General features: G+C 35.0%; 50 protein-coding genes (1 of these 50 running past the window's edge). 18 read left to right on the forward strand and 32 right to left on the reverse strand.

Going from position 1 to position 57,671, the window contains the following annotated elements; all coding sequences use genetic code 11:
• Positions 1 to 120: 120 nt before the first annotated feature.
• A complete protein-coding gene (locus tag EV142_RS04630) occupies positions 121 to 2,151 on the reverse strand; it encodes a S41 family peptidase (RefSeq protein ID WP_132033206.1) in 2,031 nt (676 codons plus the stop codon).
• Positions 2,152 to 2,435: 284 nt separating this feature from the next.
• Positions 2,436 to 3,518, reverse strand: coding sequence for a glycine cleavage system aminomethyltransferase GcvT (gene gcvT / locus EV142_RS04635; RefSeq protein ID WP_132033209.1), 1,083 nt, complete (start codon positions 3,516 to 3,518; stop codon positions 2,436 to 2,438).
• Between the two features lie 233 nt (positions 3,519 to 3,751).
• Here gcvT and EV142_RS04640 point away from each other — a divergent pair, with 233 nt between their 5' ends.
• From EV142_RS04640 to EV142_RS04650, 3 genes are all read left to right on the forward strand, one after another.
• Complete coding sequence (locus tag EV142_RS04640) at positions 3,752 to 4,600, forward strand: NAD(P)H-hydrate dehydratase (protein ID WP_132033211.1); 849 nt, start codon at positions 3,752 to 3,754, stop codon at positions 4,598 to 4,600.
• A gap of 105 nt (positions 4,601 to 4,705) precedes the next feature.
• The gene (locus tag EV142_RS04645; protein ID WP_132033213.1) at positions 4,706 to 5,488 is read left to right on the forward strand and encodes a HipA family kinase; all 783 of its coding nucleotides are present in this window, start codon (positions 4,706 to 4,708) and stop codon (positions 5,486 to 5,488) included.
• Entirely contained in the window at positions 5,478 to 5,861 is a 384-nt protein-coding gene (locus EV142_RS04650; protein WP_132033215.1) for a DUF3037 domain-containing protein, read from the forward strand. The genes EV142_RS04645 and EV142_RS04650 overlap by 11 nt, the downstream gene beginning before the upstream one ends.
• A gap of 183 nt (positions 5,862 to 6,044) precedes the next feature.
• On the opposite strand, the gene EV142_RS04655 is transcribed toward EV142_RS04650, so the two are convergent.
• Positions 6,045 to 7,154 (reverse strand): pectate lyase family protein, encoded by a 1,110-nt coding sequence (locus tag EV142_RS04655; RefSeq protein WP_132033217.1) that lies wholly within the window; start codon positions 7,152 to 7,154, stop codon positions 6,045 to 6,047.
• Between the two features lie 230 nt (positions 7,155 to 7,384).
• Here EV142_RS04655 and EV142_RS04660 point away from each other — a divergent pair, with 230 nt between their 5' ends.
• Positions 7,385 to 7,954 carry a Crp/Fnr family transcriptional regulator gene (locus EV142_RS04660; RefSeq protein WP_132033219.1) on the forward strand — a complete coding sequence of 190 codons (570 nt, stop codon included), beginning with the start codon at positions 7,385 to 7,387 and terminating at the stop codon, positions 7,952 to 7,954.
• A 210-nt stretch (positions 7,955 to 8,164) separates the two neighbouring features.
• Here the strand turns inward: EV142_RS04660 and EV142_RS04665 are convergent, their stop codons facing one another.
• Together EV142_RS04665 and EV142_RS04670 are read right to left on the reverse strand one after the other, a co-directional pair.
• Positions 8,165 to 8,671 (reverse strand): GNAT family N-acetyltransferase, encoded by a 507-nt coding sequence (locus EV142_RS04665; protein WP_132033221.1) that lies wholly within the window; start codon positions 8,669 to 8,671, stop codon positions 8,165 to 8,167.
• Positions 8,672 to 8,803: 132 nt separating this feature from the next.
• On the reverse strand, positions 8,804 to 9,610 hold the full coding sequence (locus EV142_RS04670) for a hypothetical protein (protein ID WP_132033223.1): 807 nt from the start codon (positions 9,608 to 9,610) through the stop codon (positions 8,804 to 8,806).
• 487 nt (positions 9,611 to 10,097) lie between these two features.
• Between EV142_RS04670 and EV142_RS04675 the strand changes: the two genes are divergently transcribed.
• Positions 10,098 to 11,003, forward strand: a complete 906-nt coding sequence (locus tag EV142_RS04675; RefSeq protein WP_132033225.1) for a hypothetical protein — start codon at positions 10,098 to 10,100, stop codon at positions 11,001 to 11,003.
• 115 nt (positions 11,004 to 11,118) lie between these two features.
• Here the strand turns inward: EV142_RS04675 and EV142_RS04680 are convergent, their stop codons facing one another.
• Together EV142_RS04680 and EV142_RS04685 are read right to left on the reverse strand one after the other, a co-directional pair.
• Complete coding sequence (locus EV142_RS04680) at positions 11,119 to 11,667, reverse strand: HutD family protein (RefSeq protein WP_132033227.1); 549 nt, start codon at positions 11,665 to 11,667, stop codon at positions 11,119 to 11,121.
• A gap of 85 nt (positions 11,668 to 11,752) precedes the next feature.
• Positions 11,753 to 12,007 (reverse strand): helix-turn-helix domain-containing protein, encoded by a 255-nt coding sequence (locus EV142_RS04685; protein ID WP_132033229.1) that lies wholly within the window; start codon positions 12,005 to 12,007, stop codon positions 11,753 to 11,755.
• 181 nt (positions 12,008 to 12,188) lie between these two features.
• Between EV142_RS04685 and EV142_RS04690 the strand changes: the two genes are divergently transcribed.
• Positions 12,189 to 12,659, forward strand: coding sequence for a JAB domain-containing protein (locus tag EV142_RS04690; protein ID WP_132033230.1), 471 nt, complete (start codon positions 12,189 to 12,191; stop codon positions 12,657 to 12,659).
• A gap of 98 nt (positions 12,660 to 12,757) precedes the next feature.
• On the opposite strand, the gene EV142_RS04695 is transcribed toward EV142_RS04690, so the two are convergent.
• The 5 genes from EV142_RS04695 to thrA all read right to left on the reverse strand — a co-directional run bounded on the left by EV142_RS04695 (position 12,758) and on the right by thrA (position 19,297).
• Positions 12,758 to 13,813 carry an LPO_1073/Vpar_1526 family protein gene (locus tag EV142_RS04695; protein WP_132033232.1) on the reverse strand — a complete coding sequence of 352 codons (1,056 nt, stop codon included), beginning with the start codon at positions 13,811 to 13,813 and terminating at the stop codon, positions 12,758 to 12,760.
• Positions 13,814 to 13,815: 2 nt separating this feature from the next.
• Positions 13,816 to 14,043 (reverse strand): hypothetical protein, encoded by a 228-nt coding sequence (locus EV142_RS04700; protein ID WP_132033234.1) that lies wholly within the window; start codon positions 14,041 to 14,043, stop codon positions 13,816 to 13,818.
• 147 nt (positions 14,044 to 14,190) lie between these two features.
• Positions 14,191 to 15,480 carry a threonine synthase gene (gene thrC, locus EV142_RS04705; RefSeq protein ID WP_132033236.1) on the reverse strand — a complete coding sequence of 430 codons (1,290 nt, stop codon included), beginning with the start codon at positions 15,478 to 15,480 and terminating at the stop codon, positions 14,191 to 14,193.
• Positions 15,481 to 15,772: 292 nt separating this feature from the next.
• Complete coding sequence (locus EV142_RS04710; protein WP_132033238.1) at positions 15,773 to 16,708, reverse strand: homoserine kinase; 936 nt, start codon at positions 16,706 to 16,708, stop codon at positions 15,773 to 15,775.
• 141 nt (positions 16,709 to 16,849) lie between these two features.
• The gene (gene thrA, locus EV142_RS04715) at positions 16,850 to 19,297 is read right to left on the reverse strand and encodes a bifunctional aspartate kinase/homoserine dehydrogenase I (protein WP_132033240.1); all 2,448 of its coding nucleotides are present in this window, start codon (positions 19,295 to 19,297) and stop codon (positions 16,850 to 16,852) included.
• Positions 19,298 to 19,937: 640 nt separating this feature from the next.
• On the opposite strand from thrA, the gene hutH reads away from it, so the two are divergent.
• Genes hutH through EV142_RS04730 form a run of 3 tightly spaced genes read left to right on the forward strand, consistent with a single transcriptional unit; the run spans position 19,938 to position 23,510 of the window.
• Complete coding sequence (gene hutH, locus EV142_RS04720; protein WP_132033242.1) at positions 19,938 to 21,452, forward strand: histidine ammonia-lyase; 1,515 nt, start codon at positions 19,938 to 19,940, stop codon at positions 21,450 to 21,452.
• A 48-nt stretch (positions 21,453 to 21,500) separates the two neighbouring features.
• The gene (locus tag EV142_RS04725) at positions 21,501 to 22,145 is read left to right on the forward strand and encodes a DUF47 domain-containing protein (protein ID WP_132033244.1); all 645 of its coding nucleotides are present in this window, start codon (positions 21,501 to 21,503) and stop codon (positions 22,143 to 22,145) included.
• Positions 22,146 to 22,178: 33 nt separating this feature from the next.
• On the forward strand, positions 22,179 to 23,510 hold the full coding sequence (locus EV142_RS04730; protein WP_132033246.1) for an inorganic phosphate transporter: 1,332 nt from the start codon (positions 22,179 to 22,181) through the stop codon (positions 23,508 to 23,510).
• Positions 23,511 to 23,703: 193 nt separating this feature from the next.
• Here the strand turns inward: EV142_RS04730 and EV142_RS04735 are convergent, their stop codons facing one another.
• The 3 genes from EV142_RS04735 to EV142_RS04745 form a co-directional block, all read right to left on the reverse strand.
• Positions 23,704 to 24,228: a DUF421 domain-containing protein gene (locus EV142_RS04735; RefSeq protein WP_238698652.1), complete on the reverse strand. Its 525-nt coding sequence runs from the start codon at positions 24,226 to 24,228 to the stop codon at positions 23,704 to 23,706.
• 93 nt (positions 24,229 to 24,321) lie between these two features.
• Positions 24,322 to 25,692 (reverse strand): 30S ribosomal protein S6--L-glutamate ligase, encoded by a 1,371-nt coding sequence (gene rimK / locus EV142_RS04740; protein WP_132033248.1) that lies wholly within the window; start codon positions 25,690 to 25,692, stop codon positions 24,322 to 24,324.
• A 143-nt stretch (positions 25,693 to 25,835) separates the two neighbouring features.
• On the reverse strand, positions 25,836 to 28,382 hold the full coding sequence (locus EV142_RS04745) for an ATP-dependent Clp protease ATP-binding subunit (RefSeq protein WP_132033250.1): 2,547 nt from the start codon (positions 28,380 to 28,382) through the stop codon (positions 25,836 to 25,838).
• Positions 28,383 to 28,640: 258 nt separating this feature from the next.
• On the opposite strand from EV142_RS04745, the gene gyrA reads away from it, so the two are divergent.
• Entirely contained in the window at positions 28,641 to 31,283 is a 2,643-nt protein-coding gene (gene gyrA / locus EV142_RS04750; RefSeq protein WP_132033252.1) for a DNA gyrase subunit A, read from the forward strand.
• A gap of 44 nt (positions 31,284 to 31,327) precedes the next feature.
• Positions 31,328 to 32,596, forward strand: coding sequence for a tetratricopeptide repeat protein (locus EV142_RS04755; protein WP_132033254.1), 1,269 nt, complete (start codon positions 31,328 to 31,330; stop codon positions 32,594 to 32,596).
• 94 nt (positions 32,597 to 32,690) lie between these two features.
• Here the strand turns inward: EV142_RS04755 and EV142_RS04760 are convergent, their stop codons facing one another.
• The 6 genes from EV142_RS04760 to EV142_RS04785 all read right to left on the reverse strand — a co-directional run bounded on the left by EV142_RS04760 (position 32,691) and on the right by EV142_RS04785 (position 41,426).
• Positions 32,691 to 33,110 carry an OsmC family peroxiredoxin gene (locus EV142_RS04760; RefSeq protein ID WP_132033256.1) on the reverse strand — a complete coding sequence of 140 codons (420 nt, stop codon included), beginning with the start codon at positions 33,108 to 33,110 and terminating at the stop codon, positions 32,691 to 32,693.
• A 319-nt stretch (positions 33,111 to 33,429) separates the two neighbouring features.
• Entirely contained in the window at positions 33,430 to 35,418 is a 1,989-nt protein-coding gene (locus EV142_RS04765) for a DUF349 domain-containing protein (protein ID WP_132033258.1), read from the reverse strand.
• A 480-nt stretch (positions 35,419 to 35,898) separates the two neighbouring features.
• Entirely contained in the window at positions 35,899 to 36,648 is a 750-nt protein-coding gene (locus EV142_RS04770; protein ID WP_132033260.1) for a shikimate dehydrogenase family protein, read from the reverse strand.
• Positions 36,648 to 38,045: a tetratricopeptide repeat protein gene (locus EV142_RS04775; RefSeq protein ID WP_132033262.1), complete on the reverse strand. Its 1,398-nt coding sequence runs from the start codon at positions 38,043 to 38,045 to the stop codon at positions 36,648 to 36,650. Before EV142_RS04775 ends, EV142_RS04770 begins: the two co-directional genes overlap by 1 nt.
• Positions 38,046 to 38,323: 278 nt before the next feature.
• Positions 38,324 to 39,520: an aspartate aminotransferase family protein gene (locus EV142_RS04780; protein WP_132033264.1), complete on the reverse strand. Its 1,197-nt coding sequence runs from the start codon at positions 39,518 to 39,520 to the stop codon at positions 38,324 to 38,326.
• 253 nt (positions 39,521 to 39,773) lie between these two features.
• Positions 39,774 to 41,426 carry an OstA-like protein gene (locus EV142_RS04785; protein ID WP_132033266.1) on the reverse strand — a complete coding sequence of 551 codons (1,653 nt, stop codon included), beginning with the start codon at positions 41,424 to 41,426 and terminating at the stop codon, positions 39,774 to 39,776.
• A 538-nt stretch (positions 41,427 to 41,964) separates the two neighbouring features.
• On the opposite strand from EV142_RS04785, the gene EV142_RS04790 reads away from it, so the two are divergent.
• Positions 41,965 to 43,836: an alpha-amylase family protein gene (locus EV142_RS04790; RefSeq protein ID WP_132033268.1), complete on the forward strand. Its 1,872-nt coding sequence runs from the start codon at positions 41,965 to 41,967 to the stop codon at positions 43,834 to 43,836.
• 59 nt (positions 43,837 to 43,895) lie between these two features.
• On the opposite strand, the gene EV142_RS04795 is transcribed toward EV142_RS04790, so the two are convergent.
• The 7 genes from EV142_RS04795 to rsfS form a co-directional block, all read right to left on the reverse strand.
• Positions 43,896 to 44,675 carry a superoxide dismutase gene (locus EV142_RS04795; protein WP_132033270.1) on the reverse strand — a complete coding sequence of 260 codons (780 nt, stop codon included), beginning with the start codon at positions 44,673 to 44,675 and terminating at the stop codon, positions 43,896 to 43,898.
• 8 nt (positions 44,676 to 44,683) lie between these two features.
• Entirely contained in the window at positions 44,684 to 44,953 is a 270-nt protein-coding gene (locus EV142_RS04800) for an acyl-CoA-binding protein (RefSeq protein ID WP_132033272.1), read from the reverse strand.
• Positions 44,954 to 45,607 carry a phosphatidylserine decarboxylase family protein gene (locus EV142_RS04805; RefSeq protein WP_132033274.1) on the reverse strand — a complete coding sequence of 218 codons (654 nt, stop codon included), beginning with the start codon at positions 45,605 to 45,607 and terminating at the stop codon, positions 44,954 to 44,956.
• Positions 45,597 to 46,487, reverse strand: a complete 891-nt coding sequence (locus EV142_RS04810; RefSeq protein WP_132033276.1) for a phosphatidate cytidylyltransferase — start codon at positions 46,485 to 46,487, stop codon at positions 45,597 to 45,599. Before EV142_RS04810 ends, EV142_RS04805 begins: the two co-directional genes overlap by 11 nt.
• A 1-nt stretch (position 46,488) precedes the next feature.
• Complete coding sequence (locus tag EV142_RS04815) at positions 46,489 to 47,097, reverse strand: lactate utilization protein B/C (RefSeq protein WP_132033278.1); 609 nt, start codon at positions 47,095 to 47,097, stop codon at positions 46,489 to 46,491.
• A gap of 113 nt (positions 47,098 to 47,210) precedes the next feature.
• Positions 47,211 to 49,136, reverse strand: coding sequence for an ATP-dependent zinc metalloprotease FtsH (gene ftsH / locus EV142_RS04820; RefSeq protein ID WP_132033280.1), 1,926 nt, complete (start codon positions 49,134 to 49,136; stop codon positions 47,211 to 47,213).
• Between the two features lie 15 nt (positions 49,137 to 49,151).
• Positions 49,152 to 49,523 carry a ribosome silencing factor gene (gene rsfS / locus EV142_RS04825; protein WP_007809313.1) on the reverse strand — a complete coding sequence of 124 codons (372 nt, stop codon included), beginning with the start codon at positions 49,521 to 49,523 and terminating at the stop codon, positions 49,152 to 49,154.
• A 94-nt stretch (positions 49,524 to 49,617) separates the two neighbouring features.
• Here rsfS and EV142_RS04830 point away from each other — a divergent pair, with 94 nt between their 5' ends.
• Positions 49,618 to 50,358, forward strand: coding sequence for a biotin--[acetyl-CoA-carboxylase] ligase (locus EV142_RS04830; protein ID WP_132033282.1), 741 nt, complete (start codon positions 49,618 to 49,620; stop codon positions 50,356 to 50,358).
• Positions 50,359 to 50,501: 143 nt separating this feature from the next.
• On the opposite strand, the gene EV142_RS04835 is transcribed toward EV142_RS04830, so the two are convergent.
• From EV142_RS04835 to pyrE, 3 genes are all read right to left on the reverse strand, one after another.
• Positions 50,502 to 51,158, reverse strand: coding sequence for a hypothetical protein (locus tag EV142_RS04835; RefSeq protein ID WP_132033284.1), 657 nt, complete (start codon positions 51,156 to 51,158; stop codon positions 50,502 to 50,504).
• A 338-nt stretch (positions 51,159 to 51,496) separates the two neighbouring features.
• Positions 51,497 to 51,889, reverse strand: a complete 393-nt coding sequence (locus EV142_RS04840) for an SRPBCC family protein (protein ID WP_132033286.1) — start codon at positions 51,887 to 51,889, stop codon at positions 51,497 to 51,499.
• 232 nt (positions 51,890 to 52,121) lie between these two features.
• Positions 52,122 to 52,772: an orotate phosphoribosyltransferase gene (pyrE, locus tag EV142_RS04845; protein WP_132033288.1), complete on the reverse strand. Its 651-nt coding sequence runs from the start codon at positions 52,770 to 52,772 to the stop codon at positions 52,122 to 52,124.
• A gap of 7 nt (positions 52,773 to 52,779) precedes the next feature.
• Here pyrE and EV142_RS04850 point away from each other — a divergent pair, with 7 nt between their 5' ends.
• On the forward strand, positions 52,780 to 53,382 hold the full coding sequence (locus tag EV142_RS04850; RefSeq protein WP_132033290.1) for an NUDIX hydrolase: 603 nt from the start codon (positions 52,780 to 52,782) through the stop codon (positions 53,380 to 53,382).
• Positions 53,383 to 53,431: 49 nt separating this feature from the next.
• On the opposite strand, the gene EV142_RS04855 is transcribed toward EV142_RS04850, so the two are convergent.
• Positions 53,432 to 54,337, reverse strand: coding sequence for a hypothetical protein (locus EV142_RS04855; protein ID WP_132033292.1), 906 nt, complete (start codon positions 54,335 to 54,337; stop codon positions 53,432 to 53,434).
• A gap of 540 nt (positions 54,338 to 54,877) precedes the next feature.
• On the opposite strand from EV142_RS04855, the gene EV142_RS04860 reads away from it, so the two are divergent.
• The 4 genes in view from EV142_RS04860 to EV142_RS04875 are tightly spaced (at most 23 nt apart) and all read left to right on the forward strand, a layout consistent with a single transcriptional unit that may run on beyond the window.
• Positions 54,878 to 56,302, forward strand: coding sequence for a hypothetical protein (locus EV142_RS04860; protein WP_132033294.1), 1,425 nt, complete (start codon positions 54,878 to 54,880; stop codon positions 56,300 to 56,302).
• A gap of 17 nt (positions 56,303 to 56,319) precedes the next feature.
• Positions 56,320 to 56,889, forward strand: a complete 570-nt coding sequence (locus EV142_RS04865; protein ID WP_132033296.1) for a DUF6705 family protein — start codon at positions 56,320 to 56,322, stop codon at positions 56,887 to 56,889.
• A 23-nt stretch (positions 56,890 to 56,912) separates the two neighbouring features.
• On the forward strand, positions 56,913 to 57,482 hold the full coding sequence (locus EV142_RS04870) for a DUF6705 family protein (RefSeq protein WP_132033298.1): 570 nt from the start codon (positions 56,913 to 56,915) through the stop codon (positions 57,480 to 57,482).
• A gap of 22 nt (positions 57,483 to 57,504) precedes the next feature.
• Positions 57,505 to 57,671, forward strand: partial view of a DUF6705 family protein gene (locus EV142_RS04875; RefSeq protein WP_132033300.1) — the 5' portion only. 403 nt of this gene lie beyond the right edge of the window; only the first 167 of its 570 coding nucleotides appear in the window; its start codon is at positions 57,505 to 57,507; its stop codon lies beyond the right edge, outside the window.

Here is a 57,671-nt window from a genome sequence, read left to right on the forward strand (position 1 = left end):
AATCTAAGAATCTAAGAATCTAAGAATCTAAGAATCTAAGAATCTAAGAATCTAAGAATCTAAGAATCTAAGAATCTAAGAATCTAAGAATCTAACCCCGATAGCTATTGTGGGCTAAAATCATTTATATCCATTAAACTCTGTAATAATATTCACTGCTTCATTTAAGTACGGATTTGTTTTAAGATTGTCTATCTGGTATTGATTTATGGTTTTTTCAGTTGGATAAACGCCCAGCAAAAATTGGTTTACAGTTGAATTATAAACATCAAGCGGATTGTTATCATCGTTAAAAGTGTGAATTTCCGTCCAGAGGGAGTTTATTACCTTTTTTTGTTCAAAAATAGCATCCAGAGTCATTGGAATTTCTGATTTTGGGACATTTATCAACTGATCAATTTTCTGATTGATTTTTTTGATGTCATTAAAATAATAATTATCTGCTAATCGTACAGAACTGTTTTTTGCTATTTTATCGATTACGTTTCGTTTTACATAAGTCTTATACTTTAAAAAAGGGGCAAGGCTGTCGTTTTTAATGGCAGTTGGAAAATCACTTTCTTTTTGATAAACATCTTCATAAAACTCCGGAAGTACAACATCTGGGGTGACACCAATATACTGATGGCTTTTGCCGGTAACCCGATAGAATTTATTAATGGTAATTTTCACAAAGTCAGTATTTTTATTTTCGTCAAGCGAAAGAATCGTTTGCATTGTTGCTTTGCCGAGTGTAGTACTGCCTAATAATAAAGCGCGGTTGTAATCCTGTAAAATGGAAGAGAAAAATTCACTCGCCGAAGCTGTATTGCTGTTAACCAAAATTACGATCGGACCTTTGTAAATAAGTCCTTTATACGGATCATTGATCACAGATGCAGCTTGTTTATTGTCAACAACAATAGAAAGCGGACCGTAATCAATAAACATTCCGGCCAATTTTATAGCTTCTTCCATAGAACCGCCGCCATTGTCAATTAAATCAATGACTAAACCTTTTATGTTGTCTTTTTCCAGCTTTATAATTTCGCGTGCAACATCATCGGCACAGCCTTTTCGACTATTCCCGTCTAAATCAGCATAAAAGCTTGGAATCTTGATATAGCCAATTTTACTGTCCTTACCAATTATAAAACTAAAAACAGAATTATCCTCATCTTTCATGACTTGCTTTTCGACGTAAACATCAAAGCTTTTACCGGAATTTCGTTTTAAGGTGAGCACTATATTTTTATTCGATTCTGATAAAATCATAGTCGAAACAGATTCTAATGAAGCACAGGAAACCTGCAACGTTTCCTTCTGATTGGAAACGGAAACAATCTGATCTCCTTTTTTGATTTGTCCTGTTTTAAATGCCGGGCCATTCGGATCGATTTCGTCAATTATAATTTCATTTTTTTCGTTCAGATTGACGGTCATTCCCAACGATAAATGTTCTTTTGACAAAGAAGCAACAAAACTTGATTTGGAATCATCACTAAAATAGGCCGTATGAGGATCAAAATAAGTGCAGAAGAAATTATATAGTTTTTCTTCCTGTGTACTTTTTTCTTCCAGGAGGGTATTTATCCTGCAGATTTCATTAGTCAAAATCATATTTTTTGAAGCCGATTCAATCGATTTGAAATTGCTTTTTATGGAATCTAAATTGTCACTGGTTTCTGCAATATCATCCAGAATCTGATAGCGGAGTTTCTTAACCCATACTTTTTCCAGGTTTTCTTTTTGGAGATAAAAAGCAAATGCTTTTTTGTAAAACCGGATCGTATCTTTTTTAGTATAGTCGATCGGTTCTGCCTGGATCTTTTGCAGAACCGCTTTGGTTCTGAGAAGTCCGGCTTTATATTTAGAGTTTATATCGGCTAAAAAACTACAATCATTCTGGAGAATCAAATCGTCTAAGTTTAAGCGATATTTTTGAGACATTTCATTGTATTCATCCAGAAAAAAGATATTTCGGGAAGGATCTAATTCATTGATAAGATTATCAAAAACAAACATTGACAAGCTATCGTTTACAGGTTTCGGACGAACATGCTCAGTCTGAATTAATACATTGATTTTATTTAGTATTTCGCAGGTTCTGTCGCTATTCTGACTAAACAGGGCATTTGTTGTCAATATAAATACTAATATTATTTTTTTCATAAAGGAGAAAGTCATCGTTTACACTAAAATTACGGTTATTTTTTGATAAACGACAGTAATTTCTTTAAAATGTCGGAGACTCCATAATTTTATCTGACAGCAGCAACATCAGGTAAAATTTCCGGTTAAATAAAACAGCCGGAAATTCACGGATTTTATTTAAATGAACTGTGAAATCTTTTAATTCATGATCTCACTGCAAAAAAAATGCATTACACTTTTCGGTGTAATGCATTTATAAAGTAAACCTCAATTAATCGTTGAAAATTAAGGTTTTAAAAAATCTATTTTTTATAAAATGGTAATTTTACCACTTTGGCAGGGACATCATTTTTTCTGATTCTGATAAAGATATCGTTATCAATCGCACTGTTGTTTACGGTAACATATCCTAAACCAATTCCTTTATTCATCGATGGAGACATTGTTCCTGAAGTTACAACACCAATTACAGCACCAGCTGCATCAACAATTTCGTAATCATGTCTTGGCACTGCACGTTCCTGCATTTCAAAAGCGACTAATTTTTTAGTAACGCCTTCTTCTTTTTGTTTTTTCAGGCTTTCAGAATTGGTAAATTCCTTATTGAATTTTGTAATCCATCCTAAACCTGCTTCAAGTGGGGAAGTCGTATCATTAATATCATTTCCGTACAAACAGAAACCCATTTCAAGACGCAACGTATCACGCGCAGCAAGTCCTATTGGTTTGATTCCGAAAGCAGCACCGGCTTCAAAAACCTTATTCCAGATCGCTTCAGCATCGGCATTTTTACAATAAATTTCAAATCCGCCAGAACCGGTATAACCTGTAGCAGAAATAATTACATCATTAAAACCTGCAAAATCAGCCACTTCAAAATGGTAATAAGCAATAGCCGATAAATCTATAGAAGATAAGGACTGCATGGCTTCAACCGCTTTTGGTCCCTGAATGGCCAATAGGGAATAGTCATCGGAAAGGTTTTTCATTTCAATACCCAAATCATTGTGTGCTGCAATCCAGTTCCAGTCTTTTTCGATATTAGAAGCATTTACAACAAGTAAATATTCTTCTTCTTTCATTTTATAGACAATAAGGTCATCCACAATTCCACCGTCGTTGTTCGGTAAACAAGAATATTGCGCTCTTCCGATTGTTAGAGTCGAAGCATCATTTGAAGTTACTTTTTGAATTAAAGCCAGAGCATTCGGTCCTGTCAGTAAAAATTCGCCCATATGCGAAACGTCAAAAACGCCTACGCTGTTACGAACTGTTTCATGTTCAGCATTAATACCTTCATAAGTAATTGGCATATTATACCCGGCAAAAGGCAGCATTTTTGCTCCTAAACCTTCATGTATGTGCGTAAGCGCAGTATTTTTCATTGTGTTGTTTTATAAAATTGTGTCGCAAATTTATTTAAAAAATATCGAAATATACTAGTCTAAATTATAAAATCCGTAAAGATTAAGTCTGATTTCTTGCTAATTCGCTATTTCCTTTGCTTTTTTGAACGGAAAAAAGGAGGACGGATTTATCTTCATAAGCAAAACTTTTTTATATAAGAAAATTCTTCTCATAGATTTTTTTGTAATTTTAAAAGCGCAAAGCAAATCAGATGAAAGTACCACTTCAGATCACAAAACAGGAAATTTTAACTTTTTACAAACTTATAAATCCTCTAACACATAAAGGAATTCAGGGTCATGCAGTAATTATCGGTGGGAGTTATGGGAAAATGGGAGCCGCGGTTTTAGCCTCAGGAGCATGCCTGAAATCCGGTTGCGGACTGGTGACTGCTTTTATACCAAAATCCGGTTATGCCATACTTCAGATAAGTAATCCTGAAGTTATGGTGCTTACTGATGAAAATGAAAATTTTATTTCCGGAATAAATTTAAAAATACAGCCGCAAGCAATTGGAATTGGTCCCGGTCTGGGACAGGAAAAACAGACACAGCAAGCATTTTTAGAGTTTTTAAATACCAATAAAAGTCCTTTAGTTGTAGATGCCGATGCCTTAAATATTTTGTCACTGAATAAAGCCTGGCTTAGTTTATTACCCGAAAATACTATTTTAACACCGCATCCGAAAGAACTGGAACGGCTGATAGGCAAGTGGGGTTCCGAAACTGAAAAATTTGAAAATACAATTGCCTTTTCAGAGCATTATAAAGCTATTATTGTAATGAAAGGCGCACCGACCTTTATCATCAACCAAAGTAAAATTTACCAAAATACAACCGGAAATGCAGCCTTGGCAACCGCAGGAAGCGGAGATGTTTTAACCGGAATTATTACGAGTTTTTTAGCACAGGGGTATTCACCAGACCACGCTGCCAGACTTGGCGTTTTTATTCACGGATTAACAGCAGACATTGCACTTCCGGAAACAGGTTATCAGTCTTTTATCGCGTCTGATATTATTAAAAATCTGGGAAAGGCGTTTTTATCTTTGGACTCTTAGTTTGCCAATATTTTTTGGAATGTAGAATTGCTCTGATTTTTGGAATTTTAAATTATAAAATCAGAAATCTAAATTCGTAAGTTTGTATTTCAGTAAATACTGCTTATGAAAAACAATTTTGACCTGAGAACGGTAAATGTAACACGTTATATTACTCCTTTACGCGAAGGCGGTTCTTTACCAGCTTTGGCAGAGGCTGACGACGATTTTAAATATGTCTTAAAATTTAAAGGAGCCGGACATGGTGTTAAAGCGCTGATTGCCGAACTAATCGGCGGACAAATTGCTAAAGCTTTACAATTGCAGCTTCCGGAATTGGTTTTTGCCAATCTGGATGAAGCGTTTGGGAGAACAGAAGCCGATGAGGAAATTCAGGATTTACTGCAGGGAAGCCAGGGATTGAATCTCGCACTTCATTTTTTATCCGGTGCCATCACTTTTGATCCTGTCGTTACTACAGTTGATGCTAAATTGGCTTCACAGATAGTGTGGCTGGATGCTTATATCACCAATGTTGACCGTACTTTTAAAAATACCAATATGCTGATCTGGCATAAAGAATTATGGCTTATCGATCATGGTGCCTGTTTGTATTTTCATCATTCCTGGAACAATTGGGAACAGCATGCCAAAAGTCCGTTTGCGTTGATAAAAGATCACGTATTATTACCCCAGGCTTCTCTTTTAAAAGAAGTTGATACCGAATTTAAAGCACTTCTGACTCTGGAAATTCTCGAGGAAATCACCAATACAATTCCGCTCGAATGGCTGCAATGGGAAGATACTGAAGAAACTCCTGAGGCCTTGCGCAATGTATATTTACAATTTTTACTTACCCGATTAAATCATTCCGAAATCTTTGTAAACCAAGCTCAAAATGCAAGATAATCACTTATATGAGTATGCCGTAATTCGTGTGGTACCAAGAGTGGAGCGCGAAGAATTTCTAAATATCGGAATCATTTTGTTCTGCAAAAGAGCTAAATTCATTAAGGTACTTTTTCATATTAATGCCACTAAGATTGAAGCACTTTCGGATGATTTTGACATTGAACAACTGGAATGTAATTTAACTTCATTAGAGAAAATTGCTAACGGAGCCAAAGATGGCGGCCCGATTGCACAAATGGATATTCCGTCGCGTTTTAGATGGTTAACGGCGATCAGAAGTTCGGCAATTCAGACTTCAAGGCCACATCCCGGACTTTGTCAGGACTTGGAAAGTACTATTCAGCGTTTATTTTCAGAGTTGGTGCTTTAAGAGGAAAGAGTATAGAGGAAAGATGAAAACTGGATTGTTTTCTTTCTAAAAAAAATAACCACGAATTACAATAATCTTACGATTGTGTAATCCGTGGTTAAAACTAAAACTAACTAACTCAGATTTTTATAACCGTAATTTCAGTTAAATGATTTGAAATTAGGGCAATAAAGATTTTCTACATTAAAACGAACCGCAGGTATTTCCTCCTAATGTTGCACCCGCACCACCGGTAACATCTGCTTTAACAGCAGCTGCGGTAAGTGTTACGATAGAGTAGGGAGGTGTAAAAGCCGTTTTGCTTCCTGCTGTATTTCCGCTTGTGTTTGTAAAAATGTTGTCAACTGCTGTAACTGCTGTATAACCAGTCATTAAATCGATAGGCGTTTTTACACCTTCGAAAACATTTTTTTCTACGCGAATATCAGCTTCAAAACCAGCTGCGATACATTTGTTACTTACTGTGCTGTTGAAGTAACTATTGATAATATGCACTTTTCCAAAACGAACTCTTGGCATTCTTTCTTTACAGCCAGGAGCCCACCAGCAACGGGCAAAAGTAATTCTCAATTTTCCACGGTCTCCTGTAGCACCGTCACTTGAACCAATCAGGTTGGAATACCTGTGATCGTCAGAACCTCCTGAACCTCCTGCTTTTGGTGGTTTCAGGTAATGGAATTTAGAATAAGTAACCGAAATATAATCTGATTTGTTTTTGATGTCAAAGTTTCCGTCAACACCATCTCTGAATTCGCAGTGGTCAACCCATACATTTGTGCATTCGTCAAGAATAGCATTATCCCAACCGTCAGTATCATAAGCACCGGGACCTTCAAAAATTAGGTTTCTAATAATGATGTTTTTACATCTTTTAATATTGATGATACCCGAAGCATCTTTGGTTTGATTGGTAGAAACCAATTTTGCACCACTTGTTCCGTAGATGGTCTTACCAGTCTGATCCTGAAATGACAATCTTGTGGTAACCGTAATCGTACCGCTAACTTTAATAACTTTTACAGCAGCATTTTCGATAGCTGATTTTAATTGAGCGTAAGTCGTAACTGCCGTCTCTGCCGAAGTTCCTCCTCCGGTTGTTCCGCCATTTTGAGAGGCCCATCCCGGAACCTGAGCACAGTTTCCTACTTTGGCGGTTACGTCGCTTCCTGCAGAAGTTGCAGATACAATACTGTTTTCATCATTTTGTGATGAACCAATTTCTTCGGTATTACATGCTGTAAAACCGAAGACCAATGTTAGTAAGAACACTGAGATTTTTGATTTAAAATTCATAATTTAAGTTTGGGGGTTTATAAAATATTTAACAATACAAATCTGCGGATAATTGCACTTAAAAAAGTTGAACAAGTTCAATGTTTTGAAAAAAAATCCGTAAAAAATGTTTTTTTAACAATTTTTAAGTGACAAAAATGTCTAAAAACGGTATTTTTGCGTAATCGATTACATTAATTTTTAATTCATTCCAATACTTACGCCCCAAGTAAGAATAAAAATAAAAACACATGTACAACCCCCTCAGATTAAGTATTGAACGCAAAATTCCATTAACAGATGAAGAATGGAAATTTGTCGTTGAAAAAGCCGAGTTTATCAAACTCAAAAAAAATGAATACCTTCAAATTCAGGATTCAAACAGTTCCTACGAAGGCTTTATTTTAAAAGGTGCTTTCAAAACCTACATTTTGAACGACAACGGCACCGAAAGTGTTATTTTTTTCTCCTTCGAAAACGAATGGATGTGTGATCTCGAAAGTTTCTATCATCAGAAGCCCACCACCTACAATATCAAGGCGATAGAAGACAGCGAAATCCTGGTCATTAGCAAGACAAACAAAACACTCTTGTTTGAGCAAGTGCCAAAGCTCATCCAGTTTCATATTATTATGGTCGAAAAAGCGAACATTGCCATCCAGCAAAGACTTATAGATGTTTTAAACAAAACCTCCAAACAGAGGTATCTGGAGTTTATCGAAAAGTATTCACACAAAGTGGATAAGATCAACAATAGAAATCTGTCATCTTATCTTGGTGTCTCACACGAATTTTTGTCGAAGATTAAAAAGAGGTGCTAAGGTTCAAAGGTACAGAGTAAACAAAGGTTCAAAGGTTTTCAGTAGAGGCGCACAGCAGTGTGTCTAACGTATTATTTGAAAAATCACGCAAAGGCGCAAAACCGCCAGGAAAATAAAACTTTGCGCCTTTGCGTGATTATAAAATTCAGTTTAAAAAAAAACCTTGCGAATCTTTGCGTAACCCTTTGCGAACTTTGCGGTTAAACCCGCCTAGATTTTCTTTTCTAAAAAGATAAACTCCAATGGCTGATCTGAAATATTAATATGAATATCGCTTGAAGGAAAAGATTCCCTTTCGCCGGTTTCAACATAACCGTGGCGTTTGTACCAGGCAATAAGTTCCGCACGAACCGAAACAACCGTCATAAGAATACTCGACAATCCCAAAGCTTTAGCATGCTTTTCACCTTCAGCCAGCATCTTTTTGCCGATGCCGCCATTTTGCAATTCAGGCGAAACGGTCAGCATTCCCAAATACAATTGATGTTCTTTTTCCACCAGTAAAACCGAACCGATGATTTTGTCGTTCTCGGTATATTTCAGAAATGTATTTTTAGGTTCAGAAATGATTTCCGTTAATTCTTCTTCAGTCGTTCTTTTTCCTTCTAACAAATGGGCTTCGGTAGTCCAGCCTTTTTTGGAAGTTTCGCCTCTATAAGCAGAATTGATTAAGGTTAATAATGCCGGAATGTCTTGTAAGGTTGCTTTTGTGATCATTGGTATTAAAATGGGCTGTTGTTTTATTTTTCAAAGGTAGAGAAAAGACTGGGAAAATAGCTGTATTTAGAAAATCAGAATAGATACAAAATGCCATTGAGCTAAATAAAAAAAGCGCAAAGTCAGGGACATTTAACATCTAAAGATAGGTTCGCTGGAATATATTCCGGCTTTTGTGTAATCTACAGTAAGTTCATAAGTTGTTTGTACCTCTCTGTCTTTAACGATGTACGAAAGGGCACCATCGATAACAACACGTTTTGAGTAATTTTTTTGTAACGTTACGATAGTAACAAAAACTTTATTATCTACATAACTATACAAATATGTAGCACTTTGCGGGTTGGTAACCACTACCTGAAGATAATTACCATCAGGTTGTAATTGGTTCAGTCTTTGTGTATAAAATCCGTTTTCAACTTCTTTGATGTCACGACCGATTTCATCGTAAAAAATAGCTGTTACGGTACCATTAGGGGCTGTGACTTTCGAAATGAATCCATCATTATTGATGACCGCAACAATGTCAGAATAATAAGTATTAATAACTTTATCGGCATCATTAAAATCGAATTTCGAAATATTTCCGATCAGTTCATTATCAATATATTTATCTATTGAATGCAGTCTTCCTTTGGTATCATAGGAATAACGTCTTTCTCTGAAGTTTTCTTCTACATCGTTACCGCTATCATCTTTATATATATCAGAAACTAACTCCTTAACCAGATGTTGTGGTTTTGTTTCAGCTAACTTTCCTGTAGTTTTTGCCGTGCTCTTTTTGGGCACCAACTGTATCGCCGGTTTAAATTCTGTTTGATTTGGTAATCTTGGATCTGCTGCCTCGGGAGTAGTTATTGTTGCATTTTCTTCACTTGAACAGCTCGGAAAAAACAGGGGTAAAGCAATAAGTAAAATTCCTAAAGTAATTTTCTTCATGTGGTATTGGGATTGATTTATAATTTGTAGGAAAGGTAATGTTTTATAATTAGCTGCCAAATAAAATCAGGTTTCTGATGTGATCATTCTGGCTGTAACAGTTGTAAATAAATAGATTTTTAAAGTGGTATTTTTGATTTTAGATTAAGTAAATAGCAGTATGTAAAATGTGTTGCTAAAACTACAGCCATTCCAATATTCCAATAGATATTGAAGTAGGCAAACGGATTGTAACATTCGCAACAACTATTAAATTCAGTTTTTTCCGGTAATTTTAAAAATATATTTCATTTGTTTGCTAAAATTAATGTCGCGATTTCGAAAGGTTCTCTTTTTGCGTTCACGAGTGGGAGAGATTCTTTGTTAATTTTTGTATAAAATCTTTATAAAGAAAATACCTGTTATTGTCTTTAATTTTTTAAGTTTGTCTCGAAAAAAAATAGTCCAAATTAAATTAAATTCCTCTTTTAAAATCCTCAGAAAAAGTATGAAATTTCAAAAATTATCATTGTTACCATTGGACTTAATGGTTTTTTCTCTTTATTCTTGCTCATCAGATGATTCTTCAGAATCAGATCAAGAAGTCGTAATAGTTACTCCGGCAGAAGAAAAGTTAGTTTCAGTTTCCAATCCTTCAGGCAGTAATATGGCCTATATGCAGGACAAACAAGAGTTTAAATACGACGATCAAAAACGAGTTAATTTAGTTGGGTATTATTTTTCTATATCTTATGTAAATGATGAATTGATTGAAACCAAAACATTAGGAGATGATGTATCTAATGCTGATATCGAAACGAAATCATCGATTACACTAAAAAATAAAAATATTACTTCTATTATCTCTAATACAGTTTATAAAAGAACTACTGGAGAAACGTATAGTATCGAAAGGGATTCTACAGTTTACAGCTATGAAAATGAGTACATTTCTAAGATTGTACATTACCAAAAACGATCTATTACTGGTGATGGAAAATATCGTTTGGAGAGAAAAATGGATTTTCAGGTTACTAATGGCAATATCACGCAAGTTAAAACTAATGATCCATATAACGGCATCGTGGTTACCAATTACACTTATGATAATACGCCAAATATTTTAATGGGAGATTTTGCATACGAAACACCATTATCTTTAGTTAGAGGATATAATATTCTAATGCATGATAAACTAGGAAAAAGAAGTGCAAATAATATTGTTACAATGGAAAATGTATTTACAGAAACACCGTTTCAAATATGTTATGAAAAAATTAGTTACAAAAGAGTTTTAGATAAATCAGGAAGAATTAAGGAAATTTTGTTATCAGGTAACTCTATTACTAGTAATGCAGCTTATTATCCTCTTGGCAATTTTAAAGATGAAAAAGTAATTTTTGAGTATAAATAAATAAAAATAAGTAAGTTGAAAGGCTTTATTCAAACTTTTACTAGTTTGAATAAAGCCTTTTTATTAAATGCTATTCAAAAACTTTGCTCTCTATGGATTTTTAATATATTATCGATTAAAAATCCAATCTTCCAAAGAGGCATTCATTAGAAAAATGAATCATTATGGTTTCCTTTTTTTTATTTTCAATCGCTAATAAATCATAAGGTTCCAGATGATACGGCTTCTCATTAATTTTAATAACTGTTGTATGTAAAGAAAATAAAAGGATGATCTGAGCATTACAATTCTGATTACGATCTGTTATTTGGAGTTTGGGATTCGATATTTTTTCAGAAACCATCCAGTTAAAATCAATCCCTTTTGTATAAGAAGTTACTTCATCATCCGAATTAAATTCCATGATTTCATATTTCTCGTATACTTTTTTCTCTTTGTTTATCTCAATACGTAAGGAGTTATCAAGCATAACGAGATATCGGTGATAGCCCTTAAATTTGGTAAACGCTGAAGGGACTTCCGTTATTGTAGCACTGCTTATTCTGAATACAAAATCCCTATCGCCATAGCGTGCTGTTTCCGGATAGATCATGTATTCGTATGTCAATCCGCCACTCCAAACAGAGGCTGTAGTTTCTTTTTTAGGAAAAAGACGTAGGTTCATTTTTTAGTATTTTGAAATGAATGTCGGGATTTTGAAAGTTTTCTGTTTGCGTTTCCGGCGTAGAAAGTTCATTCTCTGGATAGACTTAGGAGTTAAGTTTATTTATATCGAAATCAAAGTCAAATAAATCTTTTGCACTAATATTCAATCCCTTCATTAATTCGAGCAGCGTCTCTAAAGTTACATTAACTTCTCCCTTTTCAATTTTACTAATGTAGCTATGATCAAGATCGCAATTCTGTGCAAGTTCACGATAACTCAACTTCTTTTTCTTTCTATAGGCCTCTAAATTTTTACCAAAAAGCAATAAAAAACTGTTTTTTATATCTCCATTTATCATAATCAGCATTTTTAAGCAATTTGGAAATTACAAACTATAAAATTGTGGTATTATAATACCACAATTAATATTTTTTGCTATCTTTGTTTTTGAATTTAACTTCTCTAAGTTGTTAAAAAAATTGAACAGTTTACTTAGGATTTTGTTTTCAAAACTCAAATTTCAAAACCAATTTATTATTATGGAAACGATAAAGGAAAAACAAGATTGGAGAATTGCATCAGAAGTTGAACTGATTTACAAAACCAAAGTAAAAGCCTCTGAACGACCTCACATCACTTCGTCTGTAGCAGCTTATAAACTGGCTTTAAAATCCTGGAATCCCAATAAAATAGAGTTTTTAGAACAGTTTAAAATTCTTCTGCTCAATAAGTCAAATAGAGTGCTGGGGATTTATGAAGTATCTACAGGAGGTATAACATCAACTATTGTAGACCTTAGATTATTATTTACTGCGGCGCTTAAAGCAAACGCTACTGCTCTTATTATGCTGCACAATCATCCATCAGGTAAAACACGTCCCTCTGCTGCCGATAAAAGGATTACTAAAAAAGTAAAGGAAGCAGGTATTATTCTGGATATAGAAGTTGTAGATCATTTAATTATTAGCCCGGAAAGCTATTACTCTTTTGCGGATAATGGTATTATATAAACATTATGGGTTTTTATTGAAATATTATTCTAAATTGTCCATCTAATTTATTTTTCGTTGCGTTCACGAGCGGGATACTAGAGCTAGCGGGGGAAAGTTTATTTTATCCAAATATTTGCATCTATGTCTAATCCAGTCTTTCTTTTTAAATTCACTATTGCAAGCATTATTCCAACAGAAGTTGTATTCATAGTACATAAATATGATTCTTTCCAAACTTTAATTAAGATTTCTAATTTAGGCTCAAGCTCTATTACAAGTTTTGTTGCTTGATCAATATTCATTGTGGATTCATTCAGTAATGATTTGAATGAGGATAAATGAATATTATTTGGTTCTAACTCATTTAATCTTTTTTCCAGAGCAATTTCATCCATTGCATTAAATTGATATAAAGTTGGATTATTTACGCAATTAATGATTAAGGAATTATACTTTTCGTCACCATTTGTGATTTGTTCAAATATTGATTTTTCAAAACCATTTGAAAAAAGACCTTTATATTTATTAAGTAATAGATTAGCAAAGTTATCATCAGGTATTCCAAAGCTTCCACAACATCCGGTATATTCTAAGTGTTTATAAACTGCATTATTTGGAGTAATCTGCTCAACAAAGGGTGAAAAGTATATTTCTAAATAATTTTTAAATGTTAATCGATCTGTAATTTGATTATTTTGTGTTTCATGAATCAAGAAAACAATTGTAAGAATGTCTAATTGCTCATTAGTAAGTTTTGGAAGAATTTCTAAAGATTCATTTAAAACTATCTTTTTTAGAGATTGTGAATTTTCTTCAACTCTTCGTATTAATATATCTATTAGCATTTCTTCTAGATTCTTTTCACCACTTTTAGCATATTCTTTTTGAGCTGTAAAAATTGCATATTGTATGTCTGGATCCTGAATTTTATTAATTTTTAAAGGATCTCTATCAATTATTCTTTTTAAAAAATCATCAATTAATTCTTCAGCCCTCTGTTTAGCAATAAATGCAGCCGATTGTGATAATTCTAGAAAGTTTGATTTAAATACATCTAATGCTATTTCTTTTGCGTCTGAATAATTTATCCCATTATTTATAACAACATTTTGTCCTTGAAGATTTGTTGAATCTGATCCGCCTTCTTGTTTTAGATTTTTTTTTCCAAACATAATTAAAGATTTATATTACCACCTGCTTGGTAGTTTGTTGAGTTTTTTCCACCTTTTTGCCTCATTTTGGTTTTACTATCATTATCATTATTAAAAAATAAAACTAAAAGAGTACCTGTTAAGCTTAAGGTACTAATCAATGGCTCCAGTGTCTGATCCATATATAACCATATTACTGAAGTTAAAAAAGCTAGAATGTTTAATAATATAATGATAGTTTTGATTTTCATTTAATTATAATTATGAATTTTAAGAAATAAAGTCAGTAATATTAATCAAAATTTTTACTCTATCTTATTATAAGAATAAAAATAAGCCTCAGAATACAAAATAAATTCGTGTAATCTGTAGCTTTTAAAATTTTATGAAGAGATAAACTACCCCAAAAACGCTTTCAATTCCTCATAACTCTTAATCTTCACACTAACTTTTTCCTCATTCATAACACTCTCAATTTGCTCCGGAATCGGAAGCGTAATTCCCAAAGCGGGTTCAACTACATCGAGAAACTTAATAGGATGTGCTGTTTCTAAGAAAACACCAATGGCATTCTCATGTTTTTGTAATTCTTTTTTCAAACCTAAATAGCCAACAGCCCCGTGTGGTTCTGCGATATAACCATCGGTTTTGTAAATTTGTTTTAGAGCTTCAAGCGTTTCTTCATCGGTATAACTGTAGGAGGAGAAATCTTTTTCGAAAGCTTTCAAATCATTATTATACAATTCCTGAATTCTGATAAAGTTGCTTGGGTTTCCAACATCCATAGCGTTTGAGATGGTCGCTTTGGAAGGTTTTGGCTCGTATTTTCCGTTTTCTAAGAATCTTGGTACGGTATCGTTTACGTTGGTAGAGGCTACAAAATGTTCGATGGGCAAACCTAATTTCTTAGCCATAATTCCGGCGCAGATATTTCCGAAATTCCCGCTTGGGCAAGAGAAAACTAATGGTTTGTTCTGGCTTTTGAGTGCTTTATAGGCAAAGAAGAAATAGAACATTTGCGGCAGCCAGCGCGCAATATTGATAGAATTTGCCGAAGTCAGGTTTTTATGCGCTAAACTCTCGTCTAAAAATGCTTTTTTGACCATATCCTGGCAATCGTCAAAAACGCCGTCAACTTCAAGGGCTTTGATGTTTTTGCCTAAAGTGGTCAATTGTTTTTCCTGAATGTCGCTCACTTTTCCGGATGGATATAAAATCACGACATCAACACCGGGAACACCCAAAAATCCGCTTGCAACAGCACCTCCTGTGTCTCCGGAAGTGGCTACCAGAACCGTGTTTTTACTGTTTTTTTTGTCTTTGTTAAAGTACGCCAGGCAACGTGACATGAATCGCGCTCCAACGTCTTTAAAAGCCATTGTTGGTCCGTGGAATAATTCCAGTGAATAAATTCCGTTTTCAACTTCTACAAGCGGAAAATCAAAGCATAAAGTGTCGGCAATGATTTCTCTTAAATGATCCTCGGGAATATCATCGCCCACAAATTGCTGAATCACATCAAAAGCAATATTATGATGGGTCAGGTTTTCGATTACATTAAAAAAAGCAGGATTTAAAGGCGTAACTATTTGCGGAAAGTACAATCCTTTATCGCTTGCTAATCCTTGTATGACAGCTTCTTTAAACGAAACTTCGGGTGCGTTGTGGTTTAAACTGTAGTATTTCATTGGTTTATTTTAGATTTTAGATTTTAGATTTTAGAAATGGATAAATCAAATTCCAATTTTTAAATTCCAAATTCCAATAATTAGTATTCTTTTTTGTGTCATTTCGACGAAGGAGAAATCTTCACAAGAAGCTCCTCGCAGTATGGAAATATTTTGCGAAGATTTCTCCTTCGTCGAAATGACAAACTTTATGTCTATGCTTTGTGTCTCACTTTGCGGGACTTCGACTTCGCTCAGTCTGACAAACAGCGCGCATAACTTTTAATTCTAAATTTTTAATTTTTAATTCTTTTTAAAGAATCCTAACGCCATCCGGATTAATTTTCGATACGTGAATTTCATACGGCAAATTCATGTTTTCGTACACTTCACTCATCGCTTTGGCAATTTTATCGGCGGTTTCTTTTCCGCGGCTTAAAGCAAAAATCGACGGACCGGAACCCGAAATTCCCGAACCTAAGGCTCCGTTTTCTAAAGCCGTTTGTTTGATTAAATCAAAACCCGGAATCAAAACACTTCTTAAGGGTTCTACGATTTCGTCATGAAGCGATCTTCCGATCAGGTCGTAATCTTTGGTATACAATCCGGCGATTAATCCGCCTACATTTCCCCATTGCATGATGGCACTTTTTAGCGAAACGGTTTGTTTTAATACCGAACGCGCATCCGAAGTTTTCAGCTCAATCTGAGGATGCACGACCGTAGCAAACAATTCTTCGGGACTATCAATTCTGATAATATCCAACGGACTATAGCTTCTCACCAAAGTAAAACCGCCTAAAAGGGCAGGGGCAACGTTGTCTGCGTGCGCATTTCCGCTGGCTAATTTTTCGCCCTGCATCGCAAATTGCACCAGATCTTTGCGCGAATAAGGTCTTCCCAATAATTCATTAATCCCAAAAACAGCTCCGGCAGAACTTGCCGCACTGCTCCCGATACCGCTTCCGGCTTTGATATGTTTGTAAATTTCAATTTCAAATCCAACGGTTATGGGTTCAAAATCTCTTTCGTAAGCTTCCAGCATGGCAACAGCTGCAACACCCGAAACATTTTTCTCGGTTTCTAAAGGCAAATCGGCACCCGTAATTTTTGTGATGCGAATTCCTTTTTGCGTTACTTTTCGAACAATCATTTCATCCCCCGCATTGTCTAAGCAAAGTCCAAGTACGTCAAATCCGCACGAAAGATTCGCAATAGTGGCAGGGCAAAATAGTTTTATTTCAGTCATTTCTTTAAAGGTTCAGAGTAGCAAAGGTTCAAAGGCACAAAGGCTTTCGCTACTCTATTTTTAAAGGTTCAAAAAGGCAAGGTTCATAGGTTCAAAGATTTTAACTCTGTCCCTTTGCACCTTTGCATCTTTGTACCTCAATTAATTATTTCCTATTCGAATTACATCCGCAAAAATCCCCGAAGCGGTAACGGCAGCACCGGCTCCGGCTCCTTTTATGAGCAGCGGCTGATCTATATAGCGGTCTGTGTAGAACAAAACAATATTATCTTTTCCTTCTAAATTGTAGAAAGGATGATCTTTCGGAATGAATTGCAGGCCAACGCTTGCTTTTCCGTTTTCGAATTGAGCCACATATTTTAATCTGGAATCTTTACTCAGCGCTTCTTCATAAATAGTTGCGAAATGCGGAGCGTGTTTGATTAAGGAAGCAAAAAAGTCTTCGTTGTTTGTGGTTGCTAGACATTCCGCCGGTAAAAATGATTCGTTGGCGATCGCATCAATATCCATTTCATAACCACTTTCGCGAATAAGAATCAGGATTTTACGAGCAACATCGATTCCGCTCAGGTCAATTTTCGGATCAGGTTCTGTAAATCCCTGAACTCCGGCCTCTTTTACAACATCATGAAAAGAATTATCCTTATCGAAGTTATTGAAAATGAAGTTCAGACTTCCGGATAAAACGGCTTGTATTTTATGCACTTTATCACCCGAAGCGATTAAGTTTTTAACGGTATCAATAATAGGTAATCCCGCTCCAACATTCGTTTCAAACAAAAACGGGGCGTTATATTGACGTGATAGGTTTTTTAGTTTTTTATAATTATCATAAGCAGAGGAACAGGCAATTTTGTTACAGGTCACAACGGCAATACTTTGTTTTAAGAAATTTTCGTAAGTTTCAGAAACACTTGCATTGGCTGTAATGTCTACAAAAATACTGTTACGTAAATTCAGTTCTTTGGCACGTTCTATAAAAGCTTCCTTGCTTGCAGGTTCCCCTTTATCTAAATCAGCCTGCCATTCTTTCAAAGAAATTCCATCCTCATCGAAAAGCATTTTTCTGGAATTGGACAAAGCGATTACGCGAACATTAATTTTCAGGTTGTCTTTTAAAAATTTCTTCTGGTTGTGAATTTGTTCGATGAATTTTTCGCCCACGTTTCCAACGCCCATCACAAATAAATTAAGCTGTTTGGTGTTTTCCTCAAAGAAATTTTCGTGTAGTGTATTCAAAGCTTTTTTAACGTCTCTTTCGTTAATTACAGTCGAAATATTTCGCTCGGAAGCACCTTGCGCAATCGCACGAATATTCACGTTGTTTTTACCAAGAGTACTAAACATTCTACCGCTTAAACCCTGGTGATTTTTCATGTTTTCACCCACCAAAGCGATGATACAAAGATCTTTTTCGACGATACACGGATCAATCTTGTTTTGAAGAATCTCTACTTCAAAAGCCCTGTTGATTGCCGCTTCAGCATTTTCAGCATCTGAATTTAAAATTCCGATACAAATCGAATGCTCGGAAGAAGCCTGAGTAATGAAAATAACATTGATTTTTCCCTGAGATAATACTTCGAACAAACGTCTTGATGAACCCGCAACTCCAATCATTCCGGGACCTTCTAATGTTACCAGCGAAATATGATCGATATGGCTGATTCCTTTTACCACGGTATCTTTTGACGAAACCTGACTCGAAATTAAAGTTCCCGCAGCTTCCGGTTCAAAAGTATTTTTAATTAAAATTGGAATATTTTTTCGTAAAACAGGCTGAATGGTTGGCGGATACAGCACTTTCGCTCCGAAATGTGACAATTCCATCGCTTCCTGATACGAAATAGTGGCAATAGGCTGTGCCTGTTTTACAATTTTCGGATTAGCAGTAAACATTCCGTTTACGTCAGTCCAGATTTCCAGTTGCTCGGCATCAAGTGCTCCGGCAATAATAGCGGCAGTATAATCAGAACCGCCACGGCCTAAAGTGGTAGTAATTCCGTCAAGAGTTAGAGCAATAAATCCGGGTAAAATATTGATTTGCGCTTCATTTTGGGCAAAGTATTCCTGAATCAGCTGATTTGAAATTTCAAAGTTTACAGCTGCTTTTCCAAAGTCAGCATTTGTCTTAATGATTTCGCGGCTGTCTTTATACACGACATTTTTATTGATTTGCTGATAAGCCTGTGCAATGATATAAGAGGAGAGTAATTCCCCAAAACTCAAAATGGTATCGGCTGTTCTTGGAGATAATTCCCCTAATAAAAAGCAGCCGTCTAATAGGGTTTCTAAGTGGTTGATGATTCTTTTAACATGGCTCAGCAAACTGCTTTGTTCACTTACCGGAATCAATTCTTTTAAGGTGTCCAGGTGTTTCTTTTCGATTTCGGCAACGATTTCCCTGAAACTTTCATCATTAGCCGCCGCTTTTGCTGCTGCCAACTGAAGCAAATCGGTTACTTTACTTAAAGCAGAAACAACGACAACTAATTTTCCCTGTTTAGAATTTTGGTTTATAATTTCGAGAACGAGTTTTATATTTTGTGCATTGGCAACCGAGGTTCCGCCAAATTTTAATACTTTCATTTTGATATTTTTTTTCTTTTACGCAAATATTTTCATCTATCCAATACCCTTCTTCTTTTTAGAAAAAAGTATAGATAACCAGGATTATATGTAAAATGTATACCCCTAAGGGGTAGTAGTTGTAGTAGAAGTTGTTGTAGCAGCAATCACAACTCTTGTTTGAGTTGTCATTGTAGATTGATATTTTGTGCTGTTACTTTTCATTTTGGTTTTTCAAAAGTACAGTTTTTTATAAAAGTTAAAAAACCTAATTGCCTTTTTACGAATATTTTAATAATTCAAATCTCATGAAATTAATATTGAATTTTTGTCAGGATTGAATCTGATAAATTGATGTATTCGTATATTTACTCTGGTTTGAAAGACTATTTACAGAAGATAATCGTCTGATTTTTAATAAAAATGTTTATCAATAAGATGAGTTTAGTCTATGAAATTAGTAGGATTTGTTTTTTTTTCGATCTTTTCGCGGGGCTTTGTATTTTTAATTTTTTCATTGAAAAGGGGTTTATTTGTATGATTACTATTGTGAAATAAATAAAAGGGAAGAATTTGTTTCTGTCAAATTTTAATTATTATGAACAAATGTTGCTTTTTAATATTGATTTGCTGAATTTTGGCGTCTAAAATTACAAACACCATGAGAGAAATCCATTATATAAGTACTGAAACCTTAAGTTTAGAAGCTTTACAAGAGATAATTGTCAATCAGAAAACACTCGAATTATCAGAGGAAGCAAAAGTAAATGTTCAGAAGTGCCGTGACTATTTAGATAAAAAAATGGCGACACACTCTGAACCGATTTACGGAATCAATACAGGTTTCGGATCACTTTATAGTGTAAAAATCTCTACCGAAAATTTATCAAAACTTCAGGAAAACCTGGTAAAGTCACATGCTTGCGGAACTGGGGAAGAAGTGCCTGCTGAAATTGTAAAACTAATGTTGTTGCTGAAAATTCAATCCTTAAGCTATGGATATTCAGGAATTCAGTTGCAGACGCTAAATCGTTTAGTCGATTTTTATAACAATGATATCTTACCGGTAATCTATACTCAGGGCTCGCTTGGGGCTTCCGGAGATTTAGCACCTTTGGCTCATTTATCTCTACCGTTATTAGGAGAAGGTGAAGTGTTTTTTGAAGGTAAAAAAGTACATTCCCGCGAAGTTTTAAAACATTTTAACTGGGAACCAATCGTTTTACAATCAAAAGAAGGTTTGGCTTTGCTAAACGGAACACAGTTTATGAGTGCTTATGGAGCACATATTTTAATTAAAGCGTATAAATATTCGTATCTGGCAGATTTAATCGGAACTATTTCTTTGGAAGGTTTTGATGGTAGAAGCGAACCATTCAACGAATTGATTCATTTTATACGTCCTCACAAAGGACAGATTGTTACCGCTCAGCGTATTAATGAATTTCTGGAAGGAAGTGAAATTATTGAGCAGGAGAAAAAGCACGTTCAGGATCCCTATTCTTTCCGTTGTATGCCCCAGGTGCATGGTGCTTCAAAAGATGCAATTGACTACGTTCGAAAAGTATTTAAAACAGAAATCAATTCGGTTACAGATAATCCAAATATTTTTATTGAAGCCGATCAGATTATTTCGGGCGGAAATTTCCACGGACAACCTTTGGCTTTAGCTCTGGATTTTATGGCAATTGCCCTGGCGGAATTAGGAAGTATTTCTGAAAGAAGAACCTACCAATTGATTTCAGGATTGCGCAATCTTCCCGCATTCCTGGTTGATAATCCGGGATTAAATTCAGGATTTATGATTCCGCAATATACAGCAGCCAGTATTGCAAGTCAGAACAAACAATTGGCAACACCATCAAGTGTAGATAGTATTGTTTCGAGTAATGGTCAGGAAGATCACGTAAGTATGGGAGCAAACGGAGCAACAAAAGCGCTGCGTGTAATGGATAATTTAGAGCGTATTCTGGCAATTGAATTGATGAATGCATCTCAGGCTATTGCGTACAGAGAACCTTTAAAGTCAAGCGAATTTATCGAAATGTTTTTAAGCAGTTACAGAGAAGTGGTGCCTTTGGTAAAGGAAGATCGAATTTTGCATTATGATATTGAAAAAACCGTTGAATTCCTGAGTAGTTTCCAAATTGAAAATGATTTGTTAACAATGGCTTAACATTGTAAAATAATATTGAAGTAATTTTGCGCTATCAAAAATATAAAAATGTCAATAAATAGTATTTTCCAATTTTTAGTGCCGAAAGACAAGAAATTCTTTCCACTTTTTGAAGAGGCTTCAAGCAATTTAATTGAATTGGCTTCTAATTTACACGAAGCTGTAAATCTTCCATTAAAAGAAAGAGAAGTTCTTTTTCAAAAAATTGATGAATTAGAGCAAAGAGGAGAAGACATTACGCGTCAGACCAATTTAGAATTGAGTAGAAATTTTATTACTCCGTTTGACAGAGAAGACATTCACACATTAATCACTTCTATAGATAACGTAGCCGATTACTTGCATGGTGCTGCCAGCAGAATGAGATTGTATCAGGTTGACAAGATTACAAAATCTATCAGAAAAATGACAGAAATCAATCTTGAGGCTTGTCAGAATATTGATAGTGCAGTAAAAGAATTGAGAAATTTAAATAATTTCAAAGTTATTAAAGATGCTTGTGCCAGAATTAATAAACTGGAAAACAAGTCAGATACCGTTTATAACAAAGCAGTTTTTGAAATTTTTGAAAACGAAACAGACGCTAAAAATATTATTAAATATAAAGAAGTTTTATCTGTTTTAGAATCAGCTACAGACAAGTGTAAGAGCGTTGCAAACATACTGGAGTCTATTTCTGTAAAACATTCTTAAATTTAATTTATTTCATTCTGAAGTTATAATTTTATGACGCTACTTATAATTATTATAGTATTAGCTTTAATTTTTGATTACATCAATGGTTTTCATGATGCGGCAAATGCTATTGCTACAGTTGTTGCGACAAAGGTATTAACGCCTTTTCAGGCCGTACTTTGGGCAGCATTTTTTAACTTTCTGGCTTATTGGGTTTTCGGATTTGGTGTTGCGGATACTGTTGCAAAAACAGCGCATACCATGGAAATTAACCTGGTTGTTATTCTGGCCGGTGTTATTGCAGCGATTTGTTGGAATTTATTGACCTGGTGGCTTGGAATTCCTTCGAGTTCTTCTCATACCTTGATTGGTGGTTTTGCAGGAGCAGCAGTTGCTCACGCTATAGCAGTACACGGTTTCTCAGGTTACATGGGCGAAGATGGAGTTACACATTATTGGTACGAAATCGTAAGCTGGTATAAAGCAGGAAAGGACGGCGGAATGCCTTCAGGAGTTTTAATTATTATTGCTTTTATAGTTTTAGCACCATTGTTAGGAGCGTTGGCATCGTATTTAATTTCAATCTGGTTGTTAAATGCTTCCCGTAAAGTTATTGGTCCAAAAATATTTACAGTAGTGCTAATGATAGCAACCGTTTGGTTGGTTAGCAGTCTAATGGTGCCTTATGAAGAAATCGATAAACCAAGATTTGCATCTCATTTTTGGAGTGTAGCTTTCGATCCGCATAATATTAAATGGTTTTTGGTAGCCTTTATTATCTTAACAGTAAGTGCATTTTGTTTGATATTCAGTAGTTTAAATTTACATCAGGCAGATGCTGCTTTGAAAAAAATGCAATTATTGTCGTCTGCAGCTTTTAGTTTAGGACATGGTGGAAACGATTCTCAAAAAGTAATGGGTATTATTGCTGCAGCTGTAGCGGTATATATTCACACCAATCCTGGTGTTCATATGGACTCCTGGTTAGATGTTGTGTTGCCAAACGATGACTTAGGTATAAAAGGAGTAATGCCGGGATGGATTCCCTTAGCGTGTTATTCTGCAATTGCAGCAGGAACTTTGAGTGGTGGTTGGAAAATTGTAAAAACAATGGGATCTAAAATCACAAAAGTAACTTCATTTGAAGGTGTGGCTGCTGAAACTGCCGGAGCACTGACACTTTATTTTACAGAACATTTAAAAATTCCGGTAAGTACAACACATACGATTACAGGTTCTATCATCGGGGTTGGATTAACAAAACGTGTATCTGCCGTTCGTTGGGGGGTAACTGTAAGTTTGATCTGGGCCTGGATATTAACGATTCCTATATCGGCTTTATTGGCTGGTTTAGTATATTTTATTTTAAGTCTATTTATGTAATAGTAAAATGGTATTTGTGAAATGTGATTAAAATCGCATTTTGTCAGCATAAAAAAAGCTGGTTTCTATTGGAAGCCAGCTTTTTTGTTTAGGAAATAGAATGAAATTAAATCTTCTAAAATTTCAAATCCCAATATTCGATACTTTCATTTTTGGGATTTGGAATTTTAAAAGATTGAAATTTTTATTTAAATTATTTTCTAAAATTCTTATGATTGTGTTTTCGCTTGTAATGAGTTTGCTTAAGATTCTTTTTGTCTTCTGAAATTACGCTAATGGTACCGTCAATTTCGAGCATACAAAGCTTTACATCCGTAAAGTGTTCTAATCCGTGTTCTCGCATCGCTTCTTTTAATTCGTCGTTAGAAATGTCTAATTTGCTTAAAGATTTGAAATCTAATTTTCCGTTGTGAATTAAAATTTCAGGTTTGTCTAAAAGCAAATCATTGAGCAGTTTGTATCTGTGGGTTAATTTTTTTATGACAAAATTAATTATAAACAACACCAAAGCAGCAACTAAACCTCCCCACAGACTGGTATCCGGACCAACCATTGCATTTTGAACCGAATTACTAATCAGTAAAATCAGGATAATATCAGCTGTATTTAGCTGCGATAGTTCTTTTTTTCCGAAGATTCGTAAGGCAATGGTCATGAAAAAATAAACCGCAGCACTTCGGCCAATAATATCTAGATAAGGAATCAAGGTTAACGTCATTTTTATTTTGAATTTAAAAAAAGCTTTGTCAAAGTGTAAACTCTGACAAAGCTGCTAAATTAATTATTCGGTATTAAGTTTAAATGAACTGGTTTATATAAGCTTAAAGTTTTTCTCAATTGCTCTGATCATTTCCCCCGCAATATCTTTATTAGTCGCACCTTCAATTCCTTCAAGACCCGGAGAAGAATTTACTTCAAGTAATAGCGGCCCTTTTGAAGAACGAATAATGTCAACACCAGCCACTTTTAAATCCATTGCTTTTGCGGCTTTTATAGCTATTTTTTTCTCTTCGGGAGTTACTTTTATAATAGAAGCCGTTCCTCCAAGATGTATATTGGCTCTAAATTCACCGGGCATTGCTTCACGCTGCATTGCTGCAACTACTTTTCCGTCAATAACAAAACAACGAATATCTTTTCCGTTTGCTTCTTTGATGAATTCCTGCACTAAAATGTTTGCATTTAAACTTTTGAATGCATTAATAACGCTTTCTGCTGCTTTTTTCGTTTCTGCCAAAACAACGCCTTTTCCCTGAGTTCCTTCCAGTAATTTTACGATTAACGGAGAACCACCCACCATTTTGATTAAATTGTCTGTATCTAAGGGAGAATTGGCAAAACCGGTGGTTGGAATATCAACACCGCTGTTTAACAACAATTGCAGCGAATATAATTTATCACGTGATTGTGTTATGGCAGTTGCCGAATTCAGACAAAAAACCTTTAAAGCTTCAAACTGACGTGTTAAAGCACAACCGTAAAAGGTAATACTTGGCCTGATTCTCGGAATAATAGCATCAAACTGATTTAGGATTTTTCCGCCTCTGTAATGAATTTCAGGAGTCTTGGCATCCAGTTTCATATAACATTCCTTGATATTCAGGAAATGCATTTCGTGACCGCGCATTTCACCGGCCTCCATAATTCTTTTATTGCTGTATAATTCAGGATTACTGGCCAAAAGTCCGATTCTTAAGCCGGATGTTGCTTTTTCTGAATTTTGATACAATTCTTTTAGTGCTTCCGGAGTCGGCTGTCCTAATAAGTATTTTTCTTCAGGATCCACCAATACACGTCCGCTCATTGCTTCACGACCTAAAAGCATCCTGAAACCCATTGAATCACGATTGGTCAATGTCATTTCTATTGGCCATTTTACATCACCAATTTTAAGGTTAGTCTGGATCACATAACGATGTTCTCTAAAACCGCTTGAGCTTTTTACGATTCTTTTGTCAACCAAAGGAGCTTCACAATGGATGATAGTTTTGATATTATTCTGAATTGGATTAATATCAAATTTTACCCAATTGGCATCATTTTTTATAAAAGGAGCTATGTTTATAGCGTGCATTGCCGAGGTTTTTGCACCGGAATCTACACGAGCTTTAATTGTTGGGATTCCTAATTCTGGAAATGAGCACCATTCTTCGCTACCTAAAATGACTTTGTTTTGAAGCATACTTTATTATTTGTTTTTATAGAATTTAATAGCCAAAAATAGCTATTTGCTTTTACTAAAGATAGTAATTTATCTAAAAAAAATACCCGTTATGTTATGAAAACGTAACGGGTAAATTATATTTGTTATAAATTTAAAATAATTTATAGATTAGTCGGTTCCTCGGCTTTGTGTATTTCTACCGAAAGTTCCTGGGAATCTTCTTTCAGGTCCATTAAGATTTCATCACCTGAATGTATTTTTGAAGTTATGATTTCTTCAGCCAACAAATCTTCAACGTATTTCTGGATAGCTCTCTTAAGTGGTCTTGCACCAAATTGTCTGTCAAAACCTTTCTCAGCGATAAATGCTTTCGCTTTATCAGTAAGGCTTAAACTATATCCTAATTCAGCAATACGTGAATATAGTTTTTTAAGCTCAATTTCTATAATCAAATCAATATCCGCTTTTTCTAATGCGTTGAAAACGATAACGTCATCAATTCTGTTTAAGAACTCAGGAGCAAAAGTTTTTTTCAATGCATTTTCAATGATGCTTTTTGAATTGTCATCGGCCTGGGCGACTTTAGCAGCAGTTCCGAATCCTACACCTTGTCCAAAATCTTTCAATTGACGGGCACCAACATTAGAGGTCATGATGATGATTGTGTTTTTAAAGTCGATTTTGCGACCTAAACTGTCTGTCAGGTATCCATCATCCAAAACCTGAAGCATCATGTTGAATACATCAGGGTGCGCTTTTTCGATTTCATCTAATAGCACCACGCAATATGGTTTTCTGCGGACTTTTTCAGTCAATTGACCACCTTCTTCATAACCAACATATCCCGGAGGCGCTCCAACTAAACGGGAGATAGCAAATTTCTCCATGTATTCACTCATGTCGATACGTACCAATGCATCTTCAGAATCGAATAGTTCTTTTGCTAAAACTTTCGCTAATTGCGTTTTACCAACTCCGGTCTGACCTAAGAAAATAAATGAACCAATTGGTTTGTTAGGATCTTTAAGTCCGGCTCTGTTACGTTGAATAGAACGTGCAATTTTAAGAACGGCTTCGTTTTGACCAATTACTTTGTTCTGAATTAATTCAGGTAATTTAGCGAGTTTATTGCTTTCTGTTTGTGCAATTCTGTTTACGGGAATTCCGGTCATCATAGAAACAACGTCGGCTACATTGTCTTCTGTAACTTCAATTCTGTTGTTTTTGGAATCTTCTTCCCATTGTTCCTGTGCGACAGCTAAATCTTTCTCGATACGTTTTTCATCATCGCGAAGTTTGGCAGCTTCTTCATATTTTTGTTTTTTAACAACCATATTTTTATTTTCGCGCACTTCTTCTAACTGGCGTTCCAAATCTAAAATTTGTTTCGGGACATCAATATTGGTAATGTGTACACGAGAACCAGCCTCGTCAAGAGCATCAATAGCTTTGTCCGGTAAAAAACGCTCAGACATATATCTGTTTGTTAATTTAACACAAGCTTCAATGGCTTCCTGAGTATAGGTTACATTATGGTGATCTTCGTATTTGTCTTTGATGTTGTTTAGGATAGCAATAGTCTCCTCAACAGAAGTTGGTTCCACTATTACTTTCTGGAAACGTCTTTCTAAAGCACCATCTTTCTCAATGTACTGTCTGTATTCATCAAGAGTTGTAGCTCCAATACATTGGATTTCTCCTCTTGCCAAAGCAGGTTTGAACATGTTTGAGGCATCAAGGGAACCAGTGGCTCCACCGGCACCAACAATGGTGTGTATTTCATCAATAAAAAGAATAATGTCGTCGTTTTTTTCAAGCTCGTTCATTACGGCTTTCATTCTTTCTTCAAACTGACCGCGGTATTTTGTTCCGGCTACTAAACTGGCCAGATCAAGAGTTACCACACGTTTGTTGAAAAGAATACGCGACACTTTTTTCTGAATGATACGTAAAGCCAATCCTTCTGCAATAGCAGATTTACCCACTCCGGGTTCTCCGATAAGAAGCGGGTTGTTCTTTTTTCTACGGCTCAGGATTTGAGAAACACGTTCTATTTCTTTTTCACGCCCTACTACAGGGTCCAGTTTTCCTTCTTCCGCCATTTCTGTTAAATCTCTCCCAAAATTATCTAAAACCGGAGTCTTTGATTTTTTGTTTGACTTATTGGCGGGATTGTTGAAACTACTTTCTTTCAGACTGTCATCTTGTCCTGAATCGTCATTATACGATTCGTTTCTTGGCAAGTTTTCTAAGAATTCTTCTTCGCTTGGAGTCATATTTAAATATTGTTCTTTAGCTATGTCATAATCTATTTTTAGTTTATTCAACAGCTTGGTTGTTGGATCGTTTTCGTTTCGTAAGATACATAACAGCAAATGCGCCGTGCTAATCGATGAGCTCTGGAATACCTTTGCTTCAAGGAAAGTGGTCTTCAGTGCTCTTTCCGCCTGACGCGTAAGATGAAGATTCTTCTTTTCGGCATTGATTTCAACGCTTTGATTGGCTGGACTCAGTACTTCTACTTTTCTGCGTAAATGATCTAAATCAACAGCGAGGTTATTGAGGATATGAATGGCTTTACCGTTTCCATCTCTCAAAATGCCCAGCATTAGATGTTCAGTACCAATAAAGTCGTGACCCAAACGTAAGGCTTCTTCTTTACTGTAAGTAATAACATCTTTTACTCTTGGTGAAAAATTATCATCCATAATATTATTAATTGTATTGTAAATTTAGTGAATTACTGTATGAAAAACAAAAACCGTACCCTTCAGAATCTCATGACAGCTAAGAGACAAAAAAAAAGACAATAAAAGCGTTAAAAAACGCTTAATTTATTAACCAAAAGCTAAAATAAAGTTGTTAATAAATCATTGAAATAAGTGTAAGGAAATAGCTGAAAAAATTTCAAAAAAACGTATCTTGGCACGCTTTGAAACTAATATAATTATTTAATATAACAACTTATGTCTGAAGGAGAAAAGTTAATTCCTATTAACATAGAAGATGAAATGAAATCAGCTTACATCGATTATTCGATGTCAGTAATCGTATCAAGAGCACTTCCTGATGTTAGAGATGGCTTGAAACCAGTGCATCGAAGAGTTCTTTATGGAATGTATGACTTAGGAGTAACTTCAAGATCTGCCCACAAAAAATCGGCGAGAATCGTAGGGGAGGTTTTGGGTAAGTATCACCCACACGGAGACACCTCTGTGTATGACGCAATGGTTCGTATGGCTCAGGAATGGAGTATGCGTTATTTATTAGTAGACGGTCAGGGTAACTTTGGTTCTGTCGATGGTGACAGTCCTGCAGCAATGCGTTATACTGAGGCCAGAATGCGTAAGATTTCAGAAGACATCATGGCAGATATCGAAAAAGAAACAGTTGATTTTCAATTGAACTTTGACGATACATTATATGAGCCAAAAGTAATGCCAACCCGAGTTCCTACTTTGCTGATCAATGGAGCGACAGGAATCGCAGTAGGTATGGCAACCAATATGCCTCCACACAATTTAACTGAAGTTATCAACGGTACATTAGCGTATCTTGGTAATAACGATATTGAAATTGACGAATTAATGACACATATTAAAGCTCCGGATTTTCCAACGGGAGGTATAATATATGGTTATGAAGGTGTTCGTGAAGCATTCAAAACCGGTAGAGGGCGTATCGTAATGCGTGCAAAAGTTGGTTTTGAAGAAGTTGACGGAAGAGAATGTATCATTGTGACCGAGATTCCATATCAGGTGAACAAAGCCGAAATGATCAAACGTACGGCTGATCTGGTTAATGATAAGAAAATTGAAGGTATTGCGAATATTCGTGACGAATCAGACAGAAACGGTATGCGTATCGTTTATATCCTGAAACGTGATGCTACGCCAAACGTAGTTTTGAATACTTTATATAAATTCACCTCATTACAATCTTCTTTTAGTGTAAATAATATCGCACTGGTAAAAGGTCGCCCGCAAATGTTGAATCTAAAAGATATGATTCATTATTTTATTGAGCACCGTCATGATGTTGTAGTTCGAAGAACTCGTTTTGAATTGCGTAAAGCAGAAGAAAGAGCGCATATTTTAGAAGGTTTAATTATTGCGTCTGATAATATCGACGAAGTAATTGCTATCATCAGAGGTTCAAAAAATACGGAAGAAGCCCGTGAAAAATTAATCGAAAGATTCAATTTGTCCGATATACAGGCTCGTGCTATCGTTGAGATGCGTTTACGTCAGTTAACTGGACTGGAACAAGATAAGTTAAGAGCCGAGTATGAAGAATTAATGAAGTTAATCGAGCACTTGAAAGCTTTATTGGCTGATGTGGATCTAAGAACTAATCTGATTAAAGAAGAGCTGGAAGAGATTCGTGAGAAATACGGAGATGCCCGTCGTTCTCAAATTGAATACTCCGGTGGAGATGTAAGTATCGAAGATTTAATTGCCGATGAAAATGTAGTTATTACCATTTCTCATGCCGGTTATATCAAACGTACCAACTTAACAGAATACAAAACTCAAAACAGAGGCGGAGTTGGACAAAAAAGTGCAGGAACAAGAGATCAGGATTTCCTTGAGCATATGTTCGTTGCGACCAACCACCAATATATGATGTTCTTTACGCAAAAAGGAAAATGTTTCTGGATGCGTGTTTACGAAATTCCGGAAGGAAGTAAAACTGCAAAAGGAAGAGCAATTCAGAATCTGGTAAATATTGAAAGCGATGATAAAGTAAAAGCTTTCATTTGTACTCAGGACTTAAAAGACAAAGATTATATCAACAGTCATAACCTGGTAATGGTAACCAAAAAAGGTCAGGTTAAGAAAACTTCTCTGGAGAAATATTCTAAACCAAGGGTAAATGGGGTTGCTGCTATTACAATTAAAGAAGGGGATGAGTTACTGGAAGCGAAATTAACTAACGGAGAAAGCCAGATTATCTTGGCGGTTAAATCCGGTAAATTAGTTCGTTTTGAGGAAACAAAGACACGTCCGATGGGAAGAACAGCTTCCGGAGTCCGTGGAATTACACTAAAAGACGATACCGATGAAGTAATTGGTATGGTTACTGTTGATAAAGATGATGTTAACGATTCACAAATTTTAGTGGTTACTGAAAATGGATACGGTAAACGTACCAAATTAGTAGACGACGACGGAGAAGATGTTTACAGAATCACAAATCGAGGTGGAAAAGGAGTTAAAACATTGAACATCACTGAAAAAACAGGAAAACTAATTTCGATTAATGCTGTAACAGATGCTGATGATTTGATGATTATCAACAAATCAGGGTTAACTATCAGAATGGCAATTGAAGATTTACGTGTAATGGGTCGTGCAACACAAGGGGTTCGATTAATTAACTTAAAAGGAAAAGATTCTATCGCTGCAGTTACAAAAGTCATGAAAGATGATGTAGCCGAAGTTATTGTTGATGAAGACGGAAATGTTATAGAATCAGCTATTGAAAGAGTGAAACCAGATCTGGAAGTTCTTGAAGATGATACTGTAGTTGAAGATGATGACGACGATTCTGATGAAGAAACAGAAGACGAAGATGATTCTGAAGAAGAAGAGGAATCTGAAGAATAAAAGAAAACCACAAAAAATAAAATTAAATATACAAATTGAATACTATGAAAAGTAAATATGTAATACTTGCGTCAGCATTATTGATTTCAGTAGCTACTTTTGCTCAAAAAGATCAGATTAAAAGTGCAGAGAAAGCATTAAAAAACGGAGATGCCCAAGGAGCAATTTCGATATTGAAAGATGCTGAAAATTTAGTAGTAAATGCCAAAGATGTTGAACAGGCACAATACTATTTTGTAAAAGGGAATGCTTATCTTGATTTAGCTACTAAAAAAGTAGATGAAAGCAAAAGCTTGTCTCTTGCAGCCGAGAGTTATAAAAAGTTAATTGACGTTGAAAAAGAATCCGGGAAGCTAAAATATTCTACTCAGGCAGCTACTTCAATTACTCAGATTAAAGGAAATTTAATTAATTCAGCAATTGCAGATACTCAGGCAAACAAAAATGCTGAAGGAGCAAAAAAATTGTATGATGCCTATTTATTAGATAAAAAGGATACAATCAATTTGTACTATGCGGCTTCAACATCTGTAAATGCTCAGGATTATGATTTGGCTTTACCAATGTACGAAGAGCTGAAAAAAATTAATTACTCCGGAAAAGGGACTAGTTATACAGCTTTAAATAAAGCTTCTGGTAACGAAGACGGTTTTAATACGGTTAACGAAAGAGATTTAGCTGTAAAATTAGGGACTCACGAAAAACCTAAAACAGAGGCTATTCCTTCTAAAAGAGGAGAGATTTACAAAAATCTTGCTTTAATTTTAGTTCAGAAAGGTCGTATCGAAGATGCTAAAAAAGCAATTGCCGATGCAAGAAAAACAAACCCGGAAGATTCTTCTTTGTTGCTTACAGAAGCAAATTTATACCTTGAGACCAAAGATTTTGATACCTACAAAAAATTAGTGGGTGAGGCTTTGCAGAAAGATCCAAACAATGCGGATCTTTTATTCAACCTTGGAGTAATTAGCGGGAATGCAAAAAATCCTGCTGACGCTGAAAAATACTATTTGAAAGCGATCGAAATTAATCCAGGTTATACAAATGCTTACCTTAATCTTGCCGCATTAAAATTAGAAGCTGAAAAACCAATTATTGATGAAATGAATAAATTGGGTAATTCTGCAAAAGATATGAAGCGTTACGATGTGTTAAAAGCGCAAAGAGAGTCTGTTTTTAAAGGAGTGATTCCTTACCTTAAAAAAGCAAATGAATTAGATCCTAAAAATGAAGATGTTGCTAAAACATTATTAGGGGTTTATAAAGCATTAGAAATGACAGCTGAAGCAAAAGCTTTGAAAGCTACAATGTAGTTCTTTGTACAAAAAGACAATATTTTAAAAATCCAAATTCCAAAAGATGCTCAGCATAATTGGAATTTGGATTTTTTTTTTTTAAGTATGTCCCTTAACTGATTAATGTAGCAGAAAGTGTAATTGTCGTATTTAAAAGTTTGGAAATCGGACAAATTTCTTTTGCTTTAAGAGCTGTTTTTTCGAATTCCTCAGCTGAAATTGATGGAACTTTTCCTTTCAAGTCCAGATGGATCAAAGTTATGGTTCCGTCTTCAAAAGTTACTGTTGCTTCTGTAGCCAGGTCATCTGCCGTAAACCCTCCTTCGTTTAGCAGAAAACTTAATTGCATCGTAAAACAGCCGGAATGAGCTGCGGCAACCAATTCTTCAGGATTTGTTCCAACGCCGTCTGCAAATCTTGTTTTAAAGGATAATTGAGCTTTATCCAGTGTTGTACTTTGTGTACTTATAGTTCCTGTTCCCTCCATGCCCGTTCCTTTCCAGTTGGCATTTGCTTTTCTTGTAAATTTCATATTAGTATTTATTAGAATTATTTAATTAATTGATCTTCAGTAAATAATGTACTATCAAATATAATCAATATTTTACAGAATTGTTTTAGGAAAGTTAAGGACAGTGTTAAGTTTAGGGTTTCAGGTTGAAATGATAGTAGACGAATTAACCGCGAGGCACGCTAAGGTTTGTTTTTTATATTACGCTTAAAAACGCAAAGTTCGCAAGGCTTATACTTATGTAGCTTTGCGAACTTTGCGTTTTTTTAGAATTTTACGTATAAATAAACCTTAGCGTGCCCTTGCGGTAAAATGCTATGTTTATTTAACCTGACAATTGCTATTGATTCAGATTACGTAATTGCTTTAGTTTATCTTTCCAGACTTCCAGGCTCTCTTTGTGAATAGCAATGTTTTTGCGAACTTCAAGAACAATGGAATTCTCTTTTTTTGCGTTTTTAGTATTCGTAAAAAACTGAATGTTATTCTCTAATTGGAAAATTTCGTTTTGAACTTCTTCAATCTTACGCATCAGGAAGATTTTCTCGTTGTCCAGCTTTCTCGTGTCATTACTTTCGGATAATGAATCAATTCGGTTAGAGAAACGCATCATCTCCGTTTCTTTTTTGCTCAAACTTAATTTTTCAAAAAGAGCATCTAAGATTTTATTGAATTTTCCTTCAATGTGACGTCTTGAGAACGGGACTTTTCCAAATCCTTTCCAGGTTTCAATATGCAGTTTTATAGCATCTAAATCTGTTTTATGGTCTCCGGTAAGCTGATAAGCTCTAAGGATATCCAAATAGGCTTTTTTATTGTCAAAAGCAGCTACTTCATCACCATTTTCTTCAGATTTATGTTCTTTTAATTTGTCAAAATAATGATTACACGCGTCTTTAAATTCCTTCCAGATTTTATCTGAATATTTCTTAGGAACGTGGCCAATTTGTTTCCACTCATCCTGAATTTGCTTCATGATTGGAGTAGTGGCAGTAAAATCGGTACTTTCCTGTAACTCTTTGGCTTTCGCCACAAGTGCCATTTTTTTATTTAAATTATCGTTTTGATCTTTCTTAATGTCTTTGTAAAAGGAATTTTTGAAAGAATTAAAATTTCTAACGGCAGTTTTAAAAGCAGCCCAGGTTTGCTCATTTACTTCAGATGGAACTTTTCCGGCAGCAAAAAACTCATTTCTAAGGGCTTCTACTTTTTGAATCTGAACCAGCCATTGCGCGTGAGAACCTACTTTTTCGGTACCTAAAACTTCCAATGTAGCAATAATACCTTTTTTTATTTCCAGATTTTGTTGCTCATTGGCTCTGTGACTTTCAAATAAAACTTCCCTTTTATCGTGAATTTTTTTAGTCAGTTCACTAAATTTATTCCAGATCGTATCGCGGTGTTCTTTCGAAACAGGTCCAATGTCTTCTTTCCAGATTCTGTGTAAATCCTGTAATTCTCTAAATGATTTACTGATGTCAGTTTCATTTACTAATTCTTCAACGCGGGTTATAATTTTTTGTTTTTGCTCCAGATTGTATTTAAAATCCAAATCTCTGGCTTCACGGTCCAAATGTAAATAATCATAGAAATTTTCTACATGGAAGTGATAATTATTCCAAACGTGATTGTACTTGTCTTTTGGAATTGGTCCTGCATTTTTCCATCTTTCTCTTAAATCATTAAAATGTTTAAGCGTGTCTTTGATGTTTTCCTGCGGGTTTATAAGTTCTTTTAGTTCTTCAACAATAGCAAGGCGATTGTCTAAATTTGATTTTAAGTTGGTTTGTAAATGTTTAAAATGAGCATTTCTTTTTTCTCTGAAAACATTATAATATTCGTCAAATTTAGATTTTAACGGAGAATGGTATTCAAATTCTTCATTTGGATCTTGTTTAGAAGCATTAAATTCTTCTCTTTTTTCCTCAATCAAATGATTGTATTGTAATAAAAATGCTTTTTTGATTTCTTCAATATGATCTTTTACAGACATCGCTTTATCTGTATGGACAAGATTTTTCAATTCGTCAACAAGTGCATCTAACGAAAAAGTATCATAATCCTGCATAGGAATATCATGGCGCTCTTTCAGCGTCTCATCTTCACTCTCTTCCGCATTTGAATTGGTTATGGCATCTAATGCTTCCTGATGGTCTGTTTCTGTAGCTTCAACTGTATTTTCTGGCTCAGTTTCAGTATTTGAAACAGAGTCTTCAGCTGTTACTTCAGAATCTGATGTTTCAGTTGCATCCTCTTGTATAGAATCAGTTAATTCGATTCCTGATTTTCCGTCTGCTTCTTGCAGGTTATCATTCTTTTCTTCTAACATTTTAAATGTATAAGGTTTATTGTTTTAAACAGAGCGAAAGATAGTAAAGGTGTTTCTAAATACAAAATAAATCGTTTGTTTATACGCTATTTTGCAATGAAATTCTTATTTATTGCTCTGTTTAGCAAATATGATATTGATTTTTTTATCCTTTTTTTTGAAGTTAATATAAAATTTGAATGACCAGTATTTTTAGAAAAATCATATTAAATGATTGTTTTTAACCTTCTGATTCTGATTTTATTTTAAGGAATCTTTTAAAACGAAATGGTTTTTCTGCCGAATTTAAAAAACGCATTATTTTGAAATCCGTTTAAGGCAGGGTGTGTTGAAAAGTAATAGCTGCAGCAATCCGCTTATGTTTGCAATGTCTGTTTTGGTTGAGATTATAAAGCAGGAAGACCGACTCTTAAATTCAATTTTTTAGTTATGAATAGAAGATACGAAGACACGAAGACACTAATTGTTTTGTGTGGGGATTTATTTATTCCAGATTTTCCATGCTTTTTCAGCTTGAAAAATAAGCATATCATAACCGTTTTTTATAATCGCTCCGTGTTCTTTTGCATTTTTTAGAAATTGTGTTTCTTCCGGATTATAAATCAAATCATAAGCAATGTGCTTACTGGTAAAAAACTCGTAAGGAAGATTGGGACAAGCTTCAATATTTGGGCTTGTTCCTACGGGAGTACAATTTATTATAATCTGAAAGTTGTCAAAAGTTGTGGCATTGATCAGGTCGTAATCGATAATATTTTCTTTGGCTTCCCTTGACACAAAAGTATACAGGATATCAAGTTCATCCAGAGCAAAAGCAACACCTTTTGAGGCGCCGCCGGTACCTAAAATGAGTGCTTTCTTATGATGTGGCTCTAATAGTGGTTTCAGTGATTTTTTAAAACCATAGTAATCCGTATTATACCCTTTTAATTTTCCGTTTTTAGTGAATTTAATGGTATTGACAGCACCTATTAAAGATGCTTTTTTTGAAAGTTTATCTAAAAAGGGAATCACTTGTTCTTTGTACGGAATCGTAACATTCAGGCCTTTTAAATCGGGATTATTTTTAACCAGTCCGGAGAAATGATTAATTTCAGAAATGTCGAAATTTTCGTAGGTGTTGCCTGCAAAAACTTCATCATTAAATTTTTCTGTAAAATATCCTTTCGAAAAAGAGTAACTAATATTACGGCCCAGCAAGCCAAAACGTCTTTTTAAAATGTCAATCATTATTCTTTTCTATGTTTTTCAATATAATTTTTCACCATTTTCTTTGACCAGACCACCGGGAATAAATCCTCGATTAGAATATAATTTTCAAAATTTAGACGTAATCCGTTGCTTAAATGAAATTTTGCTTTTGTATTGTCCTGAATCATAAAATACAGTCCTGCCAGACGATATTCGATTTCGTTTTCTTCAGGGAAATATTCTGATGCCTGCAATAAAGTTTGAATGGCACTGTCAAATTCACCTAAAAACTGCAGGATATCAACCCAGAATAACCAAGTATCTAAGGCATAATCTCCAAATTCAACCGCTTTTCTATATCCAAATTCAGCTTCCTCAAAGAAGTTCATTTGTTTGTTTATCGTTGCATAGCGTTTCCAGTACAAACGATTCTGATTGTCAATTGCCAATGCTTTGTTGACAAAAAATAATGCTTTTTGAAAATTCTTCTGGCGAACATGAAAGTCAGTAATGGCAATCCATCCTTTATCTAAAAGCGGATCTTCATGTACCGTCTGATTGTAATATTGTAATGCTTTGGCAGAATTGCCTAATTTTTCATAACATTTTCCAATACGCAATAATGCATACGAAGTCGCATCGTCTAACTCGATGGTGCGGTTGTAGCTTTCAATTGCTTTGTTGTATTTTTTAAGGCGTTCGTACGCTTTTGCTTTTTCCATGAAAGCACCCAGAAACTCGTCGTCAATCAGGGTGGCATAATCAAAAGCGCGAATGGCATTTTCATATTCCTTCACGCCATAATGCAAGCGTCCTAGCTGGTGCCAGGCAATCTCGCTGTACGGATTTTTATTGATGTAATCGTTAAGATATACAATGGCTTCCTGATTTTGATCTAAAAATTCAAAACAATAAACCACATTGTACAGCGCAGACTGATCTTCTAAATCTTCTTCCAGACATTTGATAAAACTGTCTTTTGCCATCTCGAGATTATCCATAAAAAGATATTCCATTCCGATTAAGTTATACACGTCAGCGTAATCGTCTGTATATTGCAGGGCGATTTTAAGCAATTCTACTGCTTTTTCGTGTTGATCTCTCTTAGAACAGATATTGGCTTTCTGGATGTAAATTTCCTCGTTGTTAGGTTCAATTGCATACAACTCGTTTAAAAGCTTTTCAGCAATATCAAGTTTGTCGTCGTAAACCAGCATTTCTACTTGTACTAATTTTAAGCCTGTAGATTTTGGATGTTGGTCTAATGCAAGTTTTAAGGCCTTTTTTGCTAAATTAGCCTTGCCTATATCTAAATAATGAAGAATGATTTCTTCAAATTCTTCAGAATCAAAAAAGAGTACTTTGTTAGTTTTTAACATCGACTCAAATTTGGATAAGGATAGGTTATAATCTTCTTCTTCGTTGCTTAATTGCATACTTTGTTTTATTTGAAATTAGCCTGTTATAAAATTAGGCAACCATATTCGTGTTGAGAGGAACGGGAATCAATTGTTTTGAACAATTTAATTAACAATATGGACAGAATTTCTAATCTGTTTTAAGTTATAATCTTTTTGATGTTAAAAGATTAAATTTAATTCTTATTCTATTTTTGTTTTTAATCCGGAGTTCTAGCCCTGATGGCAGCGATATCCTTTTGTTTTTTTTCTTAAAAAAATAAAAGATTTAGCGAACAGCAGGAAATAGCTCCTACTTAAACTACTTGTTCTTTTTTCATTATTTCATCCATAACGTTTAAAATTATGGCACAGCCTTCTCTTACTTCTTCTTCAGAAATGGTTAATGGCGGTGTTATTCTTATGGCGCATCCTTCAAAGAGCAGCCAGAATAATATGAGCCCTTTGTCCTGACAATTTAAAATAACCTGATTGGTTATTTCGGCAGTTTCGGTCATTGCGGCAAGCATTAATCCTTTTCCTCTAACTTCCTTTATCAAAGGATGTACCAAAAGAGATCTGAAGAGTTTTTCTTTCTCTAAAGCTTCCTGCATTAAGTTTGTCTCAGTTAATTCCTGCAAAGTGGCTAAACAGGCTGACGCAATGACAGGATGGCCTCCAAAAGTAGTGATATGACCTAGTTTAGGATTTTTAGTTAAAAGGTCCATTTTTTCCGCCGAAGCCGTAAAAGCACCAACGGGCATTCCGCCGCCCATACCTTTTCCCATTACTACAATATCAGGAACTACATCGTAATTCTGAAAACCGAAGAGTTTTCCGGTTCTTCCAAAACCGGGCTGTATTTCATCAACAATCATCAGGGCGCCTACTTCATCACATCGTTGGCGTACTTTCTGAAGAAAATTATTATGAGGCTGAATGAATCCGGCTCCTCCCTGAATAGTTTCTAAAAGAATCGCAGCGGTTCGGGTGGTTATTTTTTGTAAATCTTCTTCGTTATTGAATGTTATAAAATCAACATCAGGAAGCAAAGGTCGATAAGCTTGCTTGCGTTCTTCAAAACCCATAACACTCATGGATCCCATCGTATTCCCGTGATAGGCATTATGACACGAAATAAGCTGACTGCGGCCTGTGGTTCGTTTAGCGAGTTTCAGTGCTCCTTCGATTGCTTCTGTGCCCGAATTAACCAAATATGTTTTGTTAAGGGATTCCGGAAGGAGAGAAGCCAGTAATTTACAATATTGGACAGCAGGGCTCTGCGAATATTCGCCATACACCATTACGTGCGAATATTTGTCTAACTGATCTTTAATTGCCTGGTTAACTCTGGGGTGCTGATGACCCAATGTGCAGGCCGAAACTCCGGCAACAAAGTCTAAATATTTTTTATTGCCGGTGTCGTATATATAGGAACCAATTGCATGAGAAACTTCCATTCCTAAAGGATAGGGGGATGTTTGCGCCTGGTATTTTATAAAATCTGAATTCATTTTTTTCTTAAGGGTCTAAGTGGCTGAGTTGCTAAGGTTCTGAGGTTTGTCTCAGTCTTAGTTTTCAGTCTCAGTAAAACTGCGACTACGACTGTGACTGTGACTGTGACTGCCTAACTGTGACTAAATTTAACAGCAAAGATCGCAAAGTTTACGCAATGTTGGCAAAGTTTTAAATCAAGTTTACAGTATTAAAAAGCAAAGATCGCAAAGCTTTGAAACTGAAAACTGAAAACTGAAACTGAAACTGCGACTATTTCTTATCCTTAGAAGTACCTTTAGTCGTCGCTGACTTAGCTGTACTTGTCTTCACAGCCGGTTTCTTTTTATCGTAATCTAAGGTTTCTTTTCTGATTTTCATCGGAACATTCTCTTTGGCGTCTTCGGCTTTTCCTTCTTTGATTAATTTATCATTGAGTTCATTTTCTTCGGAAGTAAAAATATCATCTTTCGATTTTATTCGTTCGTCACCGCGCCAGACCAGACCTCTTAATTTACGGGCATTTTCAGGTAAATCGGCTTCCGGGTAGATATCTCCGTCGACCTTGTTGAAAAATGTAATGGTTTCGATGGCATTGTTTTCTAAAATCATATTGATTTTACTGCTGACATTTTTATTGATACCGATAAGTTCATTAGTATCATTCCTCATATAATAAATTACTTCGGTGTTTTTTATTACATCGACATCATGTAATTTACCTTCTCTGAATTTTCCAAATAAATTGAGGCCTTTTACCTGATTAAAGCCGGTTCCGAGCGTATCCCGCGAGACAATAAAGGTGTTGTTGAGTACTTTTAAGGAATCTATTTTTCGGGTGGTGTTATCTCCGATTAAATGCATGATGTCACCGGTAATCTGACTTTCACCATTCCAGAGAATTGGATTTCCGATTAGTTTTGTCAAAGCAGTTTTCGAATTGGAATGAATCGAATCGCATTTTCCGCTCATATCCGTTTTATAAAAACGAACATTATTATAAGCTCTCAAAATTCGTTCGCCCTCTTTTCCGGTAACCATTAGTTTTTTTCCGTGAATGTAAACCGAATCATTGTCTACAAAGTTAACCGCAACAGCCCTTTTGGTTACAAACATCGAATCTTTTAGTTTGTAAACTTCCGCATAATGCCCTTTTACGATGCCGCGATTTACAGAATCAGTAATTTTTACATTTCGGGTTGCCGATGCAAATTCAGTGTTCCGGTTATAAAACAAACTATCTCCTTCAATGCGGCGATCGTCGTATTTTATGTATGATTTTCGAAGTAAGTGCGCCAGGTTTTTCTTGGTGTCATAAAACCCTTTTTCAGTATAAATATAATTCGTCTTACTGGTAATGGTTGATGGGCCAAATAAATAACTGTGTCCCGAATTACTGTAATAATCAAGATGATTTGATTTGATAACATATTTTGGATTGGTAAGAACAACCGCAGTTAGGAATTGAAATTTTTTCTGGGCGACATAATAGCGGCCTGATTTACTTACCAGGGTATTATCTTTATTAACGATTGTTCCTTTCGAATTATAAAAAACTTCCTGAACATTACGGTCAAAATTAATGGTGTCAGTTTGTAAAGTGGCATCCGGTGAGGTCATAACAGCATCTCCGGTGGCAAATGCTTTTTTCATGTTACCATTATATTCGGCATATTTACTGTTAAGGTACAAAGTATCTCCCTGTACTAATTGTACATTTCCAAACGCTTTTAAATAGTTTTCCTTTTGAAAAAAATAAGCTTTGTTACAGGTAAGCACAACGCCGTCATGATTGATTTTTACATTGCCGGCCAGTAATAGAGCATCAGGTACTGCGATTTGATCTACATACGAATTGTCTGCATTCTCAATAATGATTTTTTTGGGTGCCTGCGCAAAAATGCTTTGAACACTTAATAGAAGCAAACAATAAGATATGAAAAAGAGTGATTTCGTCAAGGGATTAATTTTTTTTGTCAAATTTATGAAAAAGGTTACAACCTTTCTTGATATTAGTATTAATTTATAATTTTTTAGGAGGTTCGGTGCTGCAAAGGTTCAGAGGGACACAGGTTCAAAGGGAAACAGGCTCAAAGAGGCAAAGGTTCAAAGGGGCAAAGGTCTCAGATTCTTTAGATTTTAAATCAACTATTAAATTGTTTCAAGTCATTTTTTTTGGGCTTTATTCCTTTGTCCCTTTGTCCCTCTGAATCTTTGTAACTTACTTCCTAAGTTATCAACAAAACAGGACACTCTTTCGTTGTAGTTTGGTTTTTTGAATGAAAACAGGCATAAATTGATTTCAGTTTCTTTTGATTTTTAAAAATTAGTTTAAATTTAAAACATCGTTTCTAACGATTTGATGAAATAAGCCAATAAAAAACAAATTTTAATTTTATTAAGATTGGAATTTGGGATTTAAATATTGGATTTTCTTTTCTATGAAACAGTTTATAAATTGAATATGATAAATAAAAGAATTTTGGTTGCAGGAATAGCTGTAACGATGCTGTTGACAGCATGTAAAACAAAAGATTTAAAAATGAATGCAGCTCAGGAAGAAGTTCTTACAGATAAGAAAATTGTCGTGTATCAGGTTTTTACACGTTTATTCGGAAATAAAAATACAACCAACAAACCCTGGGGGACAATTGAAGAAAACGGCGTTGGAAAATTTAATGATTTTACAGATAAAGCATTGCATGAAATTAAGGATTTAGGCGTTACGTACATCTGGTATACAGGTGTTCCGCATCATGCTTTGGTTCGGGATTATACCGCTTACGGGATTTCAAATGATGATCCCGAAGTGGTAAAAGGCAGGGCAGGTTCTCCTTATGCCGTAAAAGATTATTACAATGTAAATCCTGATTTAGCAGTCGACCCTGCACATCGCCTGGAGGAGTTTGAAGCGTTGATAACCCGCACACACAAAGCAGGTTTGAAATTAATTATTGATATAGTACCCAATCATATTGCCCGTAAATACGAAGGAAAAAACAATCCGGAGGGTGTGCGGGATTTTGGTGCTGGTGATGATGTACAGGTGGAATACAGCAGAAATAATAATTTCTATTATATTCCGAATGAACATTTTCAGATTCCTGACGGAGATGTTCCGTTAAATGGAGAAAAAAATCCTCTTGTTGATGGTGTTTTCGATGAAAACCCGGCAAAATGGACCGGCAACGGATCGCGTAAAGTAAAACCAGATCAAAATGACTGGTACGAAACTGTAAAAGTAAATTATGGAATCCGTCCGGATGGTTCGAAAGATTTTCCTGAACTTCCTGCTGGTTTTGACCAAAAATCCTATGCCGAACATTTTGCCTTCTGGCAGGACAAAGACGTGCCGGATTCCTGGAAAAAATTCAAATCAATCGCTTTGTACTGGACTGCAAAAGGAGTGGATGGTTTTCGTTATGATATGGCTGAAATGGTTCCGTATGAATTTTGGAGTTACATGAATTCAGCTATCAAAATGAAAAACCCAGATGCTTTTTTACTGGCTGAAGTTTATAATCCGAATGAATACCGCAATTATATTCGTTTGGGAAAAATGGATTATTTGTATGATAAGGTAGAAACCTACGATAAACTGAAAGATATTATTCGTGGAAAATCTTCTACTGATGGTTTGTCTGAAATTCAAATCAGAATACAGGACATCGAACACCATATGCTTCATTTTTTGGATAATCATGATGAACAGCGTCTGGCAAGTCCTGAATTTGCAGGAACGCCGGAAAGAGGAAAACCTCTGATGGTGGTTTCTACAACAATCAGCACATCGCCAACAATGGTTTATTTCGGACAGGAAGTGGGAGAGGCCGGAAATGAAAATGCCGGTTTTGGAACACATTCCAGAACTTCAATTTTTGATTATATCGGCGTTCCCAATCATCAGCGTTGGATGAACGATGGAAAATTTGACGGAGGACAACTTTCTGAATCAGAAAAAAGTCTTCGCGATTTTTATAAAAGATTGTTGAATTTCTCGATTAAAAGCTCGGCTTTGATGGGCAATTTTCAGGAAGTACAATCGGTAAACCTTCAAACTAATACGGGGTATCATGACTTACTTTATTCCTATGTTCGTTGGTCGGACAACCAAAAACTAATTGTTGTCGCTAATTTTTCTTCGGAGAAAACAAGCGAATTTGAATTGAAAATCCCTTCTGATGTTATTTCAAAATGGAAATTAAAAGATGGTTCTTATGTCCTTTTAGATCAGTTGTATTTGCAAAATAAAACCTATTTTACGGTAAAGAACGGAGTAGGATTAGCAAGAGTTAAAATCGGGCCTTCAGAATCTTTTATTTATGAAGTAGAATAAAAGCGGAATGAATCGAAAAATAAAAAAGCTGATACTTTTGGTATCAGCTTTTTTTATAATTATACTTTTTTGACTTTCTTTAAGGCTTCTATGTAATTTTCGTTTACTTTTTCCCAATTGATATGTTGATAAAAAGCATCGATATAACTTCCTTTTCTATTTTGGTAGTCCAGATAGTAAGCGTGTTCCCAAAGATCAATACCCATAATTGGTGTTCCCGGTATCAGGGCATTCTTCATTAAAGGATTATCCTGATTATCGGTCGTGGTTACCTGCAGTTTTCCCAGTTTATCTACAACCAGCCAGACCCAGCCAGATCCAAATTGCTTCGTGGCCTGTCCCTTAAATTGATTGGTAAGATTATTAAAAGAGCCAAATTCCTTATTGATTGCGCTTGAAAGAGTATCCTTTGGAGTTTGTTCTTTTGGCGTCAGAATATTAAAATAAAGCGTGTGATTGTAATATCCACCTGCATTTTGACGAAGCTTGGCATTATTGAGATCTAATTTTTTAAGAATATCTTCAATAGACATATTCTCAAATTCAGTAGAAACAATTTCTTTATTTAAGGTATTGGTATACGTTAAATAATGTTTGGAATAATGTGTTTCTAAAGTAAGAGATCGTATGGCCGGCGCTAATCCATCATAAGGGAAAGCCAGTTTTGTAAGCGCAAAAGATCCCGGATCTGCTTTTACTTCATCGGGACTTCCTATGGTTATTTTTTCCTCTTTTGTTGGTAAAGGAACTTCTACAACTTCGGTTAGCTTATTGTCATTACAAGAAAATAATGCTAAGAATGAAGCTAAAATACTGAATCGAACAATGTTTTTCTTCATAATATGAATTATTTCGCTGTTAGTGAATTTATGATTTCGATATAGTGTTCTTTTGCTTCGTCAACGGATAAATGACTAATTTGCATCCAGGCATTTGTTTTGAAAGCATCACGTAAATCAAAATTTTCTGATTGATTGTACACGGCAGTTCCAAAAGTAGCCTGTTTATAATAGGCATACAGTCTTAGCTGCACATCTTGCGGTAACGAGGCTTGTGTCATTTTTAAGGCAATTTCTACTGCCTCTGAGAAACGAGTATCTAAATCTTTGATCGTCATTTAAGCTTTTGTAGCAATAATGGTTTTTCCGCCAATTGCTTTTTGGTTTAATTCTACATTAATTTGTGTGCCTAAAGGTAAAAATAAATCTACTCTTGAACCAAATTTAATGAAACCTGCATCTGTTCCCTGAACAACCTGCATTCCTTCTTCTGCATAATTTACAATTCTGCGTGCCAAAGCACCTGCAATTTGTCTGTATAGAATTTGTCCGAAAGTTTCATTTTCGATTACAACAGTTGTTCTTTCGTTTTCTTCACTTGCTTTTGGATGCCATGCAACCAAAAATTTGCCGGGGTGATACTTGCTGAATTTGATAACACCATCCATAGCATAACGCGTTACGTGCACATTTATTGGTGACATAAAAATAGAAACCTGTAAACGTTTATCTTTAAAAAATTCGCCTTCGTAAACTTCTTCAATTACGACCACTTTTCCATCTACCGGAGCCAGGATATGATTGTCTTCTCTGATCGCAATTCTTTTAGGATTTCTAAAAAACTGCAAAATAATAATCAAAATCAAAACAGCTGCTATCTGAACCAGCATTCTCAGCCAGCTGATATCAATAAAACGATCAGCGATCAAAAGCACGGCAACAGTAAAAACAGTACCTAATAAAATGGACGGGGCTCCTTCTTTATGAAACATAATATAAAATTTGGTAAAATAAATATATAATTGGTGCTACAAATATAACACTATCTAATCGATCTAAGATGCCTCCGTGTCCGGGCATTATGGAACCGCTGTCTTTTACACCGGCAATTCTTTTAAATTTTGACTCGATCAAATCACCGATCGTTCCAAAAATACTGACAATGAGTGCAATAATAGTCCATATTAAAATAGACTTACTGCTAAAAGCGGGATTGGGCTGAATGTAAAATTTTGAAATCAAAAAACCTGCGAATGCAGCAAAAACAGCACCGCCTAAGAATCCTTCGATGGTTTTTTTAGGAGAAACACGTTCAAATAATTTATGTTTTCCTATCGATTTTCCAACCAGATAGGCAAATGTATCATTTGTCCAGATGAGGATAAATAGTCCAATGATAATTTTTGGATTGTAATCATTGGTCCCAAAAGAAATTTTTACAATAAAGACGAAAGGTAAAGTGATGTATCCTAACAGATATAGATATTTGGAAGAAATGCTTATTTTCTGAACAGAGTCGTAAAACAAGAATAAAATACATTTAATTGCGATGACTATCGTAACGGCTAGCAGCACCAAATCTAATTGCTGGATATTAGTTTCTAAATAAAAGTCTGCGTTAAACAGATTGTTAAGATACAGGGTAGTTTCTTTGTTGTAATGGCTTATTAGTACAATAACGGAATACAACAAGATTCCAAACAGAATCGAAAAGATTTTATTGAGATGAACCAAATTGGAAAATTCATAAATGGTAATAACCAGGAAAATACCAAAAAGGATAATAAAGCTTTCGGTAGAAAACAAGATCGAAGTTAGTAACAAAGCGATATAAACAGCACCAGAAATGGTCCTCTTGAGTGTTTCGTTCATCTTAAAGATCTTCTAAAAGCAATAAGTACAGATTTTTAGCAACACTTCCGTATTGTGTGAAATCTTCTTCTTTTGCTTTTTCGAAATATTTTATTGTGGTAATATTGGTAGGATAGTCTCTTTCGTATTTGCGTTTAATAGCACTGAGTCCATCGCTTTTAATAGAAAGAATCTGGCTGGTTGTGGCTATTATGACAATATTGGCCGGTAATTCGTTTGGTTTGTCCTGTCTGATTTGTTTGGATGAAAATAAGATAGAACCTTCATCAGCAATAAGGCTTTCACAAGTGGCAAGTAAAAATTTAGGATTTCTGGGCGAAATATAAATTAATTTATTTTCCTCCAATAAAGTAAATAAACCCGGTTCGTAACATAAAACTTCATTCTCAAACCAGTCGTTTTCTTCTAAAATATTTTCAAATTGTTCTGCTACTTCCTGTTTGTTTTCACAATACAAAAATTTGCCTCCGTTTTTCTTAAAATTAAAAATGAATCTTTCGTCAATAGATAAGTGACTATCAGGAGTTGTTGGATTCCCTCCATATTCGCTTTCAGTTTCTTCATCAGAAGCGGCATCGCTCGAACCAAATATTTTTTTGAAAAAATTCATTTTATATGAAATACTTTACATGTTAATTGAAAACGTTCAAAGATAAAAAAATCTTAATTCAAAAGGCTATTTTGAATTAAGATTTTAAAAAATATTAAATATTTCCGAATAGTTTAAGAAACTACTTCTTCCAGATTTTTATCAAAAGTACGTTTTCCGAAAATTGTTTCTAAGTCATCTTTAAAAATAACTTCTTTTTCAATTAATATATCGGCAAGCTGATTTAGCTTGTCTTTGTTTTCTTCTAAAATTTGAATAGCTCTTTTGTATTGGCCTTCAATTAATTCTGAAATTTCTTTGTCAATAACTTTTGCAGTTTCATCAGAATACGGTTTTGAAAAGTTGTATTCGCTTTGTCCGCTTGAATCATAATAAGTAACATTTCCTATTTTATCATTCAAACCATAAATCGTTACCATCGCACGAGCCTGACGAGTTACTTTTTCCAAATCGCTTAATGCTCCGGTGGAAATTCTGTCAAAAGTTACTTTTTCAGCAGCTCTTCCGCCCATAGTAGCACACATTTCGTCTAACATTTGATCTGTTCTTACGATTTGTCTTTCTTCAGGAAGGTACCATGCAGCTCCTAAACTTTGTCCACGAGGAACAATTGTTACTTTAATAAGTGGTGCAGCATGCTCTAACATCCAGCTTACTGTCGCGTGACCCGCTTCGTGAATAGCGATTGCTCTTTTCTCTTCGGGAGTAATAATTTTGTTTTTCTTTTCAAGACCACCAATAATTCTGTCAACAGCATCTAAGAAATCCTGTCTGTCTACAGCCGTTTTGTTGTTACGGGCAGCAATCAATGCAGCTTCGTTACAAACGTTTGCAATATCAGCACCGGAGAAACCCGGAGTTTGTTTGGCTAGGAAATCTAAATCAAGACCTTCAACTTTTTTGATAGGAGCTAAGTGTACTTTAAAGATTTCAGCTCGTTCGCGAATGTCCGGTAAGTCAACAAAAATTTGTCTGTCAAAACGACCAGCACGCATTAAAGCTTTATCCAGAACATCAGCTCTGTTGGTTGCAGCCAGAACGATTACATTCGAGTTAGTACCAAAACCATCCATTTCTGTCAATAATTGGTTCAGTGTATTTTCTCTTTCGTCGTTTCCGCCTGACATATTGCTTTTTCCTCTTGCTCTACCAACAGCATCAATTTCATCAATGAAAATAATAGCAGGAGATTTTTCTTTTGCCTGTTTGAATAAGTCACGTACACGTGATGCACCAACTCCTACGAACATCTCAACAAAATCAGAACCTGATAAAGAGAAGAAAGGAACCTGGGCTTCTCCTGCAACAGCTTTGGCCAATAAAGTTTTACCAGTTCCCGGAGGTCCTACAAGTAAAGCTCCTTTTGGAATTTTACCTCCAAGGTTGGTATATTTTTCAGGGTTTTTAAGAAACTCTACTATTTCCTGTATTTCTTCTTTTGCACCTTCTAAACCGGCAACATCTTTAAATGTTGTTTTGATATCTGTTTTCTCATCAAACAATTTGGCTTTTGATTTTCCAATGTTGAAAATTTGTCCGCCACCGCCACCGGCACCGCCTGACATTTTACGCATAATGAAAATCCATACACCAATAATGATGATAATTGGAAGCAGGCTGATTAGAATATCGCTCCAGTTGTTTTTCTGCAGGAAATTAAAATCTTTCAGTTTGCCTTCGCCCACTGCTTTTTCTAATTTAGTTTGAAAAATCTGATCGTTACCAATTTCTAAAGTATAGTGAGGACCTTTATTCGGTCTTTCAAAAATATCTTTTGCTACTTTTTTATTTGCTGCGTCTTTTAGTGCTGCAGCTGTCAAATACACTTCAGCTTCTGCTTTATTGTATACGATAACTTTTTCAATTTGTCCTTTTTCTAATAAAGTGTTGAATTTAGAAGAAGTTAATTGAGCAGGTTCGCTTAAGTTAGATCCACCGGTTGCAAAACTTATAAATAAAAAAACTAGAAGTATTGCAGTATATATTAACCAGGGACTTATTTTAAATTTACTCGGGTTTGGATTATTATCTTTAGCCATTAGAAAAAATTTTCTTTAGTATTTGTTTTCGATTGTAGTTATTTTGGCGTCACCCCAAAGGCTTTCGATATTATAGTATTCACGAATGTGTTTCTGGAAAACATGTACCACGATATGCACGTAATCCATAAGAACCCATTCCGCATTATCGGTTCCTTCTACGTGCCAGGGTTTATCTTTTAAGTCTTTGGATACTGTTTTTTGAATTGAGTTTACAATGGCATTAACCTGGGTATTTGAACTTCCGTTACAAATTACAAAATAGTCACAAACAGCCGTGTCTATTTCCCTTAAGTCAAGAATATCTATATCATTTCCTTTTACTTCTTCAATTCCTTTGATTATGTTCGCCAATAGAACATCATTATTAATAGTCTTTTTCGCCATGAATTATTTTATATGATTTTGTAAAGTTACCAATTTTTGTGATTAATTTTGAACCTTAACAAAATATTAAATTAAGTATAAATAAATTATTTGAATGAAACTAATCAAACTCGATGCCATAGATTCAACAAACGATTTTCTTAAGGCTTTGGCCAGTCAGGAAGAGCTTGATAATTTTACAGTGGTAACAGCTGAAAATCAGACAAAAGGAAAGGGCCAAATGGGCTCTAAATGGCAGTCGGAATCCGGTAAAAACTTAATTATGAGTGTCTTGGTGAAGGATTTTTTGTTTGATAAAGAAAAGGTTTTTAATCTGAGTATAATAGTTTCATTAGCGGTAATTGAGACCTTAAAAGCGTTGGATATTTCTAATTTAAGTATAAAATGGCCAAACGACATTATGTCATACAATAAAAAAATTGGTGGCATACTAATCGAAAATACCATCAAAAGTGATGGCAGGATCGTGTCAGTCGCAGGCTTAGGCCTTAATGTAAATCAGACTAATTTTGATGATTTACCCCTGGCATCGTCATTGGCAGTACTTTCCGGAAAGACGTTTGATAAGGATGTTTTGCCCTCTTTAATTACTGAAAAGATCGAACAAAAAATTGAATTCTGGCAGGCTAATTCCGCAGTTTTTTGGGATCAATATTTTAATTCGCTGTTCAGAAAAGGAATTCCAATGCCTTTTAAAAATCTCCATCCCAATACTTCGGGACAAAACTTCATGGGAATTATTCAGGGTGTTTCTCCTGTTGGAAAAATCCGGATATTGCTTAAAGATGATTCGGTTTCCGAATTTGATATTAAGGAAATTCAGATGCTTTATTGATTTTTGAGGTTCTAAGGTACTAAGGTTCTGAGCTGCTAAGTTTTTAGGCTCAAAGTTGCAAAGGGGCAAAGGTACAGAGGTTAAAAAATCTGTGTTAATCTGTTTAATCCGTCAAATCTGTGTCCTGTTGCCATTGATTCAAATCAAATCTCTACTGGTTTCACAGCTTTTGGAGCTATTTTTCTGTTCCAGTAGATGATGTAAAGTGTTCCGAGAATAGAGGGCATCATCCAGGCGATTATATTCCCAAGTCCGATTCCGGCTACTATAAAAGCGGTGATGGAAGCAATTAAAGCCCCAATCATTTTTCCGATGTGTTTGGAGAGCCATTCTTTCTTTGTTTCCGAAACATTTTTGTAGAATATAAAATCTTTAACCGTCATATAAAGCCCAAAACCGCCAAAGAAGATGAACAATATTCCATTTGCAATATGCATTAACTGGCAATACAATCCAATGGAAATCATGATTACCGAGAAGAAAAGCATGCTTCCTGAAATGATAAAATCAAGTGTATCAGCTTTTTTTTTTGTTTTAAATGTTAAGGCTCTGTTTCCGGCAACTACAAGATAGATAGTAAATAAACCAATTAAAAATAAAAAGATATTCTGGTGATTGGGCATCCAGCAGATCGGAATCGAAATAAGGGAACTGGTAATCATTCCGACAGAGAATAAATTCCCCATTCTTTTATGCAGTTTTCCGCCTTTTTTAACAACAATACTTCCAATTCCTGTAATAAGCCCGATTCCTCCGAAGAAGGCGTGAATGTAAATTAAAATCTTAATAGCTGGTTCCATTTTTGTTTGTTTTAGTTTAATGGTCCAAACTTCGATCAATAATTTAGTTTGCTATAATTAATAATTCTGAATTGTTGTATTTTGGGGATGAATTGGGTTTTTTTAAGTTGCAGAGGTGCAGAGGGACTAAGGTTCTGAGGTTTTGAACCTGAAACTTGAAACTTTAAACTTTAAACTTGAAACTTGAAACTTCAAACCTGAAACCTGAAACCTGAACCTGAACCTGAAACGTGGAATTTGGAATTTTTCAAACTTGGAATTTAAACCTGAACCTGAAACAAAAAAAAAAGCCCGATCGTAAAATCGGACTTTAAATTTTAAGCATTAATAATCAATACTTATAGTTTTGTCATATTAGCGGCCAGAGTTTCGATAAACTTGCTGATTGGTCCTTTGATCATCATGGCCATCATGGCGTTGAATTCTCCTTCAAATTGCAATTGTACGGCACTTTCGGTAGCAGAAATACTATCAATGTTAGAAACCAGTGTAAACGGAAGCTTATCACTTGCAGCACCCAGAACAATCTTGTTTGGAGCCACTTTTTCTTTCATCTTAAGTTTTATTTCCGGCATACCTTTTAGTCCAAAAATAAAAGCATCTTCGCCGGTTACTTCAAATTTAGCAATATTATCCGGCATTAATTTTTCGAAATTCTTAACATCAGTCAACAAATCAAATAAATCCTGTGCTGATTTCTGAACAGTAACTTTTGGACTTTCTAAGTTCATATTTTTCTTTTTTATAATTTTTTTCACCGCAGAGGGCGCAAGGTTTTTTTATATTGTAAAACGATAGTAAATGTTATGTTTGCAAAGTTAGATTTAAATTAAATTACAATTTACAAAAAAGAGCGAAGCGATTTTTTGTATAAAATCTAAAAATCTAAAAATCTAAAAATCTAAAAATCTAAAAATCTAAAAATCTAAAAATCTAAAAATCTAAAAATCTAAAAATCTAAAATTACTCCTCTTCCTGTCCCCAGGTAGACGGACTCACGTTCCATTCCTGCAGCGTAGCTTGTTGATCTTCGGTGATATATTGTTTCTGAACCGCTAAATCCAATAGATTTTCGTAGTTACTTAAGGTATACAGGTCAATATTAGCATTTTTGAAGTTCTCTTCTGCTACATTAAAACCATACGTAAAAATTGCTGCCATCCCCTTAATATTAGCACCTTCGTTGCGTAAAGCTTCCACAGCCATCAGACTGCTGTTTCCGGTACTGATTAAATCTTCTACCACAACAACATTCTGGCCTTTTTGCAAAAAGCCTTCTACCTGGTTTTGTCTTCCGTGTTTTTTTGCTTCCGGACGCACATATACAAAAGGTAATCCGAGGCTTTCGGCCACGAGAATACCAATTCCTATAGCACCAGTTGCAACTCCGGCAATGACATCCGGTTTCCCAAATTGTTTCTCAATATTCTTTGCAAACTCATCACGAACGTAATTTCTGATGGTTGGAAATGAAAGAATTAACCTATTATCGCAATAAATAGGAGATTTCCAGCCAGAAGCCCATGTAAAAGGATTTTCTGGATTCAATTTAATTGCATTTATTTGCAAAAGCAATTCGGCTGTTTTTTCGGCAGTATCTTTATTAAAAATCATAGTACAAATGTATAAAGTTTTTGTGAACGACAAACCACTTTTTTTGACAAATGAAATCTCCAAAGAGACTAATTTTCAATTATTCTTGTTAGAGAGTATTGATATTGAGCAGCTTATAGTGAAAATATTTCAAAATAAAATTCAAAAAGCCTATTTATATCATCCAGATGAAAGGGAAATAATGAAAACCCTGAAAGCTAAAATTCCCGTAACGAAAGCCGGAGGAGGATTGGTTTACAATAAAAAAGGCGAAGTTTTATTTATTTTCAGAAACGGAAAATGGGATCTTCCTAAGGGCGGAATCGAAAAAGGGGAAGAAATTGAAGATACCGCCATGCGCGAAGTTGAAGAAGAAACCGGTGTTGGAAAATTGACTATTACCGAAAAACTTCAGAAAACGTATCATGTTTTTAAACGTAACGGAAAATACAAACTCAAAATCACGCATTGGTTCGAAATGCAATCTGATTTTGAAGGAATTCCGCAAGGCCAGATCGAGGAAGGTATCGAAAAAGTAGCCTGGCTAAATCCGGAGGAAATAAAAGATGCACTTAAAAATTCTTATGAGAATATTAAATTATTATTTGAAGAAGAAAATCAATATCAATAAAAAAATCGCAATGGTATATTGCGATTTAAATCAATTTTTATAACATAGTTTACTCTTTATAATTAAAAATAAACTCCGATCTATAATTGTTCGATATTTTCCCACCATTGTCAGTACTAAAGTTTTCGGTCATTTTTGTCATTCTGTTTGTATTGTCAAAAGTGTAATCTGTTTTTGTGGTATAAATAACACTGTAATTTGAACTTTGATAAACAAAAGTATCAGTGTATTCCGAAATTAAGTTTTCAGAAAGGTCAATCATTATGGAGTGATTAAAATTTAAGAAACTGTTTAAAAAGCTGTTGAGTTTCCATTCTTTGCCAAACAGCATTTTTTTGTAACTGTAATTATTTTTCAGATTAGTGTATTTACAACTGATGAAATGTTCACTTAAACTTCCGTTATCTCCAACTTGAGAAAACTTTTCTACATTGCCGTTTACAAAATCATATTTGTAAAAATAAGCTCCTGAAAATACCGTTCGTTTTTCGATTTCATTATTCGAATTAAGTGAAATTTCCAAAGATTCTACTGGATTATTTTCGGTAGTTTTTGTCAAAACTATTTTGCCTGCAAGATGCGTAAAAACAAATTTCGTATTCAAAATTTCTTCATTTGCCGGACCTGACAGTTGTTTTATTTCGGTTATTTTTCCGGCATCACTGTACAAGAAAGTGGTTGTTAGTAAAATTTCTTCCGAAGGATTGTAATCAATTATTTTCGAAACCAGATTCTGATTGTTATAAGTATAGTCACTATGCTTATTGTCAGAACTTTTAACCGTTGTAAGTTTCTCATTTTCAAATTGCATATCCTGATAATACATCAGTGAATTTTTATAATAATCATTAAACCTGATAGAACTTAGATTCGTTTTAATTTCTGAGTCCGTAATTTCTTCATTAGAGCAGGAAACAATTGCGAGTACAGTAAATAATGCGATTAGCTTTTTCATTTCATTTTGTTTTTAAGTTATATTCTCTAGTAACATATGCTAAGAATAGTTGCGTATTAAAATGTTAAAAATGAAATTGTCGGTTATCTGAGCGTGCCACCATTTAAAAAAAGGCCTGACAAACTTTACGTTTATGAGGCCTTTTTTTTAATGCTGTCGGGCTATCCGCTCCGCCGTGGCGGACAGCTTCTATCCCTCACGCGGAAGCTGCATTTTGACTAGAAAATTTTGTTTCAGGCTGTAGTTTTTCTTTGCTAGTTCGGCTTTGGGCATTAGTAATTGATAAAAATCTTAAAAAAGCACAGTAGCAAAAAAACGGTCTTACACTTTTTTCATTTAAATCCCACCCGAAATTTGGTTCTGTCACAGACTTTAACTACAGATATCAATTGAAACCCTCCACTTATAAATCGGTTTTCCGGACTACAAAATTATTGTTTTACTTTATAAAAACAACACCTTTTAAGCCTTAGCTGCAGCAGCTTAACAGGGTGTTTTTGTTCAGAAAAAATCAAAATTATAACCTAAAGGAATTATGTGATGAAAGAAAATTTTAAAAGAGCAGTAAGTGTAATTACTGTGCTGTTGATTTCTGTTTTTTTTACAAGATGTCAGCAGGAAGATGAAGTAGTAGTTACGCAGGGCACAACATTGTCTTCCGCCAAACAATGGTTTAAAGAGTACGAGGCAAAAGGAGATAATTATGTTTACCTCCAGAACCTCATTTATGAGTGGCCGGGGGCGATCGTGAAACAAGCTGAAGACGGGACTGAGGTGATTGTAATCCCGATAAAAGAATTAAAAATAGACGATTCAGAAATCTGGCAACAGCGCTTGTACCTGTACAAATTACCCGATGGCAGTTACAAAGCCTCACTGGTTGAAATCTATCCCGACAAAGCTGCCCCACAAGAGGACCAGTCTATGGAGGGCGGGAATTTTAACGGATACATAAGCGTCTGGGATCTAAAGAAAGGTTTTGTAAAAGCAGCTCAATTTAAAGACAATCACGCTGTGGAAGACGGAATTGTAGAAGTCTTGCCCAGAGAAGATAAGACAACTTACAGGGCACCTTCTCTTAATCCTTGTGGTGATGGCTGCAATGATGGTCCTGGTGGCGGTAATCCAACACCAGTGCCTAGAATACTACCAACGGAATTAAGAGAAGTTGTTAAGATTAATTCTTATACCGGACCTAAACCTAAATTGGGAACTCCTGTGGCCTACTATGGACCACGTTCTCCTGTAATTGGAGGAACAACTCCCAGTGGTTATACCTCTCCTCGTGGTGGTAATGGCGGTGGTGGCACGGCTCCCCCTCCTGCGACGGCTGCAAACCCCTGTGATAAAATTAAGACACAGATGGTTAATGCTAACTTTTTGGCAAAACAGGAAGAATTAAGAAAGAAAACGGATCTAAAAAATGAAACAGGATATTCACAAAGCAAAAACGGTCCTTATACACCTCTTGATAATTTGAGTAATGACAGTATGAGCTTGCCCAAAGATCCAAATACCATTGGTTATATGCATACACATATTGATGATTATGATTCTGGAACTGTTGATCCAAATGGTGATCCAACAATAAACTCACCGATTAAAATGTTTTCACCTTCAGATGTGAAATCGTTTATTGCGCTTTTAGATAATGCCCATAGAAATAATATTGCTTTAGATAATGTGTATGGAACGATGATTTCAAGTGAAGGAGATTATACTTTAAGATTTGAAGGAGTTTATAGTGATCTTAATATGGGATTGAATTTTGACGCAAATATGAATAAAAAATACAAGGAAGTTATGGAGGATTATAAGAGTTCAAGGGAAGTTGGGTTTTTAAAATTCGTAAAGGAACAAATTGGTATTAACGGTATTTCCTTATTCAAAATAAACAAAAATGGGACTAGTGCTAAAAAAACATTGAATAACAATGATAAAATAGCAACAAAACCATGTTCTTAATATTTAAAACAAACATTATGAAAAAGATAATTATTATAGGTATGACAATAGCAAGTATTTCAGCATGTAAAGCCCAGTCAATACTTCCAATCGAAAAAGAGATAGAGTATGTGCGTGCAAAAACGGACTTTCCAGAAAGTGTAACCTATTTAAAGGATGTAAATGGAATTCGGGATAAATATGTCGGAACCTGGAAAGGATCTTATGGCGGCAAAAATTACGAACTGATATTTTCTAAAATTACATATAAACCAGTTCGATATACTAAAGACAGATTACTAATGCGTTACTTAATAAAAGATGCAAGTGGCAGAGTTTTAGAGGATACCAGAACAGAACCGGATGATAGTGGTTATGTGGTTACAAGCTATTATTATGATAAAACATTTTTTGTTTTACTGTATGGAGGGCGTCAATTTGATTGCGGGCAAAGTGGTGAACTTTATGTTATGTTAACTAAAGATTCGGATTCTATAATGGAACTAGTTTTAATACCAAAAAGAGATATTATGCTTGAAAAGGATTGTCCCAATGGGGTTGCAGCGCAATTATTTCCTGAGGTTAAAATGAGATTAACAAAACAATAATGTTTTTCTAAATTGGAAATAATATGAAAAAGATAATTATTATAGGTATCACAATAGCATGTATTTCAGCATGCAAAGCCCAATCAATTGTTCCAATCGAAAAAAAGATAGATTACATAAATGCGGGTATTGGTATTCCTGAGAGTGTAACGTATTTTAAGGATGTAAATGGTATTCGGGATAAATATGTCGGAACCTGGAAAGGAACGTGTGAGGGAAAAAATTACGAATTAATATTTTCTAAAATAACAGACAAACCTTCTCGAATAACTCAAGACAGATTAGTAATGCGTTATTTAATAAAAGATGCAAATGGCAGAATTTTAGAAGATACAAGAGCAGAAACAGATAAGAGTGGTTACGTTGTTAAAAGTTATTATTATGATAAAACATTTTTTGTTTTATCATATGGAGGGCGTCAATTTGATTGCGGACAAAGAGGGGAACTTTATGTTATGATAACTAAAAATTCTAATTCTGTAATGGAATTGTTTTTAATGCCCCAACGCGATATCATACTTGAAAAGGATTGTCCCAATGGGGCTGCAGCACAATTATTTCCAGAGGTTAAAATGAGATTAACTAGGCAGTAATGTTTTTCAAATTGTAAATAATATGAAAAAGATAATTATTATAGGTATGACAATAGCAAGTATTTCAGCATGTAAAGCCCAGTCAATACTTCCAATCGAAAAAGAGATAGAGTATGTGCGTGCAAAAAAGGACTTTCCAGAAAGTGTAACCTATTTAAAGGATGTAAATGGAATTCGGGATAAATATGT

The sequence above is a fragment of the Flavobacterium circumlabens genome (assembly GCF_004345565.1).
Lineage (GTDB): Bacteria > Bacteroidota > Bacteroidia > Flavobacteriales > Flavobacteriaceae > Flavobacterium > Flavobacterium circumlabens.

Coding starts and splice junctions, on each gene's coding strand:
- EV142_RS04630 (WP_132033206.1), bottom strand. CDS start 2,151: ATGAAAAAAATAATATTAGTATTTATATTGACAACAAATGCCCTGTTT.
- gcvT (WP_132033209.1), bottom strand. CDS start 3,518: ATGAAAAATACTGCGCTTACGCACATACATGAAGGTTTAGGAGCAAAA.
- EV142_RS04640 (WP_132033211.1), top strand. CDS start 3,752: ATGAAAGTACCACTTCAGATCACAAAACAGGAAATTTTAACTTTTTAC.
- EV142_RS04645 (WP_132033213.1), top strand. CDS start 4,706: ATGAAAAACAATTTTGACCTGAGAACGGTAAATGTAACACGTTATATT.
- EV142_RS04650 (WP_132033215.1), top strand. CDS start 5,478: ATGCAAGATAATCACTTATATGAGTATGCCGTAATTCGTGTGGTACCA.
- EV142_RS04655 (WP_132033217.1), bottom strand. CDS start 7,154: ATGAATTTTAAATCAAAAATCTCAGTGTTCTTACTAACATTGGTCTTC.
- EV142_RS04660 (WP_132033219.1), top strand. CDS start 7,385: ATGTACAACCCCCTCAGATTAAGTATTGAACGCAAAATTCCATTAACA.
- EV142_RS04665 (WP_132033221.1), bottom strand. CDS start 8,671: ATGATCACAAAAGCAACCTTACAAGACATTCCGGCATTATTAACCTTA.
- EV142_RS04670 (WP_132033223.1), bottom strand. CDS start 9,610: ATGAAGAAAATTACTTTAGGAATTTTACTTATTGCTTTACCCCTGTTT.
- EV142_RS04675 (WP_132033225.1), top strand. CDS start 10,098: ATGAAATTTCAAAAATTATCATTGTTACCATTGGACTTAATGGTTTTT.
- EV142_RS04680 (WP_132033227.1), bottom strand. CDS start 11,667: ATGAACCTACGTCTTTTTCCTAAAAAAGAAACTACAGCCTCTGTTTGG.
- EV142_RS04685 (WP_132033229.1), bottom strand. CDS start 12,007: ATGATAAATGGAGATATAAAAAACAGTTTTTTATTGCTTTTTGGTAAA.
- EV142_RS04690 (WP_132033230.1), top strand. CDS start 12,189: ATGGAAACGATAAAGGAAAAACAAGATTGGAGAATTGCATCAGAAGTT.
- EV142_RS04695 (WP_132033232.1), bottom strand. CDS start 13,813: ATGTTTGGAAAAAAAAATCTAAAACAAGAAGGCGGATCAGATTCAACA.
- EV142_RS04700 (WP_132033234.1), bottom strand. CDS start 14,043: ATGAAAATCAAAACTATCATTATATTATTAAACATTCTAGCTTTTTTA.
- thrC (WP_132033236.1), bottom strand. CDS start 15,480: ATGAAATACTACAGTTTAAACCACAACGCACCCGAAGTTTCGTTTAAA.
- EV142_RS04710 (WP_132033238.1), bottom strand. CDS start 16,708: ATGACTGAAATAAAACTATTTTGCCCTGCCACTATTGCGAATCTTTCG.
- thrA (WP_132033240.1), bottom strand. CDS start 19,297: ATGAAAGTATTAAAATTTGGCGGAACCTCGGTTGCCAATGCACAAAAT.
- hutH (WP_132033242.1), top strand. CDS start 19,938: ATGAGAGAAATCCATTATATAAGTACTGAAACCTTAAGTTTAGAAGCT.
- EV142_RS04725 (WP_132033244.1), top strand. CDS start 21,501: ATGTCAATAAATAGTATTTTCCAATTTTTAGTGCCGAAAGACAAGAAA.
- EV142_RS04730 (WP_132033246.1), top strand. CDS start 22,179: ATGACGCTACTTATAATTATTATAGTATTAGCTTTAATTTTTGATTAC.
- EV142_RS04735 (WP_238698652.1), bottom strand. CDS start 24,228: ATGACGTTAACCTTGATTCCTTATCTAGATATTATTGGCCGAAGTGCT.
- rimK (WP_132033248.1), bottom strand. CDS start 25,692: ATGCTTCAAAACAAAGTCATTTTAGGTAGCGAAGAATGGTGCTCATTT.
- EV142_RS04745 (WP_132033250.1), bottom strand. CDS start 28,382: ATGGATGATAATTTTTCACCAAGAGTAAAAGATGTTATTACTTACAGT.
- gyrA (WP_132033252.1), top strand. CDS start 28,641: ATGTCTGAAGGAGAAAAGTTAATTCCTATTAACATAGAAGATGAAATG.
- EV142_RS04755 (WP_132033254.1), top strand. CDS start 31,328: ATGAAAAGTAAATATGTAATACTTGCGTCAGCATTATTGATTTCAGTA.
- EV142_RS04760 (WP_132033256.1), bottom strand. CDS start 33,110: ATGAAATTTACAAGAAAAGCAAATGCCAACTGGAAAGGAACGGGCATG.
- EV142_RS04765 (WP_132033258.1), bottom strand. CDS start 35,418: ATGTTAGAAGAAAAGAATGATAACCTGCAAGAAGCAGACGGAAAATCA.
- EV142_RS04770 (WP_132033260.1), bottom strand. CDS start 36,648: ATGATTGACATTTTAAAAAGACGTTTTGGCTTGCTGGGCCGTAATATT.
- EV142_RS04775 (WP_132033262.1), bottom strand. CDS start 38,045: ATGCAATTAAGCAACGAAGAAGAAGATTATAACCTATCCTTATCCAAA.
- EV142_RS04780 (WP_132033264.1), bottom strand. CDS start 39,520: ATGAATTCAGATTTTATAAAATACCAGGCGCAAACATCCCCCTATCCT.
- EV142_RS04790 (WP_132033268.1), top strand. CDS start 41,965: ATGATAAATAAAAGAATTTTGGTTGCAGGAATAGCTGTAACGATGCTG.
- EV142_RS04795 (WP_132033270.1), bottom strand. CDS start 44,675: ATGAAGAAAAACATTGTTCGATTCAGTATTTTAGCTTCATTCTTAGCA.
- EV142_RS04800 (WP_132033272.1), bottom strand. CDS start 44,953: ATGACGATCAAAGATTTAGATACTCGTTTCTCAGAGGCAGTAGAAATT.
- EV142_RS04805 (WP_132033274.1), bottom strand. CDS start 45,607: ATGTTTCATAAAGAAGGAGCCCCGTCCATTTTATTAGGTACTGTTTTT.
- EV142_RS04810 (WP_132033276.1), bottom strand. CDS start 46,487: ATGAACGAAACACTCAAGAGGACCATTTCTGGTGCTGTTTATATCGCT.
- EV142_RS04815 (WP_132033278.1), bottom strand. CDS start 47,097: ATGAATTTTTTCAAAAAAATATTTGGTTCGAGCGATGCCGCTTCTGAT.
- ftsH (WP_132033280.1), bottom strand. CDS start 49,136: ATGGCTAAAGATAATAATCCAAACCCGAGTAAATTTAAAATAAGTCCC.
- rsfS (WP_007809313.1), bottom strand. CDS start 49,523: ATGGCGAAAAAGACTATTAATAATGATGTTCTATTGGCGAACATAATC.
- EV142_RS04830 (WP_132033282.1), top strand. CDS start 49,618: ATGAAACTAATCAAACTCGATGCCATAGATTCAACAAACGATTTTCTT.
- EV142_RS04835 (WP_132033284.1), bottom strand. CDS start 51,158: ATGGAACCAGCTATTAAGATTTTAATTTACATTCACGCCTTCTTCGGA.
- EV142_RS04840 (WP_132033286.1), bottom strand. CDS start 51,889: ATGAACTTAGAAAGTCCAAAAGTTACTGTTCAGAAATCAGCACAGGAT.
- pyrE (WP_132033288.1), bottom strand. CDS start 52,772: ATGATTTTTAATAAAGATACTGCCGAAAAAACAGCCGAATTGCTTTTG.
- EV142_RS04850 (WP_132033290.1), top strand. CDS start 52,780: ATGTATAAAGTTTTTGTGAACGACAAACCACTTTTTTTGACAAATGAA.
- EV142_RS04855 (WP_132033292.1), bottom strand. CDS start 54,337: ATGAAAAAGCTAATCGCATTATTTACTGTACTCGCAATTGTTTCCTGC.
- EV142_RS04860 (WP_132033294.1), top strand. CDS start 54,878: ATGAAAGAAAATTTTAAAAGAGCAGTAAGTGTAATTACTGTGCTGTTG.
- EV142_RS04865 (WP_132033296.1), top strand. CDS start 56,320: ATGAAAAAGATAATTATTATAGGTATGACAATAGCAAGTATTTCAGCA.
- EV142_RS04870 (WP_132033298.1), top strand. CDS start 56,913: ATGAAAAAGATAATTATTATAGGTATCACAATAGCATGTATTTCAGCA.